General features: G+C 51.1%; 36 protein-coding genes (2 of these 36 running past the window's edge). 10 read left to right on the top strand and 26 right to left on the bottom strand.

Annotated elements, in window-relative coordinates:
- From CA13_RS23835 to CA13_RS23815, 5 genes are all read left to right on the top strand, one after another.
- Positions 1 to 398, top strand: the end of a protein-coding gene (locus CA13_RS23835) for a sulfatase (RefSeq protein ID WP_146400951.1). Its footprint begins 1,084 nt before the window's first position; only the last 398 of its 1,482 coding nucleotides appear in the window; its start codon lies beyond the left edge, outside the window; its stop codon occupies positions 396 to 398.
- A 39-nt stretch (positions 399 to 437) separates the two neighbouring features.
- The gene (locus CA13_RS23830) at positions 438 to 2,675 is read left to right on the top strand and encodes a carbohydrate-binding protein (RefSeq protein ID WP_146400949.1); all 2,238 of its coding nucleotides are present in this window, start codon (positions 438 to 440) and stop codon (positions 2,673 to 2,675) included.
- 8 nt (positions 2,676 to 2,683) lie between these two features.
- Positions 2,684 to 4,246 (top strand): sulfatase family protein, encoded by a 1,563-nt coding sequence (locus tag CA13_RS23825; protein ID WP_419194742.1) that lies wholly within the window; start codon positions 2,684 to 2,686, stop codon positions 4,244 to 4,246.
- A gap of 64 nt (positions 4,247 to 4,310) precedes the next feature.
- Complete coding sequence (locus tag CA13_RS23820) at positions 4,311 to 5,033, top strand: 3-keto-disaccharide hydrolase (RefSeq protein ID WP_146400945.1); 723 nt, start codon at positions 4,311 to 4,313, stop codon at positions 5,031 to 5,033.
- On the top strand, positions 5,033 to 6,619 hold the full coding sequence (locus CA13_RS23815) for a sulfatase (RefSeq protein WP_146400943.1): 1,587 nt from the start codon (positions 5,033 to 5,035) through the stop codon (positions 6,617 to 6,619). Before CA13_RS23820 ends, CA13_RS23815 begins: the two co-directional genes overlap by 1 nt.
- 49 nt (positions 6,620 to 6,668) lie before the next feature.
- On the opposite strand, the gene CA13_RS23810 is transcribed toward CA13_RS23815, so the two are convergent.
- From CA13_RS23810 to CA13_RS23790, 5 genes are all read right to left on the bottom strand, one after another.
- Positions 6,669 to 8,699 (bottom strand): glycoside hydrolase family 127 protein, encoded by a 2,031-nt coding sequence (locus CA13_RS23810; protein ID WP_146400941.1) that lies wholly within the window; start codon positions 8,697 to 8,699, stop codon positions 6,669 to 6,671.
- Positions 8,700 to 8,879: 180 nt separating this feature from the next.
- On the bottom strand, positions 8,880 to 10,382 hold the full coding sequence (locus CA13_RS23805) for a DUF1501 domain-containing protein (protein ID WP_146400939.1): 1,503 nt from the start codon (positions 10,380 to 10,382) through the stop codon (positions 8,880 to 8,882).
- Positions 10,383 to 10,424: 42 nt separating this feature from the next.
- The gene (locus tag CA13_RS23800) at positions 10,425 to 13,337 is read right to left on the bottom strand and encodes a PSD1 and planctomycete cytochrome C domain-containing protein (protein ID WP_146400937.1); all 2,913 of its coding nucleotides are present in this window, start codon (positions 13,335 to 13,337) and stop codon (positions 10,425 to 10,427) included.
- A 65-nt stretch (positions 13,338 to 13,402) separates the two neighbouring features.
- Entirely contained in the window at positions 13,403 to 16,639 is a 3,237-nt protein-coding gene (locus CA13_RS23795) for a glycoside hydrolase family 2 TIM barrel-domain containing protein (protein ID WP_146400935.1), read from the bottom strand.
- A gap of 142 nt (positions 16,640 to 16,781) precedes the next feature.
- The gene (locus tag CA13_RS23790) at positions 16,782 to 19,574 is read right to left on the bottom strand and encodes a sulfatase-like hydrolase/transferase (protein ID WP_146400933.1); all 2,793 of its coding nucleotides are present in this window, start codon (positions 19,572 to 19,574) and stop codon (positions 16,782 to 16,784) included.
- Between the two features lie 276 nt (positions 19,575 to 19,850).
- Between CA13_RS23790 and CA13_RS23785 the strand changes: the two genes are divergently transcribed.
- Positions 19,851 to 20,804, top strand: a complete 954-nt coding sequence (locus CA13_RS23785; RefSeq protein ID WP_146403859.1) for a family 16 glycosylhydrolase — start codon at positions 19,851 to 19,853, stop codon at positions 20,802 to 20,804.
- 267 nt (positions 20,805 to 21,071) lie between these two features.
- Here CA13_RS23785 and CA13_RS23780 read toward each other — a convergent pair whose 3' ends face one another.
- Positions 21,072 to 21,944, bottom strand: a complete 873-nt coding sequence (locus CA13_RS23780; RefSeq protein ID WP_146400931.1) for a PEP-CTERM sorting domain-containing protein — start codon at positions 21,942 to 21,944, stop codon at positions 21,072 to 21,074.
- A gap of 246 nt (positions 21,945 to 22,190) precedes the next feature.
- Between CA13_RS23780 and CA13_RS36155 the strand changes: the two genes are divergently transcribed.
- Together CA13_RS36155 and CA13_RS23770 are read left to right on the top strand one after the other, a co-directional pair.
- A complete protein-coding gene (locus CA13_RS36155) occupies positions 22,191 to 22,598 on the top strand; it encodes a helix-turn-helix domain-containing protein (RefSeq protein WP_146400929.1) in 408 nt (135 codons plus the stop codon).
- A 169-nt stretch (positions 22,599 to 22,767) separates the two neighbouring features.
- Positions 22,768 to 24,390 (top strand): sulfatase, encoded by a 1,623-nt coding sequence (locus CA13_RS23770; protein WP_473087512.1) that lies wholly within the window; start codon positions 22,768 to 22,770, stop codon positions 24,388 to 24,390.
- A gap of 44 nt (positions 24,391 to 24,434) precedes the next feature.
- Here CA13_RS23770 and CA13_RS23765 read toward each other — a convergent pair whose 3' ends face one another.
- The 9 genes from CA13_RS23765 to CA13_RS23725 form a co-directional block, all read right to left on the bottom strand.
- The gene (locus CA13_RS23765; RefSeq protein ID WP_419194741.1) at positions 24,435 to 25,901 is read right to left on the bottom strand and encodes a family 16 glycosylhydrolase; all 1,467 of its coding nucleotides are present in this window, start codon (positions 25,899 to 25,901) and stop codon (positions 24,435 to 24,437) included.
- A 96-nt stretch (positions 25,902 to 25,997) separates the two neighbouring features.
- Entirely contained in the window at positions 25,998 to 27,599 is a 1,602-nt protein-coding gene (locus CA13_RS23760; protein WP_146400925.1) for a sulfatase, read from the bottom strand.
- A gap of 29 nt (positions 27,600 to 27,628) precedes the next feature.
- A complete protein-coding gene (locus tag CA13_RS23755; RefSeq protein WP_146400923.1) occupies positions 27,629 to 29,611 on the bottom strand; it encodes a glycoside hydrolase family 127 protein in 1,983 nt (660 codons plus the stop codon).
- Positions 29,612 to 29,670: 59 nt separating this feature from the next.
- Positions 29,671 to 31,293 (bottom strand): MFS transporter, encoded by a 1,623-nt coding sequence (locus tag CA13_RS23750; protein ID WP_146400921.1) that lies wholly within the window; start codon positions 31,291 to 31,293, stop codon positions 29,671 to 29,673.
- 142 nt (positions 31,294 to 31,435) lie between these two features.
- Positions 31,436 to 32,836 carry a family 16 glycosylhydrolase gene (locus CA13_RS23745; RefSeq protein ID WP_419194740.1) on the bottom strand — a complete coding sequence of 467 codons (1,401 nt, stop codon included), beginning with the start codon at positions 32,834 to 32,836 and terminating at the stop codon, positions 31,436 to 31,438.
- A 128-nt stretch (positions 32,837 to 32,964) separates the two neighbouring features.
- On the bottom strand, positions 32,965 to 34,122 hold the full coding sequence (locus tag CA13_RS23740) for a kappa-carrageenase (protein ID WP_146400919.1): 1,158 nt from the start codon (positions 34,120 to 34,122) through the stop codon (positions 32,965 to 32,967).
- A gap of 56 nt (positions 34,123 to 34,178) precedes the next feature.
- Positions 34,179 to 35,579 carry a sulfatase-like hydrolase/transferase gene (locus CA13_RS23735; RefSeq protein WP_419194739.1) on the bottom strand — a complete coding sequence of 467 codons (1,401 nt, stop codon included), beginning with the start codon at positions 35,577 to 35,579 and terminating at the stop codon, positions 34,179 to 34,181.
- Positions 35,580 to 35,914: 335 nt separating this feature from the next.
- On the bottom strand, positions 35,915 to 38,431 hold the full coding sequence (locus CA13_RS23730) for a glycoside hydrolase family 2 TIM barrel-domain containing protein (RefSeq protein ID WP_419194738.1): 2,517 nt from the start codon (positions 38,429 to 38,431) through the stop codon (positions 35,915 to 35,917).
- Between the two features lie 28 nt (positions 38,432 to 38,459).
- Positions 38,460 to 41,084 carry a hypothetical protein gene (locus CA13_RS23725; protein WP_146400915.1) on the bottom strand — a complete coding sequence of 875 codons (2,625 nt, stop codon included), beginning with the start codon at positions 41,082 to 41,084 and terminating at the stop codon, positions 38,460 to 38,462.
- Between the two features lie 614 nt (positions 41,085 to 41,698).
- On the opposite strand from CA13_RS23725, the gene CA13_RS23720 reads away from it, so the two are divergent.
- Positions 41,699 to 42,652 (top strand): aldose epimerase family protein, encoded by a 954-nt coding sequence (locus CA13_RS23720; RefSeq protein WP_146400913.1) that lies wholly within the window; start codon positions 41,699 to 41,701, stop codon positions 42,650 to 42,652.
- Between the two features lie 56 nt (positions 42,653 to 42,708).
- Here the strand turns inward: CA13_RS23720 and CA13_RS23715 are convergent, their stop codons facing one another.
- The 11 genes from CA13_RS23715 to CA13_RS23665 all read right to left on the bottom strand — a co-directional run bounded on the left by CA13_RS23715 (position 42,709) and on the right by CA13_RS23665 (position 56,644).
- Positions 42,709 to 44,238 carry a GntP family permease gene (locus CA13_RS23715; protein ID WP_419194737.1) on the bottom strand — a complete coding sequence of 510 codons (1,530 nt, stop codon included), beginning with the start codon at positions 44,236 to 44,238 and terminating at the stop codon, positions 42,709 to 42,711.
- Positions 44,239 to 44,441: 203 nt separating this feature from the next.
- Positions 44,442 to 45,302 carry a LamG domain-containing protein gene (locus tag CA13_RS23710; RefSeq protein WP_146400911.1) on the bottom strand — a complete coding sequence of 287 codons (861 nt, stop codon included), beginning with the start codon at positions 45,300 to 45,302 and terminating at the stop codon, positions 44,442 to 44,444.
- Between the two features lie 239 nt (positions 45,303 to 45,541).
- Entirely contained in the window at positions 45,542 to 46,930 is a 1,389-nt protein-coding gene (locus CA13_RS23705; protein WP_146400909.1) for a sulfatase family protein, read from the bottom strand.
- Between the two features lie 165 nt (positions 46,931 to 47,095).
- A complete protein-coding gene (locus CA13_RS23700; RefSeq protein ID WP_146403854.1) occupies positions 47,096 to 48,235 on the bottom strand; it encodes a hypothetical protein in 1,140 nt (379 codons plus the stop codon).
- Positions 48,236 to 48,320: 85 nt separating this feature from the next.
- Positions 48,321 to 48,800: a DUF1569 domain-containing protein gene (locus tag CA13_RS23695; protein WP_146400907.1), complete on the bottom strand. Its 480-nt coding sequence runs from the start codon at positions 48,798 to 48,800 to the stop codon at positions 48,321 to 48,323.
- Positions 48,801 to 49,225: 425 nt separating this feature from the next.
- On the bottom strand, positions 49,226 to 50,701 hold the full coding sequence (locus CA13_RS23690; RefSeq protein WP_146400905.1) for a Gfo/Idh/MocA family protein: 1,476 nt from the start codon (positions 50,699 to 50,701) through the stop codon (positions 49,226 to 49,228).
- Positions 50,702 to 50,789: 88 nt separating this feature from the next.
- Positions 50,790 to 51,182: a VOC family protein gene (locus CA13_RS23685; RefSeq protein ID WP_419194736.1), complete on the bottom strand. Its 393-nt coding sequence runs from the start codon at positions 51,180 to 51,182 to the stop codon at positions 50,790 to 50,792.
- 233 nt (positions 51,183 to 51,415) lie between these two features.
- Positions 51,416 to 52,645, bottom strand: coding sequence for a leucine-rich repeat domain-containing protein (locus tag CA13_RS23680; protein ID WP_146400901.1), 1,230 nt, complete (start codon positions 52,643 to 52,645; stop codon positions 51,416 to 51,418).
- Positions 52,646 to 52,655: 10 nt separating this feature from the next.
- A complete protein-coding gene (locus tag CA13_RS23675; protein WP_146400899.1) occupies positions 52,656 to 53,921 on the bottom strand; it encodes a Gfo/Idh/MocA family protein in 1,266 nt (421 codons plus the stop codon).
- 110 nt (positions 53,922 to 54,031) lie between these two features.
- Complete coding sequence (locus tag CA13_RS23670) at positions 54,032 to 54,895, bottom strand: sugar phosphate isomerase/epimerase family protein (RefSeq protein ID WP_146400897.1); 864 nt, start codon at positions 54,893 to 54,895, stop codon at positions 54,032 to 54,034.
- Positions 54,896 to 54,958: 63 nt separating this feature from the next.
- Positions 54,959 to 56,644, bottom strand: a complete 1,686-nt coding sequence (locus CA13_RS23665; protein ID WP_146400895.1) for a DUF6807 family protein — start codon at positions 56,642 to 56,644, stop codon at positions 54,959 to 54,961.
- A gap of 191 nt (positions 56,645 to 56,835) precedes the next feature.
- Between CA13_RS23665 and CA13_RS23660 the strand changes: the two genes are divergently transcribed.
- Positions 56,836 to 57,671 carry the 5' portion of an AraC family transcriptional regulator gene (locus CA13_RS23660; RefSeq protein ID WP_146400893.1) on the top strand. 184 nt of this gene lie beyond the right edge of the window, so 836 of the gene's 1,020 nt are visible here — the first part of the coding sequence; its start codon is at positions 56,836 to 56,838; its stop codon lies off the right edge, out of view.

The raw sequence follows: 57,671 nt of genomic DNA, 5'->3' as shown, positions 1-57,671 counted from the left end.
ATACAACGGTCAGCTTGATCGACATGTACCCAACGTTTGTGGAGATGTGCGACCTACCAGACGACGAAGGCCTCGAGGGAGAGTCTCTTGCCCAAGTGCTTCGTGATCCGTCCACTGCAACCGATCGGAACGTGCTTGTTCCCTATTTGGATCCTGGGGGTTTTGCCATCGTCAATCAGCAGTGGCGATACATCCATTACAGCGACGACACCGAGGAACTCTACGATGTTCGAAAGGATCCCAATGAATGGGATAACCTCGCATCGGTTGCTGGTCACGAAACCGTGAAACAGGAACTACGAGCCGCCGCTCCGAAGACGTTTGCTCCGACGGGCACCCCCAACTCACGTCGAAAACTTGCCGTTGAAGGCGATTCGTTTCAATGGCAAACTAAATAGCATCTGATTAATCACACCCCTTTCATGAAGACAAACAAGATGACACGTGACCTTCTGGATACAGCCATTGCGATCATTTTCACTGCCAGCGTGACTCTGGTTGCACAACCATTGTGCGCCAAAACCATACATGTTTCCGTTGACGGCGACGATGCTCATGCCGGTTCTTTCCAGAGTCCACTGCGCACCATTCAACACGCGGCGGATCAGGCGAAGCCGGGCGATGTGATCACGGTTCACCAAGGCGTCTACCGAGAACGCATTGACCCACCGCGCGGTGGAACATCGGATGACACGCGAATCGTCTTTCAGGCTGCGGAAGGCGAGCACGTTGAAATCAAGGGATCCGAGGTCATCAAGGGTTGGAAGAAAGTCAGAAACGACACCTGGGAGGCCACCATCCCGAACGAATTCTTCGGAACGTTCAATCCCTATAGCGACGTGATTCATGGCGACTGGTTCCGACCGATGAAACAGACGCACCACACCGGCGCGGTCTATCAAAACAGTCATTGGCTCGTTGAAGCGGCAAGCATCGAGGACGTATTAAAGCCGTTCGGTGAAAACAACCAAAAGGCCGAGCAATACCTTCTAAATTTAGCTTGGTTACGTCCCAAAAACGGCCAAAAGACAAGCGTGGATAAAGCTTCGGCTCGTCATGGCGTTGAGACGGCGGAATGTTCCGAGGGAGGATCATGCGTTGGCTGGATTGATCACGGAGATTGGATTCAATTCAACGAATTCCACTTTGGAAATAGCACAAAGCAAGTTGAACTGCGTGTTTCAGCGATCGTTGCTGGGAGCATTGTCGAGCTGCGTCAGGATTCACCGGAGGGAGAACTGCTGGGTTCGTGCGTGGTTCCAAGAACCGGTGGATGGCAAGAATGGACCTCTGTCGTCGCCCAGATCAAGCCGGCCAGTGGAAACCGTACGCTCTGTGTCGTTTTTAAACAACCACAAACAGACGGTTTGTGGTTTGCAGAAGTTGACGCCACCAACACCCGCATCTTGGCACAATTCAAGGAAATCAATCCCAACGAAAGCGAAGTTGAAATCAACGTTCGGCAAGCAGTTTTTTATCCTAGCAAACCAGGAATTGACTACCTGTCGCTAAGTGGCTTTTCCATGATGCATGCCGCCACGCCGTGGGCACCGCCAACCGCAGAGCAAATTGGTCTGGTTGGAACTCATTGGAGCAAAGGGTGGATCATCGAAGACAACGAAATACGTCATTCGACTTGCACAGGTATTACGCTTGGGAAGTATGGCGACGAGTTTGACAACACATCGGAGAACACAGCGGAAGGCTATGTCGAGACGATCAATCGTGCTTTGGAAAACGGTTGGGCGAAGGACAATGTGGGTCACCACATCGTTCGCAACAATCACATTTCACACTGTGAACAATCAGGAATTGTCGGCAGCATGGGAGCCATTTTCAGTGCCGTTACCGACAACACCATCCACGACATCCATGTACGCCGACTCTTTGGTGGGGCCGAAATGGCGGGCATCAAATTCCACGCTCCTATCGATTGCCTTATTAGCAATAATCATATTTACAATACCTGTTTGGGAATCTGGCTCGACTGGATGACACAAGGGACACGTGTCACCCGAAACTTCCTGCATGACAACAGCCGGGACCTTTACGTCGAAGTCAATCACGGCCCTTTCCTCGTCGATAACAACCTTCTCCTTTCGCCAGTATCTGTGAATGTTAATTCGTGCGGCGGTGCCTTCGTTCACAATCTGTTTGCCGGTGAAATCACCGTTAAGCACAATGAACGACGAGAGACGCCCTACCACAAAGCTCACTCCACAGAGGTCGTGGATCTTCACGGCAACCCGAGCGGTGATGACCGCTACTTCAATAATATTTTTGTTGGTCATGGTCTGCAGGCCTATGACGAGGCAACGCTTCCTGTCTTCATGACCGACAATATTTTCGTCCATGGCGCAAAAGCATCCAAGCATGAAACGGATGCAATGATTTTATCGAATGGGGACCCCGAGCTAGAGTTGGTGCATCGAACGGATGGCATTCACCTCCGTCTCAAGCTCGATGAGACATGGGCTTCAAAAACATGCGACATCGTGACGACGGAAACCCTAGGTGTGGCCAAAGCCCCCAATCTACCGTTTGTGATGCCCGACGGAGCTTCCTATCAAATCGATACCGATTTCTATGGCAACAAACGAAAACCAAATGCGACGACCGCCGGTCCCTTCGCGAACCGGATGTCCGACCTTCTGATCACCAAAGCAATTCAATAAAACCACCTATGAAAACGAGCATTGCATTGGCCTTGTGGCTTTCTATCACAGGAAGTTGCTGGGCGATTGACAAACCGAATGTCGTTTTGATCATCACGGATGATCAAAGCTGGGACTCGATTGGTTTCCTAGGTGGGAAGGTCCATACGCCTCGAATTGACCAAATGGCGAGAGACGGGATGTACTTAAGCGACTTCAATGTCACCTCAACCGTTTGTTCACCGTCACGCTACAGTTTCCTGACAGGCCGCTATGCCGGACGGTGTGAAGGTGAACGTTTTCTTCTGGAACACCCGCCGGGGGACCAAACACAAGTCGAGAACATCGGCGAGTTGGAACGAGAACGCTGGAACGTTGCGAAAGTACTTCAACAGAATGGATACAAAACCGGATTCGTCGGTAAGAGCCATTTAGTCAACCATGATTGGATCAACGGCAATTGGTCCAAGGCGGGACTTGAAACATACCCCGCGCAAGCGGATCCGCGTGATCCGAAGGTTAATGCCAAGATGCATCGCAATCACCAGAAATGGTGCGACGCGATTCGCCGCTTTGGCTTTGACTTCGTCGATGGTGTATACGCAGCCAATTTGAAGGAACTGCGATGTGATGCGTTGAATGTGCACAACTTGGACTGGACAGTGGACAAGGCGTTGACGTTTTTGGACCAGCACCAAGACGATCCATTCTTTCTCTATTTCTCTACCACGCTGCACCATGGGCCCGCGCCATGGTCGAACAAGTTCTCGCTCGGCGCTGACCCTCGCATGACCGGGGAAGGCTTTGTAGAGGAGGGTTTCGATGTATTGCCCTCTCGTGCAGACGTTTTGAAACGAAATCGAGAAGCTGGTTTCAAGGACAACCAAGCGTATGCACTATGGCTTGACGATGGTGTGGGTGCCATTATCGACAAGGTGCAACAACTTGGTCTGGCGAAGGATACTTTGATCATCTTCGTTCCCGACCATGGTTCCTATCGTCATGGCAAGGCAACCCTTCACGACTTCGGCATGCGAGTGCCGATGTTGATACAGTGGGCAGGTCAAATCAAACCGGGGACAACGTACGACGGTCTAACGGCGAACATTGACATCCCCCCGACGATTTTCGATCTGTGTGGTATCGCTCCGCCCACCGAGTACTCGGTGGATGGAGTAAGCTTCAAGTCGGCGATATTTGGCGACCAACAACCAATACGCAAAACGCTATTTGGCGAAATGGGGCATTCGCGGTGCGTCAAGACGAAACAATGGAAGTACATCGCGGTGCGATATCCTGAGGAGTTGCAGCGTCGCATTGATGCAGGAAAGAAGTTCCCGGCGTTCAATAACCAGGATGCACCGCTGGATCGTCCCTACCTGACTCGCAACGGCCACTTGGGCCACCACGCATCACAGAAAAACCCACACTATTTTGAACCCGACCAGCTCTACAATTTGCAGACAGACCCTGAAGAAAACGAAAATGTTTTCCAACACAACCCTGAGGTTTCGCAACGGATGCAAAAAGGGCTCAGTAAGGCTTTGAAACAATTTAAGAACCGACCGTTCGGTGATTTCACGGCACCCTAAAGAAAACGGTGCAAGACGCGTCAAGCAAAATGGCTCGAGGAACTCAAACCAAGAGAGAATCCCAATGTACGGAAAAATGATCTTTACGCTCATCATCAGCATCATGTTTTCGATTACGACTCATGCGGAGGAGAACATCTGGACGCCATTGTTCAATGGCAAAAATCTTGCCGGATGGTCGGTGCAGTGCCGACCAGAAGACAAGAACAAAGAATACTGGACGATCAATCAGGAATCCATCCTTGTGGATTCCATCGGTGACAGCAAACACAACTATGTATGGCTAATGACAGACGACGAGTTTGCCGACTTTCATTTGCGACTAAAGTTCCAGATCTACAAAAACACCAGTGGCAACAGCGGAGTCCAGATTCGCAGTCGCTACGACAAGGAGGCCGGTTGGCTCGACGGACCTCAACTCGACATTCACCCCCAAACCCCCATGCGTGCGGGCCTAATCTACGACGAAACCCGTGGTACAAAGCAGTGGATTTCCCCGCTGCTTTCAAAAGGGGATCACAACATCCCTGCGGCCAAAACCAACCCAAACGTAAAACTTATGTACGGCGAGGGAACATGGAATGAAATGGAAATCATCGCAACGGGCACACACATCAAATGCATCGTCAACGGCGAAGTGGCATCCGACTACGATGGTGCCGGAGTGCTTGACGACACTGACCACAAAGCACATCGCGTTGGCATACAGGGACATATCGCCCTACAACTTCACAGCAAGAGTGAGTTAAAAGCTCGGTTCAAAGACATTTCAATTCGAGAACTTTAGTGACTTTTACCATTGAGCCGGTCCTCATCTTTACGGATCTCGCTCATCAGAATCTAACGATCGCAGCAAGCAGTTCACACATCCAGATCAATGGGACCCCGACCATGCAATTGTTATTTAAGGTTACTCTTTACACAGCTATTGTCCTTCGCATCGCGACCTCCGTGTTTGCAGAAGATGCCCCACCGAACGTACTATTTATTGTTTGCGACGACCTAAATACTCACGTTTCGACGTCTGGTTATGAAGACATTCATACTCCAACACTTGCGGCGTTCGCCGAAGATGCAATGGCGTTTGAAAGGGCTTTTTGCCAATACCCGGTATGTGGGCCATCACGTGCTTCGTTCCTCAATGGTCTCTATCCCGAATCAACAGGCGTCCTCAACAACACGACGGATATTCGCCAAACACGTCCAAACACCGTTTCCTTGCCACAACACTTCAAAGAAAACGGCTATTGGACTGCGAGTGTGGGAAAAGTTTTTCATACATCACGGCATGACCACGGTGAGATCGCCTGGAACGAATGCCAAAGGTTCGACAACGACGAATTGCCTATCGTCACGGAAGCAAAGAAACGCTTTGAGGCAGAGCATGGCCCCGTTGATCGCGGTGGAAACCGTGGAAATTGGCGAAAGATCAGCAAGCAGGTCATGGCTCCGCTAAACGCACAAACTCCGCCCGGTCATGGGAGAAGCGGGCTTCGTGATGAACAACATCGGGACGGAAAAAATGCTCACCAAGTGGTGACATGGTTGCAAGAAAAGAGCTACGGTGACAAACCGTTCTTCATTGCATTGGGCATTCAAAAGCCACACGTCCCCTTCCTGGCACCCGACGCCTATTTCGATCTCTATCCAACCGACAAGATCCAATTCCACCGTGATGAACCAAACCTTTGGGACAACATCCCACGCGATGCGATCAACGGTCGCTACCGCGAATTCGGTTTTGAACTAGGGAAAGAAGACGAACTAAGGCGGCAGGAATTCATGCAGGCGTACCACGCCTGCGTCTCGTTTGTTGACGCACAGATCGCAAAAGTGTTCGCCCAACTCAAACGACAAGGACTTTGGGAAAACACCATTATCGTATTCACATCCGACCATGGCTATCACTTAGGCGATCATTTCCTCTGGGGAAAAGTGACGCTGTTTGACATCGGCGCGAAAGTGCCGTTTATTGTTCGCGTCCCCGGAATGACTCAGCCAGGTAGTCGTTCCGATGCGATGGTCGAACTGGTCGACGTCTACCCCACACTCAGCGAACTCGCAGGCCTCGAAGCCCCCGATCATCTTCAAGGAACTTCCATCGCGGCGTTATTGCAGGATCCTAGTCAGAGTGGTTCCAAGTCTTACGCCTATAGTGTCGTCAGCCGAAAAGGTGGCCTTGGCTATGCGATTCGCAACCAGAAATGGCGTTACGGGAAATGGCTTGGCGGCGAAGAACTTTATGATTTGACCGACGACCCCCACGAACGCCACAATCTTGCCAACAATCCCGAATTCAGTGCGCGGTTGCAGGAACTGCGCACGACCTTGGCATCAAAACAAGCCAAAGCTCGCAGCAAAAGCGAGCTTTGAAACAAATCAGCGACCCGTTTCGATCCCTGTTCTGCGATGACACGCGTATCTACTTCCAAACAATTGGAATCCAAACGGTCATTTCACTTTGGCCTCGATTGGACCAAGCGTAGTAAGGAACGAACTTAACATCAACATGCTTCCACTGTGGCTGCTCGAGCGAGCTATACATGTCCTCTGTTTGCTCATCACGCAGCATCACAGCACCACTTAACATCGTAAGTCCCCCGAGCAGATTGTCATCCTGAAGAGCGGTCAATTGAACGTCCGATGGCAAATAGACATCGAGAATGTCGGTGCCCGTTGGCAGATCCGGCGACTCGACGCAGTACACGACCGGGCCGCGTTTGATGGCCGCTTGGTTGCGTACTTCTTCGATGCGAGGGTGCCCGACAACCAACTTGGCCTCCATCGGCATATCAAGTGTCACGACGTCGCCGGCTTTCCAAACGCGATTGATTGTGGCAAAGGTCCCCGGTTCTAGTGCAACGTTGGCGTCGTTACCGTTCACCGCTAATCGTGAGCCTTCCGCCCAGTCGGGTATACGCAGCATCATGTCAAACGGCGTATCTTTGCACTTTTGGAGGGTGATATTCACGACACCGTCCCATGGGTATTGAGAATCTTGCTTCAGTTCAATCTCCGATCCATCGAGTAGTTGAGTCTGAAGCTTGTTGCCACCATACAGATTCACTGCGACACCGTTTTCAGGCAAACTGTAAGCCCATCCGGACAACTGTGCGATGGTCCGAACAAGGTTGGGCGGGCAGCAGAAACAATCGAGGTACGGCTGACGGTCAGGCGTCTCGGTGGAAAGAGCCGAGTAGTCACGCGCACCATGAAGCACGCGAAGCGGATTGGAGTAGATGTATAACATCCCATCAGCGCTGATTCCTGACAAAGCACTGTTGAACATCACTAGTTCCATAATGTCCGCGTACTTTGCCTCGCCGTGAATACCAAGCATCCGATGGCTGAACATCGAGTTACAGATATTTGCACATGTTTCGTTGTAGGCAGTTAGATTCGGCATCATGTACTCACCAATGAATGCCTCGTGAACCATGTCGACACGACTCGAAGCACCGTGGTGAGTCTGTCCGCACGCCCCGGTGATATACATTTTCTTGTGGACGACGTTGTTCCATAGTCGATCGAGTGCAACGATCAATGCCTTCTCACCCGTCTCGGCATAGACATCCGCTGCGCCAGCATAAAAGTATAACGCGAGCACCGCGTGACCAACCGCTTCCGATTCCTTGCGCAGTGGCTTTCGTTCCTGAACCATGTCACCAATAGTTTTAAAATTCGCAGTCGAATCGGGGCCGACTTTCGACTTGCCCCGCATATTGATAAAGATCTCGGCCAGTTCCAAATAGCGTTTGTCTTTCGTCGTTCGGTATAACTCGACCAATCCCATGATCTGAGTTTGATTGAATCCAAAACGAGCAAGTTCTTTCGGCTGAGGCTGAAATGTGTTGTAGAGGTAATTGGCATGTTTGATTGCGATGTCGAGAAAGTTGGTCTTCCCGGTAACACGGTGGTGTATGCAAGCACTCGTTAGCAAATGGCCGCTGTTATAGAGTTCGTGGGATTGTCGATTCGACCATGCGGGAATGTCGCTAAGTTGAATTTGAGTCGATAAATAGCCATCGGCCTGTTGGGCCTTTCCGATCACTTCGATAATTTCGTCGAGATCCTTGTCAATTTTTTCGTCGTTGTTAACGGCATAAACATAGACGGCCGATTCCATCCATTTGTAGAAATCTCCGTCGTGCCAATTCGTCCCCTCATGTTTGCCCTCTTTAAGACCTGCAGCAATTTTGAAGTTGTTGTAAGCGTGCCCACGATCCCCTTTGAGAATCATGCCCATGTGCGGCATCATGACTTCTTCACAAAGCTTGAACTTGTCCGCCCAAAAGCCTTCGGTCCACTGACAATCACCGATGTCGACGCTCTTCAGTTTGACATGCGGGCTTTGCGAGTTGTTAATGATCCCTCGCTCCACGGCGTGGGAAACATTCATCACGCCGAGGCCAAGGACGCCAACTAACAGTGTCTTTAACATTATTCGTTGCATCTGTATCAACTTTTTGTAGGGGAAGGTTTCGGCTAGGTAGGATTTCGTCGCGAACAAGCCCATCGCGATCGTCGTATTGTATTACAAATATTGGATTTAGCAATATGCCTGTCAACACGTTGGACGGTTCACATTGGTCTGGCTAAATTCGCGGAAAACCGGTGCGAAACGATCGAAAAACTAAGCGATGACGTCCTTAATGACTTGGCCGTGGACGTTGGTTAGTCGGCGTTCCAACCCATTGTGATAGAAAGTCAGCCGTTCGTGATTGAGTCCCATCAAATGCAGTAGGGTTGCATTGAAATCGTATACCGTCGTTTCGTTAACGGCCGCCTTGAATCCAAATTCGTCGCTTTCGCCGTAGCTGAATCCCTTCTTCACACCGGCACCAGCTAGAAAACATGTGAACGCACTTGGATTGTGGTCACGGCCTGTTCCGTTGCCTTGCAGAAACGGCATGCGTCCAAATTCGGTCGCCCAGACGACAAGCGTGCTCTCTAGCATGCCACGTTGCTTCAGGTCATTGAACAATGCGGCCGTTGGCTGATCCATAATTTCCGCCTGCAGCGCATGTGTCTTGGCGATGTCGGAATGCGAATCCCAGTTGGTGATACCGTTGCCACCCGATGGGTCACTGCCGTTGAACAGCTGAACCACCCGAACACCTTTCTCTAGAAGACGCCGCGCGAGAATACAATTTCGAGCGTACTTACCACGCAACTCACTGCCCCCTTCCACGCCGTACGCTTTCAAAGTCGCCTCCGTTTCACCTGAGATATCCATTACGTCCGGAACGGTTGTCTGCATCTTGCCTGCCAGTTCGTAGCTAGCGATTCGGCCAGCAAGATCCGCGTCGTCGGGATACTTTTCCAAGTGGCGAGCATTGAGTCGCCGGAGCAGTGCGTTCGTTGCTTGATCGTCACTCGAAGTAAGCGACCGTGGACGATGCAAGTTATTGGGCGGAGTAGTGGCACTAAAGTCAGTGCCTTGAAAAGCCGCCGGAAGAAAACCATTACCAAAGTTGTTCTTGCCGCTTCGTGCCATACCGCGCGGATCATTGATCGCCACAAATGCGGGTAATTCTTGGTTCTCGGTACCAAGTGCATAGGTGACCCATGCACCGAACGAGGGAAAACCTTCCATCGTGAATCCGGTGTTCATGAAGTTTTCACCCTGAGGATGAGCGCTGGTGTCCGATGTCAGCGCATGCAAGAAACAAAAGTCGTCAACGTGTTGCGCAAGATTCGGCAATAGATCCGAAACCATCTTGCCAGTCTCACCACGTGGCTTGAACTCCCAGAAAGGCTTGGCAATATTGCCGCTCGGTCCTTCGAATGTTACCGCCGGAATTCCTGGTGGCTTTTGACCATGCAGTTGTGCAAGAGCCGGCTTGTAGTCAAACGTGTCAACGTGGCTGACGGCCCCGGGACAATAGATCACCAGAACCTGTTTCGCAGGCACTTCAAAGTGACTAGGCCGAGAAGCATAAGGACGCTTCGCATCGATCCCCGGTCGAATCGGTTCTTCTCCACTGGTCGTCATCGAATTGTCGGCCAACAATCCGTCAGCATGCAGCATGCTTGCGAGAGCAATCCCGCTCGTTGAAAGACCTGCGGTATGTAGAAAACGGCGGCGATCAAGAAGTCGTCGACCGAGCGATGAAAGTTTTTCTGGGTTGGTCATTGGTTATCGTTCGTAATCAATTCAGGAAACCTAGCTCACCTATTACGGCAAAAAAGCGAACTCGTTGGTATTCATCAACGCCCGGCAAACAAGTGCCAAACTCGTCTGCTGAGCCAAATCCTTACACGCTTCAAGCTCGTCCGGTTCCGGTTGCCGCATCAGCAACAACTCAAAGCAACGACCGATCGACAATCTTAGATCGTCATCAGACTCCTTTTTGGCGCGAGACGCGATCAACTGGGATTGCTCCATCACGAAATCGCTATTCATCAAATTCAACGCTTGTAGCGGAGTCGTCGAAACCGGCCGTCTTGCTCGCACTTGTCCGCAATCAGGAAAATCGAATGCCGTAAACATCTGGTCATCGACACGACGCATTCGCTCTTGGTACAGCATTCGGCGGTACGTTTCCGGACCATGGTTGCTAACGACTTCCCACTGAGCGTAGACCTTCTTCTCATTGTGAATACGATAACTGCGTCCGCCGATCGTGTGATCAAGCGATCCGGACGCTTGTAAAATGGAATCACGAATCACTTCCGCCTCGACACGCTTCGGTGGGAAACGCCACAGCAACGCAGAGCTTGCATCCTTGGTGACACCCTCGGTAGTCGGCGTACTCGATTGACGGAACGCATTGGACATGACAAGCAAACGAATCACGTGTTTCACCGACCACGGTTGGAGGCTCCCCGTTTCCTCCACAATATCGCCCTCGCTCATATCGCCCTCGCACATTGCAAAAGCCGACGATCGAAAGACGACACTCGGTTCAACAAATTCCGCAGCCAGCCAATCGAGTAGTTTCGGGTGCGACGGCAGCGCACCCGCTTTACCGAAATCGCTCGTGGTCGGAACGATGCCAGTGCCAAACACGTGATGCCAAAGACGATTGACCATCACGCGAGCCGTCAATGGATTTTGGGGACTGCTGATCCATTTTGCAAATTGGGCACGACGTTTGGCACCGGAATCAGTTGAAGCCAGATTCAAATCGCCATCGAAGATTGCGGGTCCGGCCGGAATCACTTCATCGCGTGGATTCTCAGGACTGCCACGATGCAACACATAAGTCATTTCCGGTTGCACGAACCGCCCAACAAAACTGGGTTGCGGTCCTTCCTCGGCAAGTGTCTCGATCGCTGATTGGATCTCACTGAGTGCCGTTTTACGTTCCGGATGTTGCTTGTCCAATTGCGTATTGACATGCCATGTTCCAAGCCACGATTGCCAAGTACCGTCGTCTTTGAGCACATCAAGACTATATTCGTATCGTGGAAGATACGGTTTCTTATCGAGATAGTCGGTGTCGTAGAAATACTCGCGATTGCTGCTCATCCGCAGCCGACTAATACTCTCAGGCCTCTCAAAATCGAATCGCACCCACGACGGATCGTCCGAGTCCTTCGTTGATTTCGCCCGCCATGCCATCGTACCAAATTCGCCGTCGTTGACTCGCCCGATCGGGTTACGTCCATCGACGCCTTCTTGGGGGAATCCAGTAACTTTCGTGCCGCGTCGCATGTGCGCCAAGTTCTCATTTGGATTCGCCGTTCCGAACACTTCCAATTCGTCTAAACCAAGGTTCTCCATTTTGAAGCGAACGCGAATCGCCTTGGTGGTGATTGGCTTGAAATGCATTTCCCGATACGCCCCCCAATCTTCTTCCCAATCTCCGATTTCGCGGAGTACCCGTCGCTGTTGAGCAATCTCTTTCCACAACGCATCGCCACGTTGCCGACGTGGATGCTCAGTCGCAAATTCAGGAAAGCGAGCTCCGAATTCAACGTCTTGGAACACACCGGTCATTGAGTAGTAGTCTGTGATCGTGATCGGATCAAATTTGTGATTGTGACAACGGGCGCACCCCATCGTGACTCCCATCATCGAGGCGCCGACTGTTTGGATGATCTCATCCATCCGATCTGCCCTGGCTTGTCGAATTGCTGTCGGTTCACGACCAACCGTCGCAGCAGGCACATGGGGTCCGGCCACAAGAAACCCGGTTGCTTCGCCGGCCCCCAACGAGTCACCTGCGATCTGTTCACTTACAAATTGATTGTAAGGTTTGTCTTCGTTGAAGGCTCGGACGACGTAATCACGATAGATCCACGCATTTTTTCGATACAGATTCGCTTCGGAACCGTTCGTCTCGGCCCAGCGTATAACATCGAGCCAGTGCTGAGCCCAACGTTCACCAAAGTGTTGTGATGCGATCAGTCGATCGACAAGTGCTGCGTAGGCTTGCTCGGAATCGATTGCATAAGCATCGACGAAATCCGCCGACTCTTCGGGTGTCGGAGCGATTCCTGTTAGCACGATCGAGGCTCGTCGAATCAACGATCGCGGACCAGCGGGCTGAGAAAAAGACAGATCGTGTTGAGCCAACGTCTCAAGCAAGAATTCATCGATTGGGTTGTTCATCACCTCCCGAATTTTGACCGAAGAATCCGCTACGGCATCGAGATTCGTTTGATCCTTTGCTACTTTGCGCCTTGGCACCTGCGGACGTGACACGGGCTGAAACGACCAATGGTCCGATTCCTCTTCGACCAACACGTCCATCTGGCCTGGCCAATTCGCGCCTTGTTTGACCCACTGCGTAAGCAATTCGATCTCTTCCGCCGGAAGCTTGTCTTCATCCGGCGGCATTGCCATATCTTCATCGACGTGATTAATCACCTCAATCAGGTAGCTCTTCTCAGGCTCACCGGGCACGACAGTCGACAAACCCGAATCGCCACCCCGCAGCATTCGGATGCGGAGATCCAACCGCAAACCCGACTCTTGCTCATCTTTACCGTGGCAATCCCAACACCGATTTTGAAGAATCGGCGCAATGTCCCGCACGAAGTCAATCTCCGATGCCCTTAGCAATGAAGTCGCCAGCAACATCGAAAACGTAACGCCGACGGCAAAATATTGGCTTCTCGAATAGGTTGGATTATTGCTCATATTCTCAAGTACCGACCCTTTGCGACTTAACAAAACGTACTGCAATACAGGAACTGCAAACAGCGTTACGGTAACGGACTCATTCGAAACTCAAAATCACATTTGCGCGAATGGAGGAGGTATTGCGGCAGCGTGTTGGACAAGGTTCCGCCCAGCCCCATCTGGGCCAGATCAATATTGAGTGTATAGAACCCTTGGGAAGTCAGTTCATAGGGGTGTTTCGCCGTTTCAATATTCTCCGATGCGTAAGGCCATATCGAGAAACTGAAAAGCGGTTTCCCAACAATCATGATCCCTGAGGTTTCATCCGCATTACTTAGTTTTAGCCAACGCGTCTCGGTACGGTTTCCATTTTCTTGTGGCATTGCGTAGCTATTAAACATTTCATCCGTTTTCGCATCAAAGATATCCACCTCTGCATTTCGATTTCGGTCGTCATAGTTTTCCCAGGGACCATTGCCATAGTAGCGAGTGTTTTGAAACTTCCCAGAAACACCCATTGTCATTCCGATTCGAATCAGATCCGGCAGCGATTCATCAGCATCCAATCCCATATGCACGACAATGGTGCCGTCATTAAAGATCGTATAGGTATTCTCAAGCCGAACCTTGTCACCGGAGCTCTGTGACACACGCACGACGACGGACGTATCATTCTGAATCTCTGCAACCACGGAGTTTGTTTGAAGATTCGCGGGCACGTTTTTCCATACCTTTGCCGACTTGCTGAACGAGCCAGAACCGGCGCCCTTCGTATCATTATCAATCGGTGGCCGATAAAAGTTCGGACGTAGCGCCGACACAAGCTGTTCTACACCGTTGACTCGATAAGAATTCAATTCGCCGCTTGTTTTCGATACCGTGGCTGAAAATTGATTCCCCGTAATAACGACACTTGCATCGCGTTCCTGGACGATGACTTCGCCTTCGGAAGTGGAAGTATAAGTTGTTGGCAATGACCGGTTCTTCAGCAAGATCTGGTCCTTAGCGACTTCGAATCCTTTGTCACACCAGAGTCGATCTTCTTTTTCGTGCAGGCTCAGATGCAACCAATAGTCTGCATCGTCGTCAAATGCCTGTTTCCCAAAGGGAACCTCCACCACGGCTGTACTTGCCGCGGGAACATCTTGTGGCGGCAGTACGCCCGACTGTAATTCGGTCCCGTTCTCTGATAGCGACCAACGAATTTCGTACTGATTGAGATTGGCAAATGAAAATCGATTGGTGATCTTTACGTTATCGGTTCCAGTACCGAGCCCTTCAAAAGCAACCGGTTGGAAAACGTACTTACACTCCCACGCATGTGGATTAGGCGTACGGTCGGAAGCGAACACGCCATTGAAACAAAAGTTTTTGTCGTTGGGAACGTCTCCAAAATCGCCACCGTATGCGTAAAACTTGTCCCCGTTGCTATCCGTTTTTTCCAGCCCTTGGTCGATCATATCCCAGACAAATCCTCCCATCAAATTCGGGGTAACGCGAATGGCATCCCAGAACTCCCCGAGGCCGCCCATCGAATTGCCCATTGCATGCAGGTATTCGCACATCACGATCGGGCGATCGATATGCTCGCTGGTTGAAAGGTTCAACAATTGACTAAGATCGGGATACATCCTGCTGATGACGTCGACGTAGTCGGGATCATCCGGATTGGCGGGCGTTGGCCAGCCCTGTGACTTATACGCCACCGCGTTGTCTTCGACATAATTTGGATCGGTCGGATCGCCTTGAGCGCCTTCGTAGTGAATGAATCGCGAAGGATCAAAATCTCGCACCCATCCAGCTGCTGCAGCGAACCCAGGGCCTGTACCCGACTCATTGCCGAGCGACCATGAAATAACACAAGGATGATTTTTGTCACGCTCGACCATCCGATAGACACGGCTCAAAATCGCAGCAGACCACGACGGCGTATTCGGGATCAAGCCACCGATATGGTGAGTTTCGACATTGGCTTCCCCCATGGCGTAGACGCCATATTCGTCGCATAGCGTGAGGAAATAGGGATCGTTCGGATAGTGCGAAGTACGCACTGCGTTGAAATTGAATTGTTTGATCAACTCAACATCTTTACGCATGTCTTCTCGCGTCAATGCTTTTCCGCGAACCGGATGGTGGTCGTGACGGTTCACGCCCATCAATTTGACAGCTTTCCCGTTGATCAACAGTTCGTTGTTGTCGCTGATCTCGACATGACGGAAGCCAATGCTTTGACTTCGCGACTCGACGACTTCGCCTTGCGGGTTGGTGACGTCAAAAACTAATCTGTATAGGTAGGGATCTTCGGCGGACCATTTGTGAGGACGGTTGATTTCGGCTTCCATAAAAGCAAATTCAGTTAAATCACGAGCCGGCCATCTTTCCTCGTAGACTTGTTTGACGGATGTTTGCAGCGGGTGTTCTAAAATCGCCTTGTTATCGGCGTCGTAAAGCTGCGTTGTGATCTTCCATCCCTCAAGCTGATCGGCGTCCTGTTTCACCCAGACCTGCGGCCGAATTTTGAGTTTTGCGTTTTCGAGTTTGTCATCGAACTTGGTTTTCACATGAACATCGGCGAGCGAAATTTTCGGTTGTGCCAATAACAAGACTTCACGTTGGATACCACTTAGACGCCACATGTCCTGGTCTTCCAAGTAGCTACCGTCGCTCCAACGGAATACCTGCACAGCCACGCGATTCTTACCCGGCTGCACGTACTTTGTGATATCAAATTCAGCCGCTAGGCAACTATCCTGACTGTAGCCTACGGTTTGGCCGTTGACCCAAACGTAGAATGCGGAAGAAACGCCACCGAAGTGAAGTAGGATCGAATGGTCTTTCCATTCCGTTGGCACATCGAAATCACGATAGTAACTCCCGACGGGATTGTCACGGTAAATGAATGGAGGCTTCGGTGGCGGAGGCCCTTTCCAGTCGTACTTCAAGTTTGGATTGAGGATACCAGGAGTAAACGGGTAAGTGATGTTGGTGTAGATCGGCTGACCGTGCCCCTGCAGTTCCCAATTGGACGGCACAGGAATATCGTCCCAATCCTCGCCAAGAAAACCCATTGCCATGAAGTCTGTAGGGCGGTCTTTCACTTTACCAACGAACTTGAACTTCCAAGTTCCGTTCAAGGATTTCAAACGCGATTTGTCCCGGTCGCCAGCGAGAGCATCTTCCGCGTTTTCGTATGAATCGGTCGGAACACGCGACTCCAGCTTGTTTCTTTCAAACACCAATTCGTTCTCCCAGTCGTTCTGGGCATAAACAAATTGCGTGAGTGAAACGACAACAAGTCCGATAATCCAATGGGGTTTCATGAGTCGTATACTCTTGCTAATTGAAAAAAAATGACAGCTTTCCTAGAGGGGCGGCATCGTTTTCGTTCCGCCGCAACCGTTCTCGCATGGCGTAAACTCCAACCGAAACGAAGGTCGCCAAGATTTCCGGCTGACCCACATATTACTCCGAAACACGAAGATAATGGAAACGACCATCCGCCAATGTCGCATTCCGCCTGCGTCGCACAGCGACAACACAGACTGATACCCACAGCAGAGAAGCACCTCCTGGTTCCGGCACAGCGCTGACGACCGAGATAGAACCGTTGGTCGAAAGCGAAGAGACATCCCACACTAAGCCGCTGTCGAGAGCGGGCAGATTAACCATGTTGAATTCTCCGACCATCGAAGCAAAATCGAGAATATCAAACACGTCTCCTGCGGCGAGCGTGAAATCGGCACCAAGTGATACGACGAGATCGCCTCCACCGCCTGAAAGAACGAGATTGTCGCTGACCACAATCATGTCATGGTCCACCTCCGAAGTCACGTCTGGGTAGAGTTCGAGGGCCAAAACGGAACCCGTTTCCACGACAAAGTCACCCATAATCGACAACACACCTGGGCTATTGCCAGGCGATATAGTTGATCCAGTGGCGGCAGTGATGTCGCCGATGACAAGACCCGAACCACTTAGTAACTGACCAGAACCGATCACCATGCCTCCGAAATTGGTTTCCGACACATCCAAGACCGCGCCGTCAGCGACATCGATGATTGGTGTGTTGCTAAGGAGACCGTCACCGGAAATCGCCAAAGTGCCACCGGTGATTGATGTATTACCCGAGTAGGTATTATTGCCTGTCAACGTTACTTTGCTCGCGCCGCTCTTGGTCAATCCTCGGGGATCATAGTAGTCGCGTATTTGACTGTTGATATTGACGACCACGTCACCGTCACCGGTGATGGAAAGATCATCGTACATCACCAGGTTTAGGTCGATGTTGTAGGTAAAGTCGTTCTCGCCACTACTCATTGCGTCGATTGCGATCTCAGGTGCGACGCCGTTTAAATCATTGGTGAATAAGACTTCATTGCCTTGAATTGTTCCAGCCTGATTTTGCGGTCCCACAAAGTCGCCACTTAAAACCATTTTGTTCATCATGAATTCGAGGCCTGTTTTGCGCAACATATCGTTGTTAGAAACATAATCCATATCTGCCGTGCCAAATTCAAGCACGGCGCCCGCAAAGGCGTCGGAACGATAGACGTGCTTCCAATTCGTGGTACCCGCTTCGATCCAGTTCAATACGCCATTGGGCGTGTTGGTCCCATCGTAAGGGTCTTGGCTTTCATCGAATCCGCCGGACCAATCCGACACGCCGGCGCCGGGATTGAAGACAAAGTGATCATTCAGGTTGAGCGGCTCGGTCTCCAGCGTATTCGCCAGAATCGCGTAGCGAGGTTTGTCAAAGAACACTTCGTGATCCGTTAAGTCGCGTTTGAGCTCTGCGATTAAGGCGACATGTTCGGGGTTTGAGGAGCCGATCCGATTGATCTGCTCGCCAATATCGTCATTAACGTTGTAAAGGCGGTAACGGTCCTCGCGGGCACCAATGTTGTTCGTGTTGACCAATTTCCAGTCGTCTTTGATGACGGCAAAGGTTCCGCGCCAGCGGTGCACGAGCACGCCGTGGGGGTTGGAGGTGTCTTCACCGTTGATGAACGGCAGCAGGTTCACCCCATCGATATTCGGTTCGTCGGGGCTCAACGGAGCACCGGCGGCAGCCAGGGCAGTGGGGAGGATGTCGATTCCATGGACCGGCTTGTCGTATACGGTTCCCTGGACGGATGCATCGACGCCTGCACCAGCGATCATGAACGGGACGCGGATACCGCCTTCCTTGGGTGATCCTTTCACGCCGTCGAGCGGACCGTTGTTGGTGCCATTACCAAACTCGTCTTTCCCGGACACGCCGCCATTGTCGTTCACAAACACGATCATCGTGTTGTCTCGGATACTGTCGCTAAAATCGCCATCGCCGTTGGGGTCGTCAAGCGTCGCCATCATGCGGCCGATCTCGTTGTCCATCGTCAGCATCATGGATGCGACTTCTTTGCGGACACCCTGCAGCCCATCAAGACGTGGATCGTTGAAGTCCGGTGAGTCGTCGGTCCAAGGCTTATGTGGCGCGGTGAACGCCTGGTAAAGCATAAATGGTTCGGCCTCGCCGGCTTTGTCCTTGATGAAATCAACCGCATAGTCGCCGAAGGTTTCGGTGATGTATTGGTCGTCACGACCGGGATCGAACTCGACCACCTTGTCAGCCACCGTGCCATCGGCTTGCACCACGGTTTCACGCATGTAGCGAACCTGCAACGCACTGGTCGGATTATCGACTTGGTTTTCGTTGTAGCTGCGGCCTAGGATGTAGTCACGCGATCCGTGATAGTGGCCGTAGAACTCGTCGATGCCCTGGTTCTCAGGTCGGTTGCCCAACTGCGTCACCTGGCCTGAGACCGGGTCGACGGTATTGGCGATCGATCCCAAGTGCCACTTGCCGATGGCCCCGGTGGTGTAGCCCTGGACCTTCAAGCGATCCCATATCGTGTCGGTGGCCTGAGGAACACCCTCGAAAGTTTGCGACGGAAGGAAATGGTTGTTGCCCACGTGCTCATTCCCAAAACGCTGTTGGTAGCCGCCGGTGACAAGCGCGGCGCGGGTAGGTTGGCAGTTCGCTGCAACGTAGCCACGAGAGAACGTGACGCCTTGGCGAGCCAACGCATCAAGATTCGGTGTCGGGATTTCTGATGTCTGACCGGTGATGCCGTTCATGAAACCGAAGTCGGCATAGCCAGCATCGTCGGCGACGATGACGATCACGTTGGGCTTCGATTGCGCATAGGTCTGGCTCGCGCCAACGCACCAAGCCGCAACGGCTGCCAAGGCAAAAAGCAAAAGCCGTTGATTCATCGATTGATCCCGACAAAGAGTATGTTAGAAGAGATTTAGCAGAGCGGTTTACAGTGCTTTGCTCAACAAACCATTGACGCCCTTATTGTATGACAATACGATATTAACAGGCCCGTGTGGTAAAATCCAGACGCTTATCGTTCTTTTCATAGGCTTCTCCTGGCCGGATCGCATACAAGGCCCCCTATCATCGAGAGACCAATTGCTAGTTCTTGAGGCCAGAAGCCTACACAGGACGGTCTCAAAAGCGACTAGACCTTGGGAGTCATTTTTGTCATGCGAAAAACCTTGCTCGCGTGTAGGGCGGCGCTGACGGTACTGCTCTGCTTGGGCGCAAACCGGTCTACCGCAGATACCGTCCCCTTCTCGGCACCACCGAACTCTTCTGCTTGGCAGTTGGTTGAGAGCATGAGCGACGAGTTCACCGATGCAGAGCTGGACACTGCGAAATGGCATATTCAGGGTACTGACGGTATCTACGAATCCAATTTTCAAGGACGAGCCGATGCGTTTGCGTTTTCAACCGACAATGCAAGAGTCGAAGACGGAAGGCTAAAAATCCAGTCAAAGTGGGACTCATCCGCCGGCATCCACACGACTGCGGCAGTGATTAGCAAGAACACGCTTCACTACGGTTACATGGAAACCAGGGCAAAGGTGGCCGATGCGGCGGTATCAAGTTCGTTTTGGATGACCGGCAATGGTGGTGACCGAACTGCGTCGGAGCTAGATGTGTACGAGCTGTTTGGCGCCCCGCATAGCAATCCCAATATTTCGAATATCGAACAGCGATATTGGTCGTCGATCCACGACTGGTCAGCCGATTTGCCCACGGAGCATCGAGGCAAGTCAACATGGACCGACACGGATACCTACCTCGATTTCGATCCAGCAGATGACTTCCATGTTTACGGCGTGGAATGGACGGAGGAATACTTGAAGTTCCACGTTGACGATCAATTGCTACGCGTCGTCACCCGAGCGGAGGTCGAATCGGCTGGTCTCAATAGTGGAGCATGGGCGATCGATGACCCACTGCGGATCTGGGTTGATTCGGAAGTGTTTCCTTGGATCGACACGCCTCCCGAATCCGCAAGCTTTGAGGCGGTCTACGAAGTCGACTACATTCGAGTCTGGCAACCAGTAGCGGTCCCCGAGCCGAGCGTCTTTGCCTTGATGGGCATTGGCACATACGTCGCAACGCTTCGTCGACGACGCAATCGGCGGTGAAGGAGATTGCGGCGTCGCTATCCGTTTTTCCGGGCACAGCCCCAATGGTTTGCCTAGCCCTTCCCAACGGAGGCTTCTGAGTTATTAGCAGTAACGCTAGGAAAAAGGCGGTGAATCTATTTCAACTACTTCATCAGCCTTGGTTGGGAGGGGCTAAGCAAACGGACGAACCGTTGGCCCAAGCGATCGATAACTCTGCGTACCAACACAAAAAAAGCCAGCGAGACAACTCACTGGCTTCGAAGGTTGAAGTGGCTTTATCAAAGACTATGCGGTCTTTGTCTTTCGGCGTCGTAGCAAGGTTGCGCCAAGTCCGCACGCACCAAGCATGGCCAAAGATGATGGCTCTGGAACTGCAGATGCAGCAGTTGCCTGGAAATAACCCGATTGAATACCCATGCTTGCTGCGCCAGCATCGGTGGCATTGAAGTAAAAACCAACACTTTTCACATTATTCACGTCAACGCTGGAAGCCATGCTGCCGAAAATGGGGCCCGTTTCAATCGTAGCTGGATCAAAACTGAACCAGTCTTCCGAAGCTGCATCGGTAATGAAGAAATCGCCAGTAGCTGTGCCGCCGCCAGTCCAGTTTTGCGAGGTGCTTGCGTACCAGCTGTCGTCACTCTTCTGCATCAGAAAGCGGAAGGCGGTTGTTCCAGTATTCTGCCGGAAACCGACGTGACTCAGCGTTTCCAAAGTATTGTCCGATGACAGCCAATTCGCACTTTCCCACGCGACCATCGCCGTCACACGAGTAAGGTTAAGGTCGGTAGCAGTATCCGTTCCGACGAGTCGAATTCTGTCGTGGTTCGCGTTATGTTGAATCTGGGCCGTCTGGAGGGTGAGAGCGCCAGCGTCACGAACCATCGTTGCTGCTGTATTAAAAATTGGCGTCCGACCGATACTGGCAGGGGTGTTATAGTAGTTTGCGCCAACCACAGGATTTGCTTCCGTGCCGGCCGTGTAGTTGGTCGGTTTTGAGGCAAAGTTTCGGTTAGCAGTGACTATGTCGGTTTGATTGGGGGTAGGATTCGTAACAGCCCCATCAGTACTGCCCCACTGGACGATGACGCCAGCCTGCGAAATGCCACCAAAGGTTAGTACCAAGCCAAAAATAAGTGTTCTCATCAAAATATTCATTCTAAATGCTTCTCCCGGATCCAAGGTTGCAAACAAAACACTACCCCTAATCTTCCTATCTCACTGTGGCTTCCACAGAAAACCACAGGCACAATTGCGCATTTAATATGCGTCATTGCGACCGATGGTTAATGAAGCGACATCGTTGCCTGACAGACCGCCCTGCATAAAGTAGTACAATACTCGCTCGGTGTGCTTGGGCAACCCTCGAACAGGGTATTTGGGGACAAGATTCTGATAAATTCGTTGGGTGTTGCCAAAAACCTCGATTTCAAAGGATTGTTCCGTACCCTACCTGACGACTTTGGGAGGTCGTTGGAGCTTGGAAAGGTCATTAGCTACCTTTGCCGCCATCCCTATCAACCAATGACCGTCAAAGACATTCTGCGAGCAGTCGCGATGACCCGGCGAATTATGGAACGTCGCTTTCGCCAGGAATTCGGTCAGACTCCGCTCGGGGCGATACGCCGCTTACGCATGGACAAGGCCCGCAAGCTATTAGCCGAGACCGATCTAACGATACAGAAGATTGCGGAGGCCTGTGGCTATAGTACCCTACAACTACCTCACCAACGTGTTCAAGAAAGTCACTGGCATGACACCGACGGAGTATCGCAAAAAGGTACAGCTGCATCAGTAGGTTGCGCCCTGTGATGGGACTGGGGCAGACGCACACACGCACATTTAATGCGCATTCGCGCCTATCGCGTCTATCGGCATAGGCTAGAATCACGTTGGTAGTCGCGGCTAACCCAGCGGCTTCCAGGTCATGTCCGATGCCACTGTCCCACCTAACGAAGAACGGCACAATCCAATGAGACAAATGACAGCGATTGGCTTTTTATTGACGCTACTCGTCTTCGCAGGCATGGCACAAGCCAGTGACCAGCCAAATATTTTGTTTATCGCCGTGGACGATTTGCGTCCGGAACTGGGTTGTTACGGATCGCCGATCGCGGTGACTCCGAACATGGATAAATTGGCTAGCCAAGGACTGCGGTTTAACCGAGCGTATTGTCAACAAGCTATCTGTGGTCCGTCACGGGCCAGTATCATGACGGGCGCACGTCCCGACACGATCGGTATCACGCACAACTACGTGAAGATCCGCCAGCTCAATCCTGACATTCTTACGCTGCCACAGCACTTTGGTGCACATGGCTACGACGCCGTCTATCTTGGCAAGATTTTTCATCATGGTGATCTGGATCCAGCATCATGGAATCGTCAGCCTTCCATCGATAAAGTCGAGCCGAGAAGCGATACGACCGTAGGTGGTTTTGCACTCCTTGAAAACCAGAAGATCAAGGAAGAAACACGGAAGAAGATGTTCGCAAAATACGGCGCGGTGGCGAAATTGGGGCTGGCGATGGGACCAGCATATGAGAGTGCCGACGTTCCCGACAACACTTACGGCGATGGTTTCCATACCGACGTAGCGATTGCCACGATGCAGGAAATGGTCAAAGAAGGTGAGCAACCGTTCTTCCTTGGGCTTGGTTTCAACAAGCCGCACCTGAACTGGGTTGCGCCCAAGAAATATTGGGATCTATATGATCGTGAAAAGATCCCCATGGCTTCTCAGGCGGAGGGCCCAAAAGATGGCGCGGCAGTGGGCCTACATCCTTCGTTCGAGTTGCGTGTTCGAGCGGGGATCCCAAAGATCGGCAAGTTTAGTCCGGAACTGGCACGAACGATGAAGCACGCCTACTTGGCTTGCGTGAGTTATGTCGATGCACAGATCGGCCGCATGATCGAGGCATTGGAAGAGGCCGGAGTTCGCGACAACACGATCATTATTCTCTGGAGCGATCACGGCTACCATCTCGGCGAAATGGGACTTTGGTGTAAGGCGACTAACTACGAAATCGCAACCCGCGTGCCAATGATGATTTGGACTCCCGACATGCCTTCGAGCAGTCGGGGAGCGACGACCGATGCGTTGGTCGAACTTGTTGACATGTACCCGACGCTATGTGATTTGGTTGGGATTGATCAGCCGTCGCATTTGGAAGGGACCAGTTTTAAGCCGTTGCTGGAAGATCCTGAGCAAAAATGGAAAACGGCAGCGTTTAGTCAATTCCCTAGTCCGGCGTTAAGGGAGTGGGGAGCTTTCCCGATTCGTCCTGCGATGCGTGAGACCTATTTTGGTCCGCTGCTAATGGAGGTTGAAGACGAGATCAAACAACAGATGGGTAAAAAGTGGGATCGAGAACTTTTTGAGAACGACTTGATGGGATACGCAATGCGAACCGATCGCTATCGATTGATCGCATGGAAAGATACGAAGCATCCCGAAGCGACGCCCGTTTTCACGGAACTCTACGACCATGAGTCAGACCCACGCGAGACACGGAACATCGCAGATGAAAACCCCGCGTTGGTCGCGAAGTTGTTACAGCGACTCAGAAAAGGATGGAAAGCGAGTGGCCTGAATAACAATTGATCGCTGGCCAATATCACGCTCCCATTTCTCACCTTCACCGCATCTTACTTTTCATCAGCGCGAGTGATCGCAATGTCGTCGATATAGATCAAGCTACAACTCTCCGTAGCGTCTCCGTCGTCGATTGCAATTCTCATTCGGTCGTTGGAATTTGAGGGATTCTCTTTTGAGAACTTCTGCTCAAGCGTTACCCACTTACCGGGTTCCACATCGGAAACGTCGAAAGCCGGCAACTCAAGCCCTGGATCTTCTAAAGCAACACGAATACTCTTCAAATTGCTATTCAGCTTGATCCAAACATTCATCGATAGCGAATAGTCACCAGTGGGCAGACGAACCGAACCTTTCGGCCCAACTGCGGCAACATCAGTGACGGTCAAATCGTCCTCATGCAAGAACCTCAAGCTCTTTTGACCAGAAATTGAATTTTCATCGCGCACAATCGAAAGATACTTTGCCGCCTGTAGATCAATATTCCAAAATTTTTGGTAGTCGTTCTCTCTAGAGCTTTCCGGAACGAGATTCAGTGGCTTGGGCGATTCTTGAAACAGAATTGGTCCTTCAAACCCGAACAGCGTGCGATCGATGAGATTCGCATTTGGCTTCTGCCAAACTCTTAAGTATTCAATTTCATAATCAACTGGCAATTGGTCCTTGTCGGGCAATCCAAGCCATACAAATACTTCGGAATCGAACCAGATTTCAAGGGGATTGGTTAAAACCCAATCGTCACCAACTTCTTCTTGTGTCGTTTCGTACACAAGCTCGCCATCGACGAAGCACTTGAGATAGTCTTCGCCCCACTCGCAGCCATACACATGAAAATCGTCGGCAACGCGGAAGGGAAGTTTGCGTTTGTCACCAAACTTTCGCGTTGGGCGTTTTGCTGGCGGCGACCAATCGTGAACCGAACTCTTTAGAGTATTGTCGTGAATATCTCCTTGAGTTTTTGGTTTGCCCATTTGTTCGTAGATATCCAATTCCGATTCGTAGCCAATGGCCCAAAACGAACTGGTCATTGTGGCATCGGCCGCTTTGGTTTTTGCTTCCATGTAACCGTAGAGGAATCTGTTTCTGGTGATCACTCCTGCTGTGGTGACTGGAATGTGTTTGCCATCATGCCAAGCGTACGTGTTTCCTTCATGCCCTTCATCTTCTGCAAATTTGAATTCCGGTTCCCACTGTGACCTCAGCTTCAATTTCCCATCATCGACTCGGACATTGTGGGGTGCGAACTGAGAGGGAGCGCGACCTTTCCAAATGTAATAGTCACCGCTAGCGCCTTGGACAAACCACTTTGATTGGTCGATGTCATCGCCATCGAACTCGTCACTCACCGATTCGTTGAGCACCCAGCCACCCGAGTTCGTTGGGTCGGACGCGGGGAAAACATTCGTTTGTGTAGTGGATATTGATGACTTCGAAACGGCCTGCTCTTGAGCGTTAGCAGAGCTGAACAAAAGCAGCATCGCGATCAGTGAAACAGCTATAAATCGTGGGGGAGGCATCATGTTTTCATGTCCTTGAGATGGTGTGCTTAAGAATCAGTAGCGGCAGGAACGCGGTCGAGTCATCATGTTTTTGGCCAACGGCCAAATTGGAGTTGATCAACGAGCGTCGAATTGTGCCAGCATCTTTGCTACCAGTTCGGGTTCTTGTTTCGCGATATTCACGGTCTCGTTGGGATCGGTTTTGTGATCGTATAGTTCGATATCGACCGGATCGGCTTCAGGGTGCCGAACATCTTTCCAGACGACAAGTCGATATCGATCGGTTCGCATCGTGTATCCCATCAAGTCATTTTCAAACAGATCACGATCCCATTTGTCGCCCTGCTGAGCGATGATCCGCTGCTCGACTTCTTGGATCAGCGGACCGAAGAATGTTTCTCGCATGCTCGGTTGCAGTGGATTGGCCGCCCACTCACGCAACGCAGGATTGGGGAACTGACTGAACGCAACCTGGTCCCACTGGCGATCCGGACTGTCCAGCAAGGATTTGAAACTGGTACCTTCCAAGTGACCCGGCAACGACAATCCAGCCAACTCACAAAGAGTGGGATACATATCAACCAATTCGACCAAAGCCTCGGTTGTCTTACCGCGAGTGTCAGCAGGCATGTCAGGCGTCCAAATCATCAACGGTACTCGCGTTGCAATCTCGTAGTTGGTTGCTTTCCCCCAAACGCCCATGTCGCCGAGGTGCCAACCGTGATCGCCCCACACGATGATGATCGTGTTCTGACGCAACCCCGCTTCATCGACCGCTGCAATCATGCGTCCGATTTGGGCGTCGACATAACTGACACAGGCTAGGTACGCGTGCTTGAGCGTTCGGGCGAGTTTCGGTTCGATTGGACCCGACTTTGGAATGCCATCGCGAACTCGCAGTTCAAACGAAGCGTGCAATCCCATCGCTGCGCCGTTTTTCGGAGCATGAACCTGAGTGGCCAACGGTATTTTCGCGGGGTCATACAGATCCCAATATTTCTTCGGGGCGATGAATTCAAGATGCGGTTTGTAAAAACCTAACCCAAGAAAGAAAGGCATGTCGCCATCGGCAACGATGTCCTTCATCTCGGCGATGGCGAGATCCGTATTGTATCCGTCTCGATAAGCTTGATCCGGTACATCCGCACATTCGTAGGCCGGTCCATGCACCAGCCCCGTCTTGCCAATGCCTTTCCCGTACTTGGCTTCTAGCGTTTCTAAGTTCTTCTTCAAGATCGCTTGGTTCTCAGGAAGAGCATAAGCGGAGCGGGGAGCTTTTAGCTTTAACTTCTTCTTGTTGGGCTGCCGACTCCATGAGAATTCAGGGTCGGAATGATCAACGTTATGAAAGATTTTTCCACAATGGACGGCCTCGTAACCATTTGCGATAAAGTGCTGAGAAAGCGTGACGATATCTGGGTTGAGGTCACGGAATTTGGCAGAGTTTTCGACGACGCCAATGGTGTCCGGCCGGGCTCCCGTCATCAGACTGGCTCGTGATGGACTGCAAATCGCTTCTTGGCAATAAGCTCGGTTGAACAACAAACCGTCCGCAGCCAATTTATCCAGGTTTGGCGTGATTGCAATTTCGGATCCGTAGCACCCCAGTTCCGGGCGCAGGTCGTCGATGGCGATGAAAAGAATGTTGGGTTGATCCGCCGCAAAGCTACTGGAGACCGTCAAAGCGAATACAGCAAACGTGGTTAGCAGTTTAGTCATGTTAAAAAACCTCTCAATGATGTGATGTTCTATTTCCAAACGACGGGCACAAAGACCGTCATTTCGGCCGTGCCACGATTGCTCCAGGCGTAATACGGAACGAAATTGATCTTGTGGGAACTCCACTGGGGTTTCTTGACAGCCCGATACATCCCCTGTTCCTGGTCAGGTCGCAGCAGCACGTTGGCGCTGATCGTCGTTACTCCGCCTAACAGATCCGGACGATGAGTCGTCATTAATTCGGTGTCACCTTCAACGTAAACATCAAGCGTTCTCGTGCCCTCTGGCAGATCAGGTGTCTCGACACAGTACACCAGCGGTCCGCGTTTGAGGGCGACTTGGTTACGAACTTCCTCGATCAATCGATGCCCCTCGACAAAGGTCGGCTTCATCGGCATGTCTACGGTTACTACGTCGCCGGCTTTCCACTCTCGTTCAATCACGGCGAAGGTTCCCGGTTCAATCTCGACTGCAGCGCCATCGCCGTTGACTTGAATCGTGGTTCCCACTGCCCAGGCCGGAACGCGTAGGCTGATTGAAAAGGGCGCCGACTTGCACTCATCTATCGTTATCTGAACCTGACCCTCCCATGGGTACGGTGTTTCCTGAGTCAATTTGAGCGTCGATCCGTCAAGCAACGTGGTGTCGAGTTTGTTTCCACCGTACAGATTCACCGTTACACCGTTTTCGGAAAAGCTATAGGCCCAGCCCGAAGCCTTTGCGATCGTTCGGACCAAGTTCGGCGGACAACAAAAACATTCGATGTACGGTTCACGATCAGCCGACTCGGTGCAATCACGATTGTCTTCGTATTCGCGTTGACCACGGTTCATCCGCAGCGGATTGGCGTAGAAGTAATGCTTGCCATCGGCGCTGATGCCAACCAGGGCACTGTTGTAGAGAACCAATTCGACGATGTCCGCATACTTCGCGTCTCCCTTGATGCCCAGCAGTCGCCAATTGAACATGGCGTTGGCGATATTGGCACAGGTTTCGTTGTAGGCAGTTGCCATTGGCATCAGGTATTCGTCTAAGAATCCTTCCTCAATCTTGTCCCGCCGTGTTGACGCGCCAAAGTGAGCTTGTCCGACTGCGCCGGTGACATACATTTTCTTGTTGGCGACGTTGTCCCAGAGTCGGTCCAGTGCATCGATCAGTGCTTGCTCGCCAGTTTCCGCATATACATCGGCCGCGCCGGCGTAGTAATAGAGTGCAAGCACGGCATGACCGACCGCTTCGGTTTCCTGACGCAGCGGAACTCGCTCCTGCACCATGTCTCCAATGGGATACCCTTCGGTGCTGGCGTCTTCCACAACCGCAGACTTTCCCCGATTATTGATAAAGATCTCGGCTAGCTCCAAATACCGCTTGTCCTGTGTGGTTCGGTAGAGTTCGGTTAGCCCCATGATTTGCGACTGATTGAAACCGAAACGGCAGAGTTCCTTGGGCTGTGGCTGAAACAAACTGTAGAGCAGCGTCGCGTTTTTGATCGCGATGTCTAAGAAGTTTGTTTTCCCTGTCAGGCGATGGTGAATGCAGGCACTCGTGTAGAGATGGCCACAGTTGTACATTTCGTGATACTTACGGTTTGAAAAATGCTCGATCCCATCGATCTGGATGTTGGTATGCAGGTATCCGTCGTCCTCCTGAGCCTTGCCGATGATGTCGATCACTTCGTCAAGGTCACGCAGGATCGCTTCGTCATGATTGATGGCGTAGACGTACGTGGCCGCTTCCATCCATTTGAAAAAGTCGCCATCGTGCCAAGCGAAACCCTGATGCTTGCCCTCCCTCAAACCGGCCGCAATTTTAAAATTGTTCAGACCATGTCCGATGTCGCCTTTTAGAAGTGATCCCATGTACGGGACCATGACTTCTTCGCACTGTTTGAACTTCTCCGCCCAAAAACCATTGGTCCAGCGGCAATCTCCGTAATTGATATTGCGGAGCGTGACATGTGGGCTTGAAGAGGTGTTAACGATCGCCCGAGCGTGCGTGGTTGATGTTGGCATGGCGGTGATTAGATGATCCAGTATGTGATGATTACGTAGCCTTAAACTATGGTCAAACGTTATGCTTTTGGCGAAAGTGCCGCTTGGATTTCTTCGATGCTCATGTTCTTCGTTTCCTTCAAAGTAAAGAAGAGAATCGACAGACCGATCGCAACCGTTGTTGCATAGAACAAGAAGATGTAAGTCATTCCCATGCTTTCTAACTGCCTTGGGAAAAAGAACTGCACGATCCAACTTGTCAAACTGGTGACGACGGCAAAGAACGGAATCGCCATCCCGCGGACGGATGCCGGGAAGATCTCTGAGAACAGTACCCACATCACCGGACCAACCGAGAAGTGAAATGCGGCAATAAAACTAAGGATGCCAAGCAGCACTAGTTTCGCGTTGATCTTAATCGACGCCTCCAGCAATTTATTGAAATGCTTCGATCCGTTTTCTTTACCAAGCGCATCGTAAACCGCTCGACGGAGGGCAATGTCGCTGTCAAATTCAACACCTGCCAACGGCTTCAAGAGTTCGGCGCCCAACACGTCGGACTGCACGCCGGTTTCAGCAACCACGCTTTTAGCGATTTTTGCGTCTTCGGCCATCTCGGTGATTGACTGATCCGAAAGAACGTAACGGGCTTCGTGAAATGCATACGCACATAGACCCAAGCTGGCGATGATCCACACCATTCCCCAAATGATTAGCGGGCGTCGTCCCAATCGGTCGACCAACAGCAGGCCCAGAATCGTAAAGATGACGCTGGTTAACCCAACCCAAATGGCTTGTACGAAAGCCGCGTTTTCGCCGATCCCCAATTGCTTAAAAATCGTCTGTGCGTACAGCAGAACAGCATTAATGCCGGATGATTGTTGCGCAATGGCGATGGTGATACCGATGATAAATATCAAACGCATTGGCTTGCTGAATATCGTCTTCAGCTCAGTCCATGACGAACGCTCATGTGCCACTTCATCGATGCTCTCACGAATCTCACTCACGTGAGTTGCGATTTCACTTTGCGGCATCAACTTAGCCAATTTCGCTTCGGCCTCCTCGCTTCGCTGAACGTAGATTAACCAATAGGGACTCTCGGGAATAATCAGCAAAAGGCCTAACCACAGCAGGCAAAACGGCACCTCGGCACCCAACATCCATCTCCAGGCATTATCGGGTGTTACGCCAAGGGATTTCACCCAGTCGATATCGGCACCTGCCAAATAGAAAATCAAATATGTGATGAAGTAGGCTCCGAACAAACCAACGACAATATTGATTTGAGTCATTGAGACGAGCTTACCTCTCCACTTCGGCGGAGCAATTTCGCCGATGTACATCGAAGCCAATGAAATGGAACTCCAACCCACCCCGCCCAAGAAACGTGCGGCAACCAACGCCCAGTAATTGGGGGCCAAAGCGGAACCGACGGCTGAAATCAAATAGAGAATGGCAATCAAAATAATCGCCTTCTTGCGACCAAACTTATTACAGACCCAACCAGCAAATGGCAAGGCCAGCAAGACTCCCAAAGCAGGCGAAGCCACGGCCGTTCCCAATTGCTCAGGCGTCAACCCAAACTCGCCCTTGATCAAATCGACGCCACCCGAAATCAATGCCGCGTCAATACCGAACAGAAAGCCCCCCATCGCGACGATCGTTGCGTAGATGAAGGCGGTTCGTGTGTGTGAATTCATGCTTTGCTGTTTCAAATTTTCGTATGACGGAGGAAAATGATTCGTTGCCCAAAAACGTCAACCGTATTGGCCGAAAACGTATTGGCCGAAAACGTCAGATGCAGAACGTCTGGGTGACCTTCGCGACAACCAAAAGCCTATGTTACTCGATCGACATGTCGTCAATGTACAGCGTGCTTCCTTTTTCGCCCGCGTCCTCCATAGCGACAACGATTCTCAGGCGATCCTTACTTCCAGATGGCTCGCGACGTTTGAAGGTTTGACGAAGCGTCACCCACTCGCCTGTCGCAACCTCGGTCAGATCAAAAGGTTTTAGGTTCAGCCACGGATCTTCAAGGATGACATTGAGCTTCTTGATGGAGCTATCCGGGGCAATCCATACTTTCATCGATAGCACATGCTGGCCTGAGTCCAGCTTCATTGATCCAAAGGGAGCGAATGCAGTGGATTGACCAGACAGTTCACCGGAGTGTTTGAATTGAAGCGACTTAGTTCCTCCACTTGCCTTTGCTTTGGTGATCGAAAAATAGGGTCGAGAGTCTGGGGCGATCCACCAATCCTGTTTCTTTCCGCCGAGATCGATCGGACCTTCAAAGTCAAACAAAACCTCGTTGGATCCTGTTCCGTCTCCGTTGGCCTCGGCTTGAGCAGACGCCATGTCACGCGGCCTGACTTTCAAGCCTTCTTTTTGCCACACTCGGATGTATTCGATTTCGTAATCCGCCGGCAAATCGTCCTTCTCGGGAATTCCATGCCAGGGAAACGTTTCCGAATCGACCCAAATGCTGATTGGGCCTGTTAGAACCCACGCCTCATCGCCAATTTTTTTCCGCTCTACAGTCCGGACCAATTTCCCATCGGCATAGAACTTTAAGTATTCCGGATCCCAATCAAGACCATACACATGAAAGCCATCGGCCACTTTCCAATCAAGTTGCAGCCGATCGGTCCAGGTAGTCGGCCCACCCGGTTTGGACCAATCATGGATCGATGACCATAGCTCGGATTCGAGATGCGTTTTATGCGTTTGCTTAGGCCGTCCAGAAAACTCAAATACGTCTAACTCCGTTTTGCTACCGGTCGCCCAAAAGGCGCTGGTGACCGACGCGTCTGCTGCTTTGCACTTGATTTCCATATAACCGTACAAGAATTCATTTTTGCAAATCACTGCCGCGGTCGTAATGTTCTCGTAAGCGGTGCCCTCTTTGATTTTGTTCCATGACATGTCACGTTTCTTAGAAAACTCAAAGTCGGGCTCCCATCGCGACTCGATTTTCAGCATGCCGTCTTCGAGTCGCACATTGTCGATCGAGAATTGAGAAGGAGCTCGACCAATCCATCTCGACTTGTAGACTCCATCTTTCCCTTGAATCAACCACTTTGACTCATTCAGTTGAGTTCCCTCAAATTCATCACTGACGTCTGGATTCAATGTCCAACCGCCTTCATTTGAGGGATCCGACGCCGGATGGGGATTGTCGGCGAGACCGGTTGAAAAGAAGGAAAGCACAAAGGTAATGCTTAGAAACAGTCTGGAAATCATCCAATTCTCTTGTTGTGTATGGACTTGCTTTTGCGCTGAAAAATCGTCGTTAGCCGGCGGCGTTGGTTGGTACCATCAGCAGGCCACTTTTGCGACACCTGCTATCGCCATCGACTCAAACATTGATGCTAATTCGTCGACTTCATTTTGTTCTTGAACCACTGTTGCCGCTCTAGCCCAGAAGCGATCGCATCTTTGTTCGTATCGATCTCGGCAAAATTCGATTCCACCTTGGCTTGATTCCACGGCCAGCCATTCTTTTCCCATTTGGCTTTTTCCATCGCAACAAAGTCTTCCTTGGTCATGTCCGTCGCAGCCTTCGCTTTTTTGGGCTGTTCGACTTGACTGTAAGTCGGTGGTTGCGAAGCGACCTGACTGTTTTGCCAAACTCGAACGTAATCGACAAACATTGTCGTTGGGAAACCTTCCAAGGTGGTTTTTTCTGGAACTGGAATCCGCTTACCGTCCTTGTACGCTTCAAACGGGTATCGCAACCCCAACGACAAGGTGACGTGCATGGGAAGGTGCCAGTACAGATTCGCTTTTCGAGCAACTTCCTTTCCGTCGATGTACCAAACAATCGTATCCTTTGTGTTTTCGACGGCGTAGACATGATAATCGTCGCGCGGATCCCACGGAGAATCGTACTCGTTCTTGCATTTCGCAGGATCCATATTGGGACGCAACCATTGCTTCTTACCATCCTTGACAAGGATCGTATGAAGATTGCAATCGATACGGTTCACATCGTTGTGCTTCTTGGTCTTGAAGTCGTATTCGCATTGCTGCAATTCAATCACATCGATTTCCGAATAGGCCACCGTCTCACCATCCGTAGCGGCGTAACGATTCTCGGGTCCCTTACTATGTAACCAAAACGCCGGCGAGGCACCAGGGAATCGCGAACAACCCTTTACCTTGGCTTCAAAGTAGCCGTAAGTGATCGTTTTGGGACTTCGTGCGATACCCGATTTGTAAAAGAGTTTTTGATTTCCACGCTGATGAGTTTCCTGGACCATCTGAAGATGCAAAGAGCCATCTTTCTGAAAAGCGTTACCAGGCTCCCAGCTCCACGTCCCCCAGTCCTCTGTATCGATATTCCATTTATTCGTATCGACCTGATCCCCGTTGAATTCATCGGAAAGCGCCGGAACAAACTGCCAATCGGCGGACCTGTCTTTCAAGAGGTCGCCGTATGGCTTCGGATCTTCGGCCATCGCAAACGACATCGTCGCAAGCGAAAGGAACATGATCGTGAAAGTGATTTTTTTAGCGTATATTTTCATTATTTATCCCAATGGGGCAAGCAAACCCCAGACTGGGCAGCCCAGGCCACGTTTCCCTAGTACGTTTCAGCAGGCGGCGAACGGAACTCGTCTGCGCGCCGTGACGACCAACCTTCTTCTTCGCGTCGAAGCATGAACAACGGGCGTTGAAGCTCAAGCTCCCAAGCGAACAGTTTCTTAAAGAGCGTCTTCACTAACTCTGGATTGTCCGCTGCCAAGTCATTCTGTTCGCCTGGATCTTTGACGATGTCAAATAGTTCTGCTGGTCGATCAGGAAAACGCAACAGCTTCCAATCGCCGTCACGAATCGCGCCCCGAGTTTCCATCTTCCAACACAACGTTTGATGCGGGCGACCTTTATTGCCACCCCGCAAATAGGGAAGCATGTCGACACCATCGAGGCCCTCGATTACAGACGGATCACCGCCACCGGCGGCAACAAACGTGGGCAACAGGTCGAGCGTGCTGAGCGGTAACTCATAGTCAACACCTGCTGGCAACTTTCCCGGCCAAGCAACGAGGCCTGGCACTCGGAGCCCGCCTTCGAGTTGCGTTGCCTTCACTCCACTGAGCGGAAAATTACTTGACCCGTTCTTGTCCATCGGGCCGCCATTGTCGTTCGAGAAAACGACCAGCGTATTATCACTGAGACCAAGCTCCTTGAGCTTATCGAGAACTTGCCCGCAAGCCCGATCCATCGAAAGCATCATTTGCGCCGCTATCCGCCGAGTGCCGTTCAATTCAGAAAACGTATCTTTGTCCTGCGGATCAGCTTGCATTGGCGTATGAACGGCGCTAAACGACAGATAGACAAAGAACGGCTTGTCCTGGCTACGCTGAATAAAATCACAAGCTTCATCGGCAAGCACATTGGTGAGATACCCCTCGTGCTCCTTAAAACCTTCGAAGCCACGCTCCATCAAGTTTTCACGCTTAGCTCGATTCGGATCAGGGTATGCAAAGAAACTTCTCGCGCCACCGCGGAACCCATAAAATTCATCAAAGCCACGCTTCAATGGATGATATCGGTCCGCTACCCCCATGTGCCACTTTCCAAAGACAGCTGTTCGGTAACCGAGATCCTGCAAATGGTCCGCCATCGTAGGCAACTGAGTCGGCAGCCCCATCTCATCGCCTAGCAATTTGCTGTGGTCACTCATGATGCCAGGCACATTGATTTCTTCAAATCCGAAACGCTGCTGACATTTTCCCGACAGCATTCCGGCACGCGATGGACCACACGTTGCACCGGTCACATAGAAACTCGTTAGCCGAACACCCGACTTGGCAAGCTGATCAAGATTCGGAGTCTTGAAATGATGACTTCCGTGAAAGCCAAAATCACCATAGCCTGCGTCGTCTGCGAACAACAACACGATATTCGGTTTTTCGCCAGCCGTCGCATTCAGGGAAAGCAAGGCGACAATGGTGATCGCTATCAGTTGAACCTTTATCACTTATGAATTCTCCAAACCGGTAAAATAAAGTGTGGTTCAAAAGGATGCGGCACCTACGCCACTGCGTGCCAAGACGCGAGCAACCAATCCTCCCGAACCAACTATCCACGCCGCCTGAGACAGAAAATCGAGGAGGGAAGAGCAACGAAAAGGCTGGCCCAACCCTACCTCGGAGCCTGTCTTTTTCGGCGCCGCCCCACTGGACCGTCGTATTGTATTACAATTGAGCCGCCGGTCAATGGACCGAGGTTGGAAATCGTCCGATTCCCAAGAAAACTTCGGGACCAGATTCGTCAAAACTCAACGCCCGAGCGAGGCCATTGAGAGCGTGATTCCTAATGACTCTCGATCTTGAGCTTGGCCTCCGCCAAACGGTCGGAATATGCACGAATGTGGATTTCACCTTTCTCACCCGCTTTGGACCGAACGATGAGCATCGCCTTGCCATAAAACGCGCGACGGTAATCGACATTGAACAACTCAACAGTCGACGAGTTGCCATTGCCAACCGCAGCGATCTCGCCCGCGCCGTCCACGAAGAAACGAACTAAGTTTTCTGCATTTGGACAGAGGTTGCCATCTTTGTCTTCAATCAACACCGAAACGTAAGAAAGATCTTGACCATCCGCTTGGATCTCTTTGCGATCGGGGACTAGATGGATCTTTGCGGGAGGACCAGCAGTCTTTATTTCTTTCTCCGCAACAACCTCGCCATCCGTGTATGCGACCACCTTGATACTGCCAGGCTCATACTCGACATCCCAACCAAGACGAAACGGCGACTTCCACACTTTGTCTTTTTCCCCTTCGGTATCCCAACGCAAGAAGTCGACATGGATGTCCGCCTTGTCTATGCCTTTCTTCTTCTTGCCCATGGACTTGCCGTTCACGAACAGTTCCACCTCTTCAGCGTTGGTGTAGGCATAAACGGGGATCGTTTCGCCAGCTTTGTTTTCCCAATTCCAATGCGGCAGCACATGCACCATGGGCTCCTTCGTCCACTGGCTTTGGTAAAGGTAGTAACGATCTTTTGGGAAGCCAGACAAATCAACGGCCCCGAATGAAGAGCTTCGCACGGGCCAATCGGCGTTCCAATAGCCATCGCCTGAGTGGTCCTTACCACCATAGGGCGTCGGTTCGCCTAGGTAGTCGAATCCCGTCCAAACATATTCGCCCATCACGAATGGATTCCGTGACAGATACTCGAACTCGACATCCGGTGGGTACGCCCAAGGAGGCCCGATCAAGTCGTAGCTAGTGACATGACGCGAGTCGTGCGTTTTGTATTTCTCAATTGGAAAGTGGTAGACGCCTCGCGTACTGGTGACCGAGGAGGTCTCACTCGCCAGCAAGAGCCAATCGGGATGTTCTTTATGCACGCTTTCATACATAAGCGGCTTGTAGTTCAAGCCAATGATATCCACCTCATCCGCCAACCCGTTCTTGATGGCTCCGACGGGATTATTGAAACCGGCAGCAACCAATCGCGAAGGATCTTCATCATGAGCAATTTCCGTGAGCTTTCTGGCAACCTTCCCCCCGTCTTTCGCCCCCTGTTCCATAATCTCATTGCCAATGCTCCACATGATCACCGACGGGTTGTTTCGATGTTGGCGAATCATGTCGCGAACATCACGTTCATGCCACTCGTCAAAATACAAATTGTACGATTTTGCAACCATTTGCTTATGGATTTTCCAAACATCGAACGCCTCGACCTGCAACAGAATCCCCAACTGATCTGCAGATTCTACTAGCTCAGGCGAAGGTGGATTGTGCGATGTGCGTACAGAATTCACGCCCATCGACTTCATAATTTGCAGTTTACGCTCGATGGCGCGACGATTGGAAATCGCCCCCAACGGTCCATTGTCGTGATGCAGGCAAACGCCCTGAATCGGAACATGAATACCATTGAGCAAAAAGCCTTTGTTGGCTGAATACTCAATCGTTCGAATACCAAGTGGTGTCGTGTAGGTGTCGACCACTTTGCCACTGAGGAGTACTTCCGTCCGAACTTGATAGCGATAGGGATTCTCGACGTCCCAGCGAATTGGATTTGACACCTTCAAATGCTGATTTAAATCGGCGATTGATCGTCCGTCGACGGCGAGTTCGCCACTCGTCTCCGCGACCACTTTGCCCTTCTCGTCAAGAACACTGGTGACGATAGTCGGATTGCTTGCGTTGTCACTACTGTTCTCAATTGTGGTACGAACAGCTACTTTCGCATACGAATCGGTGATTTCAGGCGTCGTGACATAAGTGCCCCATTGCCCCACATGGATTGGATCGTTGATCTCTAACCAAGTATTGCGGTAGATCCCAGCACCTGGATACCAACGTGTCGACAAATCCTCGGGACTCATTTTCACAGCGATTACATTGGATTCTCCTTCGCCAAACTTGAGATGCTCGCTCAAATCAAATTGGAATCCGACATATCCAAAGGGACGATTCCCCAAGAATTTGCCATTGATGTAAACGTGTGCGTTGTACATTGCACCATCGAAGGCGACCGAGATTGCTTTCCCCTTGGCATCCGTGGGCAATGAAAAACGTTTGCGATACCAACCGGTGCCATGGAACGGCAACCCACCATTGCGAGCGTTGTATTTTGGTTCAAATGGACCAGCGATTGCCCAGTCGTGCGGAAGCGTCACCGGTTGCCATGACCGATCATCAAACTGCGGGGCTTCAGCACCGCCCCTGGCTTCTCGACTGAATTTCCAGTCAGAGTTAAAGGACGTTCGCACGCCGTCGAATTCATTGGCACTGGCACTGGCATTGGCATTGGCGATGCAGCATGTCGCCAACAGAACGACAGCGATCACCACGGTGTTGTTTCTCATCATCATTTTCCTGTTGAATCGCTTTTGATTACTTCTGAATGAATTTTGAAATGTAGGCACGATCAACGTCACAGAACGTCTCGATCGGAACACGAAAAATGCGACCGTCTTTTCGACGGATCACGGCAATATTGGCCTCGACCGAAACCAGTATAGCCTCTATCACTCGACCCGATTTGTCTTTCCATGAACGCATCGTTGGAGACGCGGACGCCAAAGTGCCTCGATAATGACCGGTCCCTCTTGTCGACAAATAGTAGACATCGGGCTTGAAAAGATCGATCGCCACGTCATTGATTTGATCCGATTGTCCGTTGCCAATGTTGATCTTGACCCATGTCTTGCCACCATCCTCGGAGAGGTAAGCACCGGGATTGATATGTTTGATCGAGACTCCTGGCAAACAAGCAACAAGAATGATGTTTGGATCATAGGCAGCGGTCTTTATTTTGCCTGTCCATGGCATGTGGAAAATCTTTATCCAGTCATTTTTGACTGGATGTTTCTGTTTCGTATAGAACACACCGCCGTCATCCACCGATGCATTCTTGTGCCCACACGAAATATAGAACCTTTGATCTTTGGAAAAATGAATATCAACGACGCTCGTGATGCCTTGGGGAAGTTTCATCCGAGTCCAATGCTCCGCTCGATCCGTACTCTTAAAGAGACCACCGTTCTTTCCGTAAACCGCGGCATAGAGAGTGTCACTATTTTGGGGGTCCATTCGAAAATTTGCCACATCCAAAGTCGCGGGCAGCCCTTGGTTTGCGTCTTTCCAAGTCAAACCTCCATCGGACGATTTGTGCATGCCGAATCCCGTAAGCGTGTCTCCTACGAAACATAGCGTGTTGGAAGAACGAGGAACATTGAAGTACATATTCTCAGGATGGACCGGATCGATCGTCAGGTTCTGCTGATGCACCGACTGGTCACCGCCTTTTCGCACTGGCCAAGGCGTTGGAACAGGCGTTCCGATCGGCGAAAACGTCTTCCCACCGTCGATCGACCTGAGCAATTCACCACGATTGGCTTGGCGGAATTGCAAAGTATAGACCGTATTCACATCACGAGGATGCAATGCAACCGAACTGCACGAATACTCGGCTGGCCCCAAACGCATTCTCTGGGCCGCTTGCACACCCTTGAGGATCGCATCGCCACCAGGCCGAGTGACCCAATAATCATTCTCGCCTGTGCAAAAGAAAACCGATTCTGGAAGACGTTCATCCTGATAAAAATTCTGTCCAGGCATGTTGCTGTTCCCACCGGAAACCCAAATGTCGCTCTCGGGTGAGGTTTCAACTTCGTCGATCTCTTCCCACGTATCGCCACCATCTTTCGAAATCATCAACAGCTTTGCCATCTGACAAGCGATCACGGAACCATCGGCGTTGAAGGCAAGTGCTACTCCTGCCTTTTTGAAATAGGAACCCTCTTCCTTCCAATGGGATTGCGCAGCCCAAGTCACGTTATGCGAGGTTGGGTTGCCTCGCCCTTTCCAATAGGCTTTATGAACGCCCTCCCATGCAGTGCCGTTACGAAAAGTGACGAACCACTTTTTTCCTCCATCGTCGCTGCGCCAAATGATGCCACCTTGGAAGGTATGCTGCTCCTTCCCTTTGTAGTCGTTCATCACAAAAACTTTGTTGGGATCATTCGGATCCACGCGCACTCGCACCACGCGATGAAGCAGATTGGTTGCCTTCTCGGGATAAGAGGCAATCGCTTGCTTTTCGCTGACACCGAACCACCTCGCAATTGCCCAGTCATAGTAGGTCTTGCGAAACGAATAGTCGCTACATAGAACATCAACATTCACTGCCATGTTTCCGTTGATCTTGGCCCAACTCTCTCCACCATCGACACTCTTAAACACCCCACCCCCATCGTTAACAACCTTGAGGCCATCGGCCTTCCATTTAACGAGATCGATAGCATAAAGCGCTATATCGCCGGTCCTTTTGTCGTGATGCATATCCAATGAACGGATAATGTCGTGATCAAAGCCAACTCCATCCTTACGTGTCCACGTCGATCCGCCATCCAGACTTTTATAAAATCCGTAGGTTGTGGCAGCAAACAGCGTCGAAGGTGTTTCCGGGTTGACGATGATCTTCGTAATGTGTGCTTCGCTCTGAAGTCCTTTCGGAGTGATGTCAGTCCATGAATCACCTTTGTCGGTTGATTTCCAGATACGTGCTTGATGAGGTTGCTTGTTTCTTCTGTAACCATGCGGTTTCGCGAGACTGAAACCAAAATCATTGACGTTGTATACGGCACCGGATCCGACATACCAAATATGATCGTTGGTCGGATCAACCGATACGTCGCCTAGCCGATAGCCTTCCCATACCGACGCGGCTGAAGTCATCTTGGTCCAAGTCCTGCCGCGATCGGTTGTCTTCCACAAGGCCGAATCATCCTCAACGGTACAAAAACCGAAATCTGGATTCTGATGAGAAAAATCCGGTGCTTCAATTTCGATCGGGCCTCGGTTCTTTTCCTTTGCACCACTCGCGTCCCAATCGAGTATCGTCTCGTAGGTTTGCCCCTGGTCGCCCGAACGATAGGCGGCCTTCATATTTGGCCCAAGGAACAAAACATTGGGATCGGTAGGATGCCAATCCACGTGGTAGTTGTTCCCCGACATCCCTGGTCCCATTTGTCTCCAAACAATCGACCGATCCGACTCTTCCCGGGTTTTCCGAAGCTTCTCGAAATACGGTGGCACATCATCCGCAGAACTGATGATTGGGACCGAGGCGAACGCCAAAAACAAGCTAAAAAGCAATACGAGGCAACCCGTACACGGCACCGGTGCAACGTAAGGGCATAATCGATCGAACCTGCTAGAAACTGACAGAATAGACACAGAAAAACAATTCATTGAGCAATGGACGATGAGGGATTTGATTCGAGAAGCGAAACGCGATCGGCACATTGTTCGCCGCTCACGATCGATTTTTCCAGCACACTAAAGTGCATGGCGCAAAGCTCCGATCACCAGCGTATCTCGCGAAGTGTACAGAATTCGAAATGGCAGTGGGTAACGAACGGTAACAACCTCTTGGTTTGGATGAAGGATCATCAAAGGAATCGCCTGTAGCTTCCAAAATTGGACGTTTTTGTTTTCAGAAATTCTCGAGCAGTGCTGAAATTGGCTCCGGAAAAAACAATAGAATGAAATCAAATACCGTAAACATGCAATAGCAGGACACGACACAGCGTCTGCACAACAACTTGGTTTTCAGTGAGGGTAGCACAATGAAATTGACCCTGATTTTCGCAACATTTTTTTCGATGCTGACCATTCCTGCGTTCGCGCATGAGACCAACGACATCACGATCGAAAATGAGGCACTTCGAGTTCGCATTAACTCCACAGGTGCCGAATTAACGAGTTTGGTAGCGAAGAATACGGGTCGTGAGTATCTCTGGCATGGTGATCCGAAATTCTGGAGCGACCGTGCACCGCTGATGTTTCCTGTCAACGTACGCTTCAAAGGGGACCGCTACTCGTATCAAGACAACCATTATGTGATCCCTAAGATGGGGTTAGCAATTTACCGGCTGTTTGAAACAGTGCCCTCCCCAAACGCCAACGAAGCGACATTTAGGCTCATTGCAAATAAAGACACCCTCCGGCAATACCCCTTTCCATTCGAGTTGCGGGTTACCTACCGCCTTGAAGACACACAATTGATCAGCGAGTTCAAAGTTGCGAACCATGGCAACGAAGTAATGCCATTCGCACTTGGAGGCCATCCAGGATTCGCTTTTCCCATCTCGGCAAAGTATCAACGGGAGGACTTTGAATATTGGTTCTCCAAAAAAATCTCAACGGACCGCAACGAGATCGTTGAAAGCCTAATCCAACCGAAGGTAATCCCGTTCATGAAGGATGAATCGACACTCAGTTTCGGGGACAACCGCGTTCCGGACGGCGGAATCTTGCTAACAAATACTGTGGCGCGAACGATCGGCTTAGCCCAAAAGGGTGAGAGTCCTTTCGTCACCGTCGACTTGGGAGATTTCCCCAATGTCAACCTTTGGTCGCCACCGGGATTTCCGTTCGCCTGCATTGAACCAATGATCGGGCATCACGATTCCCAAGACAGCCCTGAGACGATCGAAGACAAAGACTACTTAATTCGATTGGAACCTGGCGAATCGAGAACATACCGGTTTACGATCACCGTTCACCCCTTAATCAAGTGACCCCTTAATCAAGTGACCCCTTAATCAAGTGACCCCTTAATCAAGTGACCCCTTAATCAAGTGACCCCGAAAAGATGCAGCAAGAACGCCCCCATTAACCCACCGAGACTCATGCAAACCGACTGAACAGAGTAGGTTCGATACAGGACGTCCGGCGGGATGTTATGTAACCGACTGAGTAGCCAAAAGAAGCTGGAGTTTGCATGGATAATACAAAGGCTGCCAGCCCCGATCAGCGCCACGGCAAACTCTGGCGAAAGCCCTAACGACGGCAGCATCGACGCAACGACCGATGAACTCGTCACCATCGACACTGTCAACGATCCAGTGGCGGTTGTTAAAGTTGCGGCGAGCAAAAACGGAAACAGAATCGATGGCAAGTGCGATTGTACAAACATTGCTGCAATATCGTCACCAACGCCGGTGGCCTTAATCACGCCACCGAAACCTCCGCCTGCTGCGGTGATCATCAAAACAACCGCCGAACTCTCGATCGACTTTTCCACCAGCCCGCTAAGCTTGGCAAGCCGCGTGCCACGACGCAGCAAAAACATGCCCACCAGTATCCCGCAAAGTAATGCAACAACCGGCATGCTCAAAAATTGAACAATCGCTGCCAAGCCATCTTCTTGCTCGTTACTCAACAATGCTCCAACCGCAATCAAAACCAATGGTAACAGGATCGGGGCAATGGCAGAAAAGAACGAAGGGCTGGCTTCGCTTTCACATTGATCCTCGGTCGTAGATTGATGCAGCTTGTCGCGTAGCGCATCGTCTTCGGGCAATCGAACATTGCGACAATAGAGCGTTGCCCATAGAAGCCCGCCCAAAACGGCAAACGCGGCGACAACGACATTGATCATAATGACACGACCAATATCGGCGTCCAGGATTGCAGCGGTCGCTAAAGGACCTGGCGTTGGTGGCAATAGTGCATGGCTAGCCGTCAAGCCTGCTGCCAACGAAAGCCCGACCACCAAGACATTTCGACGACTCTTCACAGCAAGCACTTCGACGATCGGTCTTAGCATGATATAGGCAATATCGACAAATGCGGGGATGGAAACAACATACCCCGTAAGGCCCATTGCCAGCGGCAAACGTTTGGTGCCGACAAAATCCAAGATCGTGTGGGCAATTTTAAGCGTACCGCCAGATTGGCTAAGAAGTTCTCCGATCAAAGCACCAAGCACGATCACCACACCGATCCACTTCATCGTGCCAGCGAATCCACTCAAGAATGATTCAACCGTTTCCATCGGAGCCAACCCCGATACCGGCCCAAGCAATAGACTGCTGATCAGCAGGGCCAGAAACGGATGAATCTTCCATCGCGTAATCGCAACCAAAAGCATAACGAGCACGGCAACGAGAGTGAAAACCCTTGTGATTGCCTTAAAAAGGGCTGCCGAATCTGATTTCTCGTCCACCGGGTTCCCGATTGCAAGTTCATCAGCAACTTCAACCGCAGCACCAGACGAGATAGCGTTGGCGCTGATCACCGTACGGCCAGAGGAATCGTCTGATGCCAACGCCACAGTGCCACACAGCATCAATGCGACGAGCCCAAGTGCAATGTATTTCATCTATGTGTCGCTTTCCATTCGATCTCGTCGGACATTACAACAATGTCCATGCCTTAGCCTCATCATCGCTTCCTTCCATTGTGCATTGAATACACGTTGACCGTCCTTGGAACCGTGACGGCTTGTGAATTGTGACGACTGTTGAACCACGGATGAAAGAGTCGTCACCGCCCAACAAAACCGCACTGACAGGCAACCAGCACCTACTCGAGCTTCCAGGTCCTGACCCACTCGTACTGCGTCGTCCGCTGTTCCCGCGTGCCACTTTCCACCAGCCCGCCATCATCGGGGAGTGGATTCCAACTGTAGGTCTCGATCGCCATCTGGATAAAGGCTGGCACATCCCACTCGACGCTAGGATGAATGGAATAGGCGTACTTCCCATCCAAATAGAACCGAATTTCCTCTGGCGATTTCCACCATGCCCCATACACATAGAAGCGTTCCGAGTTCTTTGTCTCGGTTCTTTTCTGACCTTGCAGTTGGACCTTTTTGGGATTGTATTGATTCGTTCGATGGATGGCGTTGGAATGAAAGATTTGGTCCCAGTTCTTCCCCCACTTTTCAGTCTTGTCCGAGGTCCTGCCAACGCACTCCTGAATATCCAACTCAAGCCTCTTCTTCGTATTGCCTTTTGTCATCAGCCAAAACGTCGACGACATCTCCGTCTGGTTCGCTTTCATTTTGCATTCAAAATACCATCCCACATGCCCTGGATGCAGTGAGCGAACGATAGCCCCTTGATGCGTGAACGTGTTACCTTTAATTACAACCGGAATATCAAGCTTGCCAACGGTGACGCTCATCTTCCCGTCTTCTAGGACGACGTTACTCGCCTTGAATAATGCCGGCGGTCGCCCAACCCAAACCCATCCGTTTCCAACCGGTTCACTCTGCCATTTTGATGCGTCCAATGATGTACCGTCAAACTCATCCGACAGATCCCCGACTGGCTTCCAAACCTTACCCGCAGGTTTTGGATCTTGACCAGCCACGAAAAACGGTTCCGCATACGCCACGGTTGAACAGACAAGAAACAACAGCGCTGAGATAACCGTTTTCATAATGCCAAGCCTTCTAGGGAAAAACAGCTGCAACAAAAAAACCGTCCGCAGTATTAACAATCGTTCACTGACTGAAAAGATCCCTGCTACAGCCCGAAAGTATCTCCAAGCATCTTTCCTGCATTCGCTTACCAGAACAAAAGCCATGATTCGTGGCCTTATCACATGATTGAAAATCATGTGATAAGGATCGTTTCGAGAAAGCACAAAATTGAGTTCGACGACAAAGGAACGTTTTGCTATTCCGTTCTTAGCTTTTGCCATTCGGGATAGACCGGCCGGTCTTTCGTTGTTCGCCCCGCGTTTTTGTCCGTTGGTGCTGGGGGCGCTGCGTCAAGCAAATTCTTTAGCTTGCGGTGCGCATCAATGCGTCGCTCACCCGCCAGCTCACTTGAGAGATTTCTTTGCTCTTTCAGATCACCCGCGGGTTCATAGAATCGCCCGTCACGGTAAAGTTTATACTGGGCCGTCCGCGCAAATTGGCCAGGGGACTTATTCCAATAAGGTTGGTAATGGCAAAGCACCCAATCGCGAGGGTTGCCGACTTCACCACGAAGCTGCGGAAAGAAACTGTGACCGTCAACGGGATCGGATCCACCAAGTTTGATGCCAGCGGCATCGGCGAGAGTTGGATAAAGATCTGTAAAATCAACGAGATCGCTAAGTACTTTTCCATTGGGTGTGTGTCCTTTCCAATATGCAACCAAAGGAACATGCGTGCCCATGTCCTTCATTCCGCCTTTTCCTCCCTTGATCGAGAGTCCGTTCCAACGCGACGTGATCGAAGTATTCGTCCCGTTATCGGCAGTGAATAGAATCAAAGTGTTTTCCGCTATTCCCAACTCCTCGGTTTTGGCGACGACCCGCCCAATGATCTTATCCATATAGTTGACCATGGCTTGAAAATTAGCCTTGCTGTTCTTGCCCGACTTATTCGCTGCTTGTGTACGCGGAGCGTGTCCGATCGTGTCTGGTGTTGAAACAAATGGGTTATGAACAAGCACCATGGGATAGTAAGCAAAAAACGGTTGGTCCTTATTTCGCTGCATGAAGTCGCAGATGAAATCGCAGAAAATATCCGGGCCATATTTGCCGTCATTCTCTTGCGCAGAAACGAAACGGCCGTTGTGTTCGAGTGGTGGACTCCAGAATCGTTCGCTTGTTTTGTCCTTTGGCTTGGTTAGCTGCCAAAGACAATACTCTTCGAATCCAGCTTTGTAGGGACGAGAATTGTCGTCATGTCCGGGCAGGCTGTTGTAGAGTCCGTTCAATTGCCATTTTCCGGCTACCGCAGTTTTGTATCCCGCTTCCTGCAGCAAATTTCCGAAGGTTTTCTCATTCGGATTTAGGTAACCGAAATGAGTGTAGTTGCGAAAGTTGTACTTTCCCGTCATCAACATCACTCGCGACGGCGTGCAGATCGGTGTCGAGTAGCAATGCTCGAAGCGAATCCCTTTTTCCGCCAACTCATCAATACACGGTGTCTGGTAATCCTCTGCACCATAACAACCAAACGCTTCCCAACTGACATCGTCTGCCATGATCAGCACAATGTTCGGCTTCACAGGACCTGCGGCGAAACCTGACAATTGCACGAGAAAAACCGCGACGACAGATAGGTATTTCATACAGTTAGCCTTTCAAAATTTGTCCACGCGAGCGAACTTGAATCACTAGTATCGCAGAAGTGACCGCCGAGTCTACACTCGACACAGGCCAGTCCGCGTGTTTCGAGTTCGCCGAGTATGGAACCTAGAAATTTGACAACAAACGTCGCGAAGGCAGTATCCTGATTACTGCAACTCAAAACAATCGGAACCGAATGCTTTGCCATTGATTTGCAAGGTCAAGTGATGTGTGCCTGGATAAAGCGTGTAGGTGGTCGCATTGGCTCGCAAGACGTGTCGCTTGACCACGTTCGTCGATTGCCCCTTTGACAAGCGGATCTGCTTGAGTTTGTGTACTTTTGGCGAAAGCTTCCCGTTGGCTTTCACGAAGTCGATCACGAAATCAACCATCAGAGCCTCGTCACGCATCGCTGTCACTGTGAAGGAAAACTCGATCGCGTCACCAGGCTTCAGCCGAGATCGCTTGACCGAAAATTTGCTAACCTCAATTTTTGGATTCGATCGAAATCCGAGAAACTTGAGTGCTTGTGAGTTCCCCTGTTTGACTAGCGTTCGCAAGGCGTTTTTGCTCATCCAGTCAAGTTCCGTTGCGTTTTGCTTGTTCTGATTCTTCCATCGTTCCAGAGTACTCATTACCACTTTGGGATGCGACTTCGCAACGTCGTTCAAATGATTGGAAACGGAACGCGTAACGAAACGCGTTGAGTCAGCGTGCAGTGTGTCGAGCAGCGGAATTGCCACCGTGGGCTCAATCGTCAAACGCTTGGACCAGGGCAATAGCGGGCGTGTTCCTTCGCTCACTAAGCGACGTACGTGATAGTGCCGATCAGTCGACCATTTTTGCAGTTCATTCATTGTCTCGGCAGTGTGCGTGTTGATGAATGCGCGAATGGCATCTTCCATCGAAACCCGCTGCGTCAAGATCTTCAACGTTTTCAGCGACAACTTAAGATGTTCTTTTGCCAACCCGTTCCGCACAACAAACTCACCAAGCGGCATGAAGATGAAGTCGCCAAAGTCATCGTCCGTGTTGGTTGGATCCAATGGTGGCGGAAGGGCATCTGCAATCTGTTTTGCAGCGACTCGGTAATCGGGCGAGAGGTGGTCTTCCAATATGGACGCGATATGGACGATCCGCTCTTTCAATTCGAGCTTGCTAAACCGTTTAACCGTTGCCTGGATAAAACTTGCCTTGTCGAATCCATCATTGGCTGCGTGGAATAGCCCCGCGAGATAATGGACTCGTTCACTGTTGAACAGTTGGTCCTTGAGACTGAACCCCGTCCCGGACTTTTTGCTAGCCATACGATGAGAAGAGTCCTCTTTTAAATCGACCGAAAAAACGCTTGATCGCATCGCGATTCACCATTCGGTTCTCATGAAGCAGCGTTCACGGCGTCTTGGGTGTCAAGAATTTCAAATGGTGCGAACAGTGAGCCAACTGTAATTGCAGAGCTTCATCATGCGTCAGCGGACCATACAGGGGTGACGGATGAACCGGTCCTGCAAAAACCTTGAACCGGTTGATTGTATCGGTCAATTGACTTACCGCCTCGGCGTCGGTTGATCGATCGGTATCGTAAACCGTTCCAGGCATCGTGGGCAGTCGATCCCTGAATCCTTTCTTGAGAACACTGTCTAATTGCCGCCGTCCCATCGTCACCTTCATCAACCATAAAACAAACCGAATCGGTAGTGGCGATTTAGGATAGCCATCGATCGAGAATCGCATCCAGTCATTAAGGTGACCGCAGATTGCAGACAAATCCCAATTCCCAGTTTTCGTATAGCCCTGCGCAAGCAATTGGTCCAGTTTCAGAACCACTTGATCAAGATTCTCAAATTTGATCGATCGGCGTTCTGCAGTCATCGTCCTAGCCACTCTCACAAAGACACTTGAATGGACATCATTATCCAGCACAACTGAAACATGATGAATTCACCTTGCATGATCAACCAATGACCCTGTTGCGAATTGCAGTCACTAACATACTTGATGCCAGAACCAAAGCCAATCGCCATCGAACATCATATTGGATTGAGTCTTTGCTCGCCGAATCTGCCGCATTGCGAGGCGATACTAACAACGACTCTTACGAGACAAGTCCAAAACAGAAAACCACGGATTGTGTCCCTGCTGGTACTGACACGCCTTCTCGTTGACAGCATCTTCATCATTGAAGTCGGATCATCGTAGGCCGGGGCAGGTCCCGACCTAAATCTCTATCAGCTCTGCTGAACAAACTCGCTAAAATCCTGAATTTCAATAGAGCAAATCGTGGAGTTGGCCAACGATTAGGCTTCCAACTCAAACCCGGCGCGACGTTTCCGCGTCATTAGTGCATTCGCTTGGTCGTCGCTACCGAAGTTTTGGGACTTGCTGTCCCAATTCAGTTCACGTCCTAACATCAAGGTAATGTTGCACATATGAAGTGAATTCATCGAGTTGACATGGCTTTCAACATCGGACATTGGCTCCGAGCGATCCTCGATACAACTAAAGAAGTTGCCCATGTGAGAGGTGACATCTTTACCCTTGTTCAGAGTCTTGAATGCTTCTGCGAACTCGGTTCGAGTCGCATCGTCAACACGATCAAAACACTCTTTGAAATTGTCGGATGATTTTCCGTCTGCATCGCGTTTCTTTTCCAGGTTGTCGCCAAAAATTTCGCTAACCGCAGTCCCCTGCAACTTTGAGCGGTTGACAAAGATTCGCCCTTTATCTCCCTCGAAAAGAATCCCATTTCCGAATGCGGTGGTTCCCGATTCGTACCGATTGTTCACACTGATTTTTTGCCCGCCTTCAAATTCCAGATTGATGTTGAATTTGGTCGCAGCGTTATACCCATTGGGCAAACTGATTTCGCCATCAAGGAACTGTTTCCAATTGAATTCATCGGGAACAATCGGAGTGAGTGTTCCAGTTCCGGAAACGGTTTTAATGCTGGTGTGATCCAGCCCCAACGCCCACTGCGCGATGTCGACGTGATGGGCTCCCCAATCAGTCATCTTTCCACCAGAGTATTCTTGATACCAGCGGAAGAAGCGACGACGCTCCATTGAATAATCTTTTTTGGGTGTTGGTCCTAGCCAAAGATCCCAATCGAGCCCCTCGGGCACGTCAGTCGTTTCAAACGGGCCTCCACTTGGCGCACTATCGATGCCGCAATGGGCGACCACATTTTCGCCGAGTCGACCACTTTGCACGATCGCGACGGCGTACATGAATAGATTCCAACTTCGCTGCATCGTGCCAACCTGGAACACACGGCCCGATTTCTCGACCGCTTTGCGAATCAACTCACCTTCCTCGATCGTCAACGTCAACGGTTTCTCACAGTACACGTCACAACCATGGTCGAGTGCATGTAACGCGATCGGAACGTGCCAATGGTCAGGCGTTCCGATGGTTACGACATCCGGTTTCTCACTTTCAAACAGTTTGCGGTAATCTTGATACGTGTTAAGTTTTCCATCGTAGGCCGCGTTAAACTCATCGTTGTGCACATCATCGACATCGCAAACCGCGATCATCTGACCATGATGTGCGGCATTGTTTGCAATAGCACGCCCTTGGTTGTAGCGACCACGACTTCCGCCAACACCAATTGCGGCAATCGTTGGCTTGCCGTTCGCGTCAGCAGCGCGAGCACAACTGCTGCTCATGAAATAGGGGACGGCAACTCCGGCACCGGCGACAGCAGTTGATGCTTTGAGGAAGCTTCGGCGAGAGGCGGATGTCTTTTTTGAAAATCTATCGATATTCGTCATTTTCACGTATCCTTGGAACAATAGAAACGAAGGAGATTTAGTGTAGCCTAGGCTACGTTATCGTCCAGTTAAAAGGGGTGTAATTAAGTCAAACCATGGGTATCGAACGGTAGCACAGCTGAATCGCTAAGCCCCAAGGGTCGCGTAGCATTGCAAGTTCATCTCCATTGTCCGACCGCTTCGGACCTGAAACTAAAAGCGATCCGGCAGCGACCAGACGTTCAATCGTCGCAGGAAGATTGTCGCACACGAAAGCAATATGAAAGACTAACGGATCCATCGCTGCATAGTTGGGAATTTCAATCGCCGGCTTACTGTAGAACTCGATCATCACGTCATCTGACTCATCGGCCACAAAACGAATGGGATAACCGTTGTCGGCAGCACGTTTCACTGTAAACCCCAACTGCTCTGCGTACCAAACGGCAACGGCAGCCGCATCTTCAACCTGGAGGGCAAAATGTTCGATCTTCATCTTCATGATTCTCCTGATAACTTTCGGATTCAGTTTATCATCTCCGTGCGTGATAATCGATAGCTAACATCCAGCGAAGATTCTGCAACGGACGCATTAGAGCTAGGATCATGCGCGGTTCCCATCGATGCCCCCTCTTTAGCCGTTGGGCTTTTCGCTTTGCCAATGAATCGACTGTTTGTGATTGATCATTCTGCTATTCGTTCGGATGTCAGGTTCACAATTCGTGATCCTTCGCCTTAGAACGCATTTTCCCCAGTGATCAGTTTTTCAATCGACGCTGAGTTTCGCAGCGGCTGGAGCATCGCATCGTCAAGTCCGCAATCACTGACGTTCAGTGTTTTCAAACGCGGAAGCTTTGCGATTTCAGCAATGGCATCTTCAGTTAGAAAACTCTGTGCAATCTCTAATCGCTCAAGCTCCTTACACTTGCTAATTGTCTCAAAAGCAGTGTCGTCCAAGAAAGTCAGATTCAGGGACAATAGCGTTAGCTGATCAAGGGTCGGCAGCGATGCCAAGAATTTGCCGGTTACCGGAACGTCAGTGATTGTCAGACGGCGCAGATTTGGGAACTTTTCAAGTTGCACCAATGCTTCGTCGTCAATGTTGGGGCAACGCTCAACCGTGAATGCTTCGATTCGTCGTGCGAGCGTTGATTCCTCAGTCAGCGACCGCAATGCATCAGCTCCGATTGCCGAATCTGCGATCGCTAATATTTTCAACGTGGGAATCGAAGTGATTGCTCTGATCGCTTCGTCATTGATGAGTTGCCCACCAAGTTTTAGTTCCTTGATACTTAGTGAATCAACCAGTGGCGCGAGAGATTCCGCAGTAACATGATGGCACAATCGAATATCCAATGACGCTAGGTCACGGAGCTTCGCGGCTTCATGGAGCGTCGAGTGACCAATCGCCAGCTCCAGTAACGTCAGATGAGTCAGCGTCAGCGATTGAATCGCTGACGCGATGCCCGAATCCGTTAACGAAGGCGAATTGCGAATCGTCAACCGTCGTAGTTGTGGAAGCTCAACGGCAAATTTCAACAATAGCTCATCATCGAGTTTCGCATCGTTTAAGGTCAAGTCAGTTAACGACTTCATCTCGCCAAGTCGTGCCAGGGAATCGACTGGAATTCCACCGGCGCGAATACGAAGTTTTTTAACGCCTCGGCATTCCAACGCCGCATGGAACGCTTCGGCACTGGCCGAACCACGGCCTACGGCCAAGTCAATTTCGACTGGCACTCCATCCGCATCGCACGTCAACTTGCCGGCCGAGGATTCGATGGACTCCCGAATGGCGTCAAGTTGTTCATGCGACAATGTCGTGGTCGCATTCAAGACCGCTGTATCCTCAAGGGTGTCATCACGCTTGTCCTCCGGTGAAGCCGGAGGTGGCGTGGCTGGGCAGCCTGCCAACAAAAGCAGGGGCACGACGGCGAGCGTCATTAACAAACGTGGTTGTCTCATTGCTCTTTCCTTAGCTCAGTGTCCAAGGTGCTCGCATATCGCGGTGTAAATGCTCGCACGCGTCCTGGTCACCGACGATCGTTTCTTTTTTTGGATCCCAAGTGATTTTGCGACCGGTTCGGACTGCGATATTACAGAGGTGCGAAATCACATCCGAACGAGCGGCATCGTTGATCGGAGCAACCGTTGATTCACGTTTCAACACCGAATCGACAAAGTCTGCCATGTGACGTCGGCTGACTTTCAGTTTCGCATCCGCTGGATCGATTTTTGTCTCCAGCCAAGATTTGTCGCTGGCATCCACGCCACCGCGACGCACCGAAATCCACCCCTCGTCCCCGTAGAAGGTTGTCAGGTCCCCTCCCGTGGTGAACTCGAAATCGACTTCGCCAAGTTTGCCCTTCATATTCCAATTGATAACGGTGTTGTATAAGCCTTCCGTAGGGATGTCTCCGGTGCCTTCGATTTCAATCATGCCTGATAGATCGGCGTCGGAGCCCCAAATCATCTGATCAAGAGGATGAGCTCCCCAACCGCCAAGATACCCAATCGAGTAGTCGTAATTGTGATAGGTGCCGGGGACTTTACAGCGGTCTACCGTGTACTCTTTCATCGGTGCAGGTCCGATCCACATTGGATAATCAAGATCTTCGGGGATCGCAGCAGGTTCGGTTGAACCACCAGCCGAACCGTTGGGCGCACGAACCGTGATCTTGCGAATGGTTCCCACTTTTCCCTGACGCACTAATTCACAGCCAAGCCAACAGGGTTGCGAAGAACGTTGCTGAGTTCCGTACTGGAAAATTCGCTTGGCACGATTGAATGTGTCGCGGCAAAGAAGCGTTTGCTCGACGGTGAGTCCCAGAGGCTTTTCGACGTAGGCATCTTTACCAGCTGCGGCTGCACGAAGTGCAATCGGAACATGCCAATGATCGGGCGTCGCAACAACGACCGCGTCAATATCATCTCGCGCCAACAGCTCTCGAAAATCCGCATGTGCGGTCGCATCACATAACTTAGCCATTGGCTCGCGACGACTTTGATAACAGTCCGATACACCGACGATTTTCGCCTTTTCCACATGCATCATCTCTCTTAGCAGACCGCGACCTCTGTTGCCAACTCCGATGCAACCCACCGTCAATCGATCGCTGGCCGGTGGGACGGTATCGGTTCCCAATGCGTTGCTGGTAATGGCGTATGGAACCGCGAAGGATGCGGCCGCGGCTACGGAGGTTTTCAAGACGTTACGTCGAGTGAGTTGACTTCGATTCATGAGTTGACTCTCATTTTCAAGGTAGGGTGATGTGGAGGAAGTAGCTTTTTGCTGGTGGTCTGCAGGCCGTTTGTTCTATTTTAGCTGGAAGCAATGTCATCCGCAGCGTGTTAGCTTACGGATGGCACGCAGGATTGACTCCATTGACGGAGCCGCTGGATTGATTCTTGCACGTTGTCGCTACCCGCGACTTCGAGTGTTGTTGGTCCGTCGAATCCGATTTGATTCAGTGCGGTCACGATCGCTTCGATACCGATAATTCCGTCGCCAAGTGGTATCGACCCCATGCCGCAGCCAAATAGCGTACCGCGTTTCGGTTCCCACTCGGCCCCCATATCCTTCCAGTGAACATGTTTAATTCGTGACGTGAATGTCCGAATAAACTCAAGGGGATCACCGCCACCGAGCCATGAGTTTCCGGTATCGAGGTTGATACCAATGACGTCATCGTTGCCTAAAGACTCCAATAGATCACTCATGCCATTAACGGTATCGGTCAATTCACCGTGTGGCTCTAGCAACAAGTCAATTCCCAGTTCTCTTGCCCACCTGATCGGTTCGTCAAGTTTCTCTCGAATAGCAAAGATCCGTTGTTTTCGATCAAGCGAGATACCAAACTCGGTATGCGGTTCCCCTTCCGTCGTGATAACTTGCTTGACTCCAAGCAAACCAGCCAAACGGATGGCCTTGATCAGTTCAAGGGTGCCATAGCGATCCGGCGACGGAGGATCGATTAAGTTCGCGTGAGCACAAACACTGGTGAGTGTCAGATCAAATTCTTCGCACATGCCGCGAATGATACTAGGGTGGGCATCGAGACTCGCCGAGGCCGCAAACCCGTACTCGGTGCCGAGCGTCGCGCCATCATGATTGTCGGTCAAGTCAATGTGCTTGAGTCCCAACTCGTGAACGAGCTGAAATTGTCGTCTCAGTGGTGAGAACGGCTCGATCAAAGCAAAGCATCCAATAATCAATTTAGTGCTCCTGACGTAATGGACGGGAATGGGGAAGGAGAAGGTTTGGGTTGGTGGCATTGCCTATCGGTGCAACGGCTTGGTGTTGTCGCTGTCCTTAACGTATGCGCCATATTCCTCTTGCAATCGCTTCGCATCCCAACGGTTGGGGTGAACGGTCACTCGGTAACGCAGTGTCATGGATTGACCAGCCGGCAACGTGTGCGGTTGGTTGCAAATGACCGCCGGGCTGAAGTAACTCATTGGATTCGCGGCGTAGGTGTACCACGGAGTTGGATGGTTAAGGTTAGACGGATGATCGCAAATGGCGATTCCGACCGATGCATTTTCAAGGATGCCGCTGTAGTCCATCGCAACCGATTTGCCGGGACAACGAACTTTGTCAATTTCAACAGGCCCCTCGGGCGTGACAGCCGAACGCTCGGTCAATCCCTTTGCAAAGCGAACGGACAGACCGGCGTACCCGCCCCAGGGCTTTCCGTCCGCTTGGTGCGGTGGAGGTGTTCGATCAAGCGTCACATCGTTGTCGCCAGCAGTTAAGTGGCACGTCCAATCGAGATGGTACGAACCACTGGGGTCAGGTGCAGAGATTTCCACCGTGCGTTTTCCAGTCATGACCGTTGTGCCCTCCGGGTCGATAAAATCCAAGTTCATCGAGATCGTCGCTGAGAAATCGGGTCGCTTGACGACATCAACGTTCGACCAAGCAGTGCGGCCATCAGGCTTCCCTGTTTCGCGATTCGTTTCCCAGTAGTTAACGCGATTGAGGTACTTCCAACTGAACCAAAGTCCGTGATGCCAGACGTGGTCAGGCGGTTGATCCCAAGTAAGTGTTGGGCCACCAGGCATGGCGATGGGATGGAAATAGGCCTTGTTCTGATCGTTTGCATAATTGAACTGCCACACGACTTGTGCGTTGCTGAACAAGGCGACCGAGTCGTCAAGCTCTTTCCATTCCAATTTCGGATGCTCCGCGGCAGATGCAGCCCCTTGTACATCAACCGTTGCCGCCCAGAGAGTGCCTCGCTGCAGCAATTGCACGAAGTTGTCCTGCTGCATCGATGCGACATTGTGGCCCAACAGTAGAGTGAATGAACGTCCCTCGCCCTGGGGTGCGGCCATCGCGATCGGTTCCCACTGGTCCGTTCCGCCGTGCTCTTTCGCAGAATAGGCCGAGGCCAGTACGGTGACGCCTGGCTGCACGGCCGATCGATGCCACAGTTCATCCCTGAACTTCATCGGCTTCAGGCCTGCTGTCACTGGATGGTTTGCCGTATCGATGCGAACATCAAATTCGTGCATGGGGCCGTGGCCGGTTCCCTTTCCCCATGTCGCCAAGCACATTTTTTGATATTTCTGCCAATCGGGAAACGAGCTGCTGCCGGCGTGAACCACAACATGCCCCTTGCCGTTTCTAACGAAATCGACGTAGGCCTGACGCGTTTCTTCCGGCCACGTCTGAATATTGGCTCCGCTTCCAAACGTGTTCCAATTACTGATCACAACGTCATAGCCCGCGAGATTTTTCGCGTTCAATTGATCAGGACGCTCGGTGATATCCACTCGAATGCGACCTGTCTGCATCAGGATTTGCTGGATCACGGGCGTCGTCTGCGCCCAGTCGTGGTTGTTCTGTCCGCTGATAATCAATGCACGCAGTGGTTCTTTGGCACTTGCGGTCACGCCAGCAGTCAAAAGTAAAATCGCCCCAAAAAAGAGAACGACTCTGTGTAGATTACGGTATGTCATCGATCAAATCCAAAATGCGGCAAATGTTTGATTTAGCCGTTCGATTCCACTTGTGAATTGGCCAAAAAAGTCCCAGCGAACGTCATCTTGTTTCCCGCTGGTACGATCGTTGCTTTATATTTGTACTATCCAAAATGCATCGTGTCGTTCAAAGCCATTCAGTGAAGAATTTCAAACATTAGTCAGTGGTCATGTCGAAATCCGGCCCCATCTACCAAGACCGAGATGCGACGTACACGGCTGACACCTGCGCACCGCTGGTTCGTGCGACCGAGGCGGGAGAGCTTCATTCGGAAGCCTTAGTGAACGGTCACTACTGCGGCCGCAAGATTCCGCGTGGAGCATTGACGGGGATCAAAACCGTTGGTTTTTGGGACGCCCAGCACGATCAGAACTGGGGGCTTGATTGGCATCGCAATGAGGGGATCGAACTGACTCTTTTGGAAAGCGGCCGCGTCGGTTTCAGCGTAGAGGGAGACGATCATCAACTCCGCCCGGGCGATTTGACCGTCACGCGTCCCTGGCAGTCACACCGAGTGGGCTGTCCCAATGTGGGTGCAGGGCGACTTCATTGGTTGATCATTGACGTCGGCGTCCGTCAACCGCACCAAGCATGGCGATGGCCTTCGTGGATCGTGCTTGCCCCGAGTGACCGAGATGAGCTAACGGACATCCTTCGCCACAACGAACGCCCGGTATGGCCATCCGGCGAAGAAATACTCATCTGCTTTCGCAAGATTTCGGCGGCCGTTGAAGCCGATCGAGATGGCAGCAGCACCTCAAGATTGACCGTCCTGATCAACGAGTTGTTACTGCTCACGCTTGAAATGTTGCGCCGCGCCGATGTGTCTTTGGATCGGGAGTTATCGGCCACACGGCGCTCGGTGGAACTTCTTTTGGCAGACCTGCAAGACAATCCACGCCAACTAGCTGAGGACGTGTCGGTTCGCGATTTGGCTCAACTCTGTGGATTAGGTGTGACCCAATTCAACGCTCACTGCAAACGCTTGACCAACATGACGCCTAA

The sequence above is a fragment of the Novipirellula herctigrandis genome (assembly GCA_007859835.1).
Classification (GTDB): Bacteria; Planctomycetota; Planctomycetia; order Pirellulales; family Pirellulaceae; genus Novipirellula_A; species Novipirellula_A herctigrandis.
This window is presented reverse-complemented; position numbering and strand designations above follow the sequence as displayed.

Coding starts and splice junctions, on each gene's coding strand:
- CA13_RS23770 (WP_473087512.1), top strand. CDS start 22,768: ATGACAGCGATTGGCTTTTTATTGACGCTACTCGTCTTCGCAGGCATG.
- CA13_RS23715 (WP_419194737.1), bottom strand. CDS start 44,238: ATGAAATACATTGCACTTGGGCTCGTCGCATTGATGCTGTGTGGCACT.
- CA13_RS23755 (WP_146400923.1), bottom strand. CDS start 29,611: ATGCCAACATCAACCACGCACGCTCGGGCGATCGTTAACACCTCTTCA.
- CA13_RS23795 (WP_146400935.1), bottom strand. CDS start 16,639: ATGAAACCCCATTGGATTATCGGACTTGTTGTCGTTTCACTCACGCAA.
- CA13_RS23750 (WP_146400921.1), bottom strand. CDS start 31,293: ATGAATTCACACACACGAACCGCCTTCATCTACGCAACGATCGTCGCG.
- CA13_RS23710 (WP_146400911.1), bottom strand. CDS start 45,302: ATGAAAACGGTTATCTCAGCGCTGTTGTTTCTTGTCTGTTCAACCGTG.
- CA13_RS23780 (WP_146400931.1), bottom strand. CDS start 21,944: ATGAATATTTTGATGAGAACACTTATTTTTGGCTTGGTACTAACCTTT.
- CA13_RS23765 (WP_419194741.1), bottom strand. CDS start 25,901: ATGATGCCTCCCCCACGATTTATAGCTGTTTCACTGATCGCGATGCTG.
- CA13_RS23830 (WP_146400949.1), top strand. CDS start 438: ATGACACGTGACCTTCTGGATACAGCCATTGCGATCATTTTCACTGCC.
- CA13_RS23690 (WP_146400905.1), bottom strand. CDS start 50,701: ATGACGAATATCGATAGATTTTCAAAAAAGACATCCGCCTCTCGCCGA.
- CA13_RS23665 (WP_146400895.1), bottom strand. CDS start 56,644: ATGACATACCGTAATCTACACAGAGTCGTTCTCTTTTTTGGGGCGATT.
- CA13_RS23810 (WP_146400941.1), bottom strand. CDS start 8,699: ATGCAACGAATAATGTTAAAGACACTGTTAGTTGGCGTCCTTGGCCTC.
- CA13_RS23820 (WP_146400945.1), top strand. CDS start 4,311: ATGTACGGAAAAATGATCTTTACGCTCATCATCAGCATCATGTTTTCG.
- CA13_RS23705 (WP_146400909.1), bottom strand. CDS start 46,930: ATGAAATACCTATCTGTCGTCGCGGTTTTTCTCGTGCAATTGTCAGGT.
- CA13_RS23740 (WP_146400919.1), bottom strand. CDS start 34,122: ATGAAAATATACGCTAAAAAAATCACTTTCACGATCATGTTCCTTTCG.
- CA13_RS23785 (WP_146403859.1), top strand. CDS start 19,851: ATGCGAAAAACCTTGCTCGCGTGTAGGGCGGCGCTGACGGTACTGCTC.
- CA13_RS23790 (WP_146400933.1), bottom strand. CDS start 19,574: ATGAATCAACGGCTTTTGCTTTTTGCCTTGGCAGCCGTTGCGGCTTGG.
- CA13_RS23745 (WP_419194740.1), bottom strand. CDS start 32,836: ATGATTTCCAGACTGTTTCTAAGCATTACCTTTGTGCTTTCCTTCTTT.
- CA13_RS23760 (WP_146400925.1), bottom strand. CDS start 27,599: ATGACTAAACTGCTAACCACGTTTGCTGTATTCGCTTTGACGGTCTCC.
- CA13_RS23685 (WP_419194736.1), bottom strand. CDS start 51,182: ATGAAGATGAAGATCGAACATTTTGCCCTCCAGGTTGAAGATGCGGCT.
- CA13_RS23695 (WP_146400907.1), bottom strand. CDS start 48,800: ATGACTGCAGAACGCCGATCGATCAAATTTGAGAATCTTGATCAAGTG.
- CA13_RS23725 (WP_146400915.1), bottom strand. CDS start 41,084: ATGTCGGGGAACAACTACCACGTGGATTGGCATCCTACCGATCCCAAT.
- CA13_RS23800 (WP_146400937.1), bottom strand. CDS start 13,337: ATGAGCAATAATCCAACCTATTCGAGAAGCCAATATTTTGCCGTCGGC.
- CA13_RS23805 (WP_146400939.1), bottom strand. CDS start 10,382: ATGACCAACCCAGAAAAACTTTCATCGCTCGGTCGACGACTTCTTGAT.
- CA13_RS23680 (WP_146400901.1), bottom strand. CDS start 52,645: ATGAGACAACCACGTTTGTTAATGACGCTCGCCGTCGTGCCCCTGCTT.
- CA13_RS23825 (WP_419194742.1), top strand. CDS start 2,684: ATGAAAACGAGCATTGCATTGGCCTTGTGGCTTTCTATCACAGGAAGT.
- CA13_RS23675 (WP_146400899.1), bottom strand. CDS start 53,921: ATGAATCGAAGTCAACTCACTCGACGTAACGTCTTGAAAACCTCCGTA.
- CA13_RS23720 (WP_146400913.1), top strand. CDS start 41,699: ATGAAATTGACCCTGATTTTCGCAACATTTTTTTCGATGCTGACCATT.
- CA13_RS23700 (WP_146403854.1), bottom strand. CDS start 48,235: ATGGCTAGCAAAAAGTCCGGGACGGGGTTCAGTCTCAAGGACCAACTG.
- CA13_RS23730 (WP_419194738.1), bottom strand. CDS start 38,431: ATGAGAAACAACACCGTGGTGATCGCTGTCGTTCTGTTGGCGACATGC.